Source organism: Candidatus Nitrosopumilus sediminis, from assembly GCF_000299395.1.
GTDB classification, from domain to species: domain Archaea; phylum Thermoproteota; class Nitrososphaeria; order Nitrososphaerales; family Nitrosopumilaceae; genus Nitrosopumilus; species Nitrosopumilus sediminis.
On sequence record NC_018656.1, the window covers coordinates 1579622 to 1637292 of the forward strand.

Sequence of the window (57671 nt, forward strand, 5' to 3'; positions counted from 1 at the left end):
GGTATGTTTCTCCCTGTATACTTACTTGGTTCTCCTGCATGGCCTCAAGTAATGCAGATTGAACTTTTGGTGGTGCACGATTAATTTCATCAGCAAGTATGAAATTTGAAAATATAGGACCTTTGATTGTTTTAAATGAAGTTGAGGCATGATCATAGATTTTAGTTCCCAAAATGTCTGCAGGAAGAAGATCAGGCGTAAATTGTAACCTCACAAACTTGGAATTAATGCAATCAGATAATGTTTGAACCAATAATGTCTTTGCTAAACCAGGTACTCCTTCAAGTAAAACATGTCCTTTAGATAACAATGCAACGATTAATTTTTCAATGATTTTGTCTTGGCCTACAATTACCTTTGAGATTTCTTTTTGAAGGCTTTGTAAGGTGACAGAAAAATCTTCGGCTTGATTTGTTAATGCAGTAATTTCCTGACTCATTTTGTGTCACTTCAAGTAGGGGTAATACTTCAATTGAGATTTATAAAAATTACTTAACATTGTATGATTTACTGATTCAAATCAGCAGAAAATTAATTCTATAATCAAATTTTATGAAAAACATGCCTAGAAATTCGGTTATTATAAAAAAATACTCTGGTCAATTAGGGATATAAGGAACTTTTTTTCTGGAAATACTAATGGCAAAATACGATGGTCTGTTAGGACAACCAATACTTGAAGTTGAAGAACCAGATAAAGAAGGGGGAATTACCTTTATCTTCAAAGACAACAGGTTCATGTTCATTAAAGCAGTTAATGGCAAAATTGAGACTGTATCAATTCCAGAATAGGTGATATGAATGGAAAAATTTGATGCAATCAAAATGCTAGAACTTGTCAAAGTGGAAGATCCTGATTCAGATGGAGGATTAACTTTGTTTTTTCAAGAAGATAAAACCTTGAAGATTAAAGTTGTAGATGGAAAATTAGTTTCAGAATTTGTTTAAATTAACTTCTTACATGTTTTTCATAAAATCCTATAGCTAGCTCCTGTACTTCAGATTGAATTGAACCAGGTCTCTCATCACGAATTTTTTTAATTGCGTTGTCTGCAGAAAATTTTTTGTATTTTATAAAATAACATGCAAGTATTGTTCCAGCCCTACCCATTCCAGCTGCACAGTGAACCATTACTGCTTGATTATTAGTGATTTGTTCATGAATGAAATCTACTGCAGAATCAATTCTGTCCATGTCAGGTGCTGTTAAATCAGGAGTTGGTACATGCAGATAATCAATATTTTGTACCCAATCGTCTGGAAGTGCATTTTCAGTCATTGTGACAATTGATTTAACTCCTTGATTTAGAAGCCAATCAAACTCATCATAACTAGTTGGAATACCAGAACCTGCTAATTTTTCTTCAATAAGCCAAGAAAAATTTGTTGGTTTTTTAGTGATTTTCCCGTGAACCTTTCTCCAAATATTCCCAGGTTTGCTCATGATAAATTTAGAATCATTCTACATTTTTAGTATTACGAAACCAGATATACGCAGATTATGATGCGACTGCACGAACTGGTGAGCCTGTAGCATCTTTTAGATTTAGTGGAAGGATTGTGAAGTTAAATTCCTTTGATCGAATTTTGTTCATGTTTGCCAAATTTTCTACAATCAAAATATTATTTTTTGATAAAATTTTATGAACCCTAAATAATTTATCTTTTCCAAGATCTATACTAGGGGAGTCTATACCTACAAGATTGATTTTTTTTGATGTAAGATATTTTGCTGAAGATGAATCTAATCCAGGATTTTCAGTGAAATAATTTTCATTTTTTAGATTTTTTTGCCATTCTGTATAGAAAAAGATTGATGAATTATTTGGAATTTTACCGTTGTTTTTTTCAAACAATATAATATCAGATTTTGTAATAGGGGAATTCCTAGCTTTTTTGAGTTTTATTAGAATACCTTTTCCAATGAGTCTGTCAAGTTGTATTTCGTTGATTTTTTGACCATTTTTGACAAAATGATATGGTGCATCAAGATGCGTTCCTGTATGTGAGCTTAGGAATAAGAGTTCTAGATTATATCCGTCATCATAGATATTTGACCAAGTAATGAATTGTGGTTTCGGTGATCCAGGAAAGGTTGGAATGGACTCAGATATGATAAGTGACAAATCTATTGGTTTCACACCATGAGAAGATATTGGTAATTAATCAGTTTTTGAACAATGAAAAGTTAAATACTGTTTCATGAAAAAACTTCTTGTGCCTACAGCATATGTTCTATTGAATTCGGATTTAGGAACAGACGAATCCATTATCAGTGAAATAAAGCAAATTCTTGCTGAAGAGCAAATCAAGTTTGAAATTCAGGGGGTATATGGAGTCTACGACATCGTCTTAAAGTTGTCCTCTGATAATGCTGAAAAATTACGCGCAGTTATCACCAATAAAATTAGAAGAATCAACAAAGTTCAATCAACATTGACAATGATGGTAATTGAAGAACAAGAAAACCTATAGTTTCTTTATAGCGTCAATTACCTTAAGAATTTGATTTTCAGTATTGAAAAAATGAGGAGACGCTCGTACAATCTTTTTTTCCATTATTTCTCTAACAGCTAAAACAATATTTTGTTTTTCAAGTTTATCTACAATTTCTTGTGAATCAAATCCATTGATATTAAATGAAACAATACTAGTTCTATCACTTTGATTTTCTGGTCCATACAAAATGATATTTGGAATTTTTGATAATTCTTCTCTTAAGAGATTGGATAAATTTTGATTTTTTTCTTGAATATTTTTTATTCCAAATTTTAGTAAATAATTTGCAGATGATTCTAATCCTACAATTCCAACATAATTTCTAAATCCAGTTTGAAATTTGTCTGGTAATTCTTTGTATGCTATTTTTGAATCATCATAAATCATTGCAGATTCGCCACCAATTGTCTTTGGTTCTAATAATTCACTAGATTTTCTATTGCAATAAAATAATCCTGTACCCATAGGACCACAAAGCCATTTAGATCCGTTAAAAGACATGAAATCGCATTGAATCTTTGATACATCAATATCTCCAATACATCCTATACTTTGTGCAGCATCAATAAAGAACGGAACTTTCTCATGAAGAATTTTTCCTATTTCTTCTACTGGCAATATAGAACCTGTATTGTATAGAACATGACTAAGAGCAACTAGTTTTGTATTACTATCAAGAAATGATTCTAAATCATCTAATTTGAAAAAACCATTACTATCAATTGGCAGATTTTTTATAGAAATTTTTTCTTCTAGTTTAATCCAAGGATAAAAATTGGCATGGTGTTCATGTGACATTCCACGAATTATTATGTTAGAGTCATTATCAAAAGACAATCCATTTGCTACAAAATTAATTCCATCAGTTGTACTTTGAGTAAGAATTACCTCATCAGGTTGACAAGAAATAATTTTTGAAATGGTTTTTCTTACATTTCGAAGTTTCTCAGTTACAAAAGGTTCAGAATCTTTTGAGTCTGGACCTATAGAATTGTACGTAAGAAGGAATTCTTTCATAGCCTCAATACTTTGTGTAGGCATGAGTGATACTGATGCATTGTTGAGATAGATTTTTTCAGAAATTGGAAAATCAGATGAAATATCTTTTGATGCTAAATTCATTATTATATCTGTAAAATTCTAAAGTAATGTTGGATAAAAATCCTGAGTTATCTATAGAGGATATGACAAAAATTCAAATTCAATTTGAACAACAAAATCCCAAAATTGTGTTATGTTCAAAGCCTTTCCATAAAATAGAATTTCTTGATAGATTAATCAATTCAGTTGAAGATCCAATAGTTATTGTAGATATGGATTTACTTTATACTGGATATATACAATCTGGAATGATTCAAAAAAGAGAAAACATAGAAATTTTTTGTCCAGATAAAATAGATTGGAAAAAAAGATTAACGGAAATTATTTCCAAAGTATCAAAAGAAAGATTTTTAGTAATTATTGATTCGTTTAATGGAGTTTACAATTTGTTTGATGAATTAGAGTCTACAAGATTCATTAATTCTTGCATAATGTTATTATCAGCTATTGGAAATCAAACTAAATCATCTGTAATTATAACGGGCATGGCAAGAAAGAAAGATAATGATGAATTGGTTCTATCCCCAGGAGGAAAACATATCATCAAATCAGAGAAAATAGGAGTCTACTTTCTTAAAAAAATTCAAAACGACTTGGTAATTGTTACTTTAGAAAATACAGGTACTGATTCAAAAAAAATTATTAGAAAACAGGAAAATATTTGATTTTTATGAACGATCAATTTTAAAACGTCGTTATAAATTATCAAACGCCGTTATACGACCATATTTTTAGGCAAATTATATTAATGCCAAATCAAGAATTAATTTTGTTATGCCAGTAGGAATTATTCCAGACATCAGCGAACAAATGTGTATCGGATGTGCACTATGTGTAGAAATCTGTACCACACTTGGACCAGATGTCCTTAGAGTAAAACCAGTTGAAGGCTGGAAGAGAGGTAAAGCATTTGTCTTTTACCCAGAAAGATGTATTTCTGATGGTGCATGCATCGGTGTATGCCCAACAAAAGCAATCTTCTGGATGAGACCAATGGACTTTACTGTTGGACAACCAGTTCCACTCTACAAGAACTCAGTCTTCGTCAAAGGTTGGACTGAATTAATCGATTAGATTAATTCAATCAATTTTTAATTTCTTTTTATTATTTTAAATTTTAACAGCACCAGGATTTTCGTCTGAGATTTTTGGTTTCTGCTTTAGCCAAAACAGTGCAATTAGAAACATTATGCCAGGAATTAGGATTATGAATAGCATTAATTCGTAATAAGTTGTTAGTCTTTGAGCTGGCTTTGTGTGATAAGTCTCATGAGATGTCTTTTCTGGATTATCATAAACTGCACTAGTAAAATCAACAGAGCGTTGTTCTTTAGTTTGTACATCACCAAAGACAGTAACACTTTCCTCAGCAAAAATTGAAGGTGATTGAATTCCTTCTATTCTTATTATAATTGATCCAGAATCACTGAAAACAAAATTTCTATAATCTCCACCAATTTGGCTTAGACCTTCATCTCGGAAAATTTCATTTCCATTTTGATATATGACAAAATCATATTTCATTTCAGCAAGATTGGAATTTGTTTGTGGATCATAAAATTGATAAACAAATTGAATTTTTTCATGAGTTTTAATCACTGGTGGATCCCAAGATAGATTTACTTCTATTCTTCTATCTGGTGTATATTGTAATAATGGAAATTCTAATTTTTTGCCAGTTGCGTCATGTGGATAATCAGGAATAAGTTTTTCAACAATTAGAACTCCCTCCATCCATGGATGAATTGTACAATAATAAGAAAACGTTCCAGATTCTTCAAATTTGTATGACCATGAGTCTCCTGGCATGAATCTACCACTATCAAAAATCCCATTTGCTTTTCCAAAATTATCACTCATCCAACCAAATCTTCCAGAGCCTTCTCCACTGGTAACTGTGTGTCCTTCTTTATCGTCATTGTACCAAGTTACAGTATCTCCGACAGTCACAAATAATTGAGGAGGATCATACCATACTTCTGCTGGAGTATTTAGTTCAGGATTGTATGCCCCTAATGGTATATCAATAATGTATTCTTCAGCAAAAGCAAAAGATGATGAAGATAAGAGTATGAAAAATGTAAGTAATAGCAAAAATTTCATATTCTAATGACGATATTATGTTAATTAAATACTTGATGTTATTCTCACTACAAATAATCATCATTTCAAAGAATCTAATTTAGATATAGTTTTAGGAGTTTTTGATAATGTTTTGAGTTATTTTTTTCTTTTAACTTCAAAAATGCTATAACCATATTTTTGTTTAATTTCAATTGAACAAAATTGCAAAAATTCGTATTCTTCAAAGTCTTTTAAATTATCATACATATTATTGCCAACTACTATGCTGTTTTTTGGGCAAAATGAATTAATCTTAAAACATCGATTAACTGTAGGGCCAAAAATATCTGAAATTTTGGAAGTTGTGCTTTCAGCTACCTTGACAGAACCATATGTTATACTAATTTTGTAATCTAATGCATCTATATTTTCTGCATTAAGCTCTTTTTTTAATTCATCATGAGATTCAATCATAAATAAACAACATTCTAAAACATTTTTCATTGCTACAGAATCCTTAGAATCAATATTTGCAAATCTGAACATCAATGCATCTCCAATATTTTTTACAACTTCTCCATTATATTTGAGAACAATTTTAGCCATAAAATTTAAGAAAATTTCATACATTTTACTAGCATCATTATCTGAGAGCTTAGATGATATTCTAGTAGAATCACTTATGTCAATTACTCCCACGCAATCATTTTCTTCACGTTGAGAAAACTTTAGCAGCATGCCTCCCTCAAGTTGTTTGATAACTTCTTCTTTCTCTTTGATTTCAATTAATGATTCTTCTAATTTTTGTGCCATTGAATCAAATGCATGAGATAGTTCGCCAATTTCATCTCCTGTCTTAATGTTTGTTCTTACATCAAATTTACCATTTGCAATTTTATTTGCAGCATTTTTGAGTGCTTTTAATGGATGTGACAATGATTCTGCTGCAAAGTATGCAAGCAATCCCATCAACATTGTAATGAGCAGGCTTGTTAGGATAATTCTAGTTTGTAAAATTTTTATTGGTTCAACAAGTTCTTTTTCATCCATTTCTGTAAGTAAAACAATTCCAAATTCTGGCATACAATAAGATGATCCATATATTGGAATTTCTCTATAGTCTGTATAAAACCCAAAATGATTTTCTTTTTCATTGAAACATTTCTGAACACCAATAGTATCTACTCGTTGATTAAAAACTGCATTTTCAAAAAATCTAGATTCAGACAACATCAAATAATCATCATTGACAATGTAGACCTCACCAGTTTCACCTAATCCACTTCTGTTTAGTAAAATATTATCAATTGATGCAGTCCTCATTTTTGAAATTATCACACCGATTGGCTTATCTCCTTTTTTTCTATCATCTGCAAATATTGGAGAAACAACAACTAATTTTTTACCTGAATTTGTTGGTTCAAAGTCAATAAAGGATTCTTTTAAACCTCTTTGAAACAATTCATTTTGAAGAAAATCTTCATCTGTATTACGGCTAAGAGAAAAGAAAACTTTTCCGTTATTGCCAATTATCTTTGTATCTTCAAATCCTATTGAAAATCCAATTAATTCTTGAAATGCTTGAACTTGAATTAAAAAGTCTCTACGATTATTGTCTTGGAATTCTTTTAATTGATTATCTGGAATTTGGTTCATCTCTAAAACTAGTGATCGAATCATAGGATCATTTGTAAGAATATTGTTTTGTTCAATTCTTGATTCAAAAGATAATCTCAAAGATTCTCCTCTAATAGAAGATTCTCCGATTAACAATTCTCCGCCTCTTTCTTCTAGAGTTTCAGATGCATAATCAATGCTCATGTAAGAAGTAATTCCTAATGCAATAATTGTAACTAGCATTACAAGTAAAACGAGTTTTTTTCCAAGATTAAATTTGATTGACATTTTTATTCTGTTTTATTTTATATGAATATCAACTCTTCTTATGATAATGTGCCTGTAGTGATTATTTCTGAGAATTAAGAGATGAATGAACAAAATCAATAATTTTCAAATAATCTGCTCGTGGTTCTGTACTTATCATAAACAAATCGCTGGAATTTATTGGAATACTAATCATGGTAACTTTTTCGTATTCTGTAATTGATGATAATTCTGAACCAATTTTGTATGCCAAATTTGTATATAGATCCCTTTTTTGTAATGCATAGTGAATTGACATTTTGACATTCTCACCATCTAAAATTTTTTCAACACTGTCTTTTTGTCCACCAGCGATCAGCTCACCTTTACTATTTGCAACGCCTGCAAATCTGACCTGTGGATCTAAATCTAGAACTTGTTTTGATAATTTATCATAATTGATTGTCATTTTTTAGCACTGCTGGATTTCTTTCTAAAGAGTATTTCATCCTTTTCCTGTAGATCTTCTGTGTATTCATCCATGCCCAGCAGGAATTCTTCTTCGTCAGAATATGCAGATTCAGCATGTTCGCTAATATCCAAACCGACATCTTCTACTTCAGGAGAAACTCTAATTCCAACAAGATGCTTGATTATTTGTAAAATTATCCAAGTTCCACCAAAACCCATTGCAGCTGCAACAGCTACACCTACTGCTTGAATCCAGAGCTGATCAGGATTTCCAAATAGCAAGCCATCAACACCACCAGGATTAATTGCAGTACTTGCAAAAATTCCGATAGCTAGTGCACCAACAATACCTGCAACTCCGTGAACGGAGCTTACATCAAGTGCATCGTCAATCCTTAGTTTTTCTTTGAATAGTACTACACCGGAGTATGAGATTACACCTATTGCAATACCAATTACAAAAGCATGTTCAGCACTAACAAATCCAGATGCTGGAGTGATACCTGCCAAACCTGCAATTGCACCGTTAATTGTTGCAACAACAGATGGTTTTCCAGTTCTTATCCAAGAAAGACCAGCCCAAATTAAAGCAGAAACAGATGAAGCCATGTGAGTTACAATTACAGTATTACCTGCAACACCACCTGATGCAGAAAGCGCACTTCCTGCGTTAAAACCAAACCACCCTAACCACAATAATGAAGAACCTAGAACAGCAAGTGGAATACTGTGAGGAATCATGATAGCAGGACCATAGTTTCTTCTTCTACCAAGTACTAGTGCAGCAGCAAGAGCTGCCATACCGACACTTGTGTGAATTACAATACCACCTGCAAAGTCAACAACACCTAGTTGTGCTAACCAACCTCCACCCCATACCCAGTGAACAAGAGGGTAATAGATTAGCATAGACCATGCTGCGATGAATATGATAAATGAACTAAATTTCATTCTTTCAGCAATTGTTCCTGTAAGTAAAAGAGGAGTAATTGCTGCAAACATCAATTGGAATTTAACAAACAATACACCAGGAATTGTTGGAGCATATTGTTCCAATGGGGCATCAGATGGAACTCCTTTAAGAAATACCCAGTCCAAGTTTCCAACTAAACCTTGTGTTGATGGACCAAATGAAAGACTAAATCCAAAAATAAACCACATAACACTCAACAGTGCTAAACCAAAGAAGATCTGCATGAAAATTGATGCTGCATTCTTTTTTCTAAGAAGCCCAGATTCAAAGAGACCTAGTGCAGGGATCATTAACAGTACAAGACTACCTGCGACAAGCATCCATGCTGTATCTCCAGAATCAAGTACCATTAAAAAAATTGGTTAATTTTGAACTAATAACAATGTCGAAATTTGATATACAAATGATAATCATTTGGTCAACAAAACCAGAAATTATATTTGTGTAATCGAAATTATAATTATCAAATGCTCAAAATCGAAGTAATATTAGGTGAAAATGATGTCATGGCTATCAGCGAGGGATTAAAAGCAGTTGGCATTGGTGGTCTTACAGTTTCTAAAGTAAGAGGAAGAGGAAAGAAACCAGGTCCAGAAATACATGCATCAAAAGGTAGTGAGATTTTTGTTCCACAATTTAACGATAAATATCGTTTAGAAGTTATAATTTCAGATACAAAAGAAGATGAAGTGGTAAGCATTATCAAAGAAAATGCAAGAGTTGGCAAAATTTTCATATCACAAATTTTGCGTGCAATAGATATTTCAACTGATGCTGAAGGGGAAAAAACAATTTAAGAAAAATTATGAATTTACGTAAAAGTAAGTTGTTTCATAGAGAAAAAATGCAACCACTTAAGGGTAAAGATTATCTCAAAGTAGTTGCAATGATTGGAGTTATAGTAGTTCCATTGATTGTCGGTTTAGCTCTATGAAAATATCCAAAATTTTTCTTGCAAAATTAGTTCTTGCTGCAATAGGTATGACATTAGTGGGATTAGCCTTGTTTAACGGGTATTATTAAAAATCATCAAAATTATTTTCATATATTATTGTAGGATTCTTTAATTGTTTTTCTAAAGTTGGAAGAGATTTCATTATACAATAATTAACAAAATCACTGAATGATTTTATTCGATAATCATCACGAAGAGTTTCTTTATTTTTTTCATATGTAGCTTGTAGTTTATGTAAAGTAAATTTCTGTAAAGGAACAAATCTACTTCGTTTCGGTAATGGTTTTGATTCTAATTCTGTGTCAGGTTTTATTTCAGTAATGATTTCAAGATCTTTTCTTCCATCAAGTGTTTCCATATCTACAACTTCCTCCATTTCTGAAACGAAAATTTTCCCACCATGATTTGATGACAGACCAGAATTTTTTGAAATCATTTCAACTACTTTTCTAGCATCCTTGTCAGAAACTACCATTTCGAGTTTTGCAAGTGGTACAGATTTTAGTCCGGTAGAGCCAGCACGTGAACCCTGGGATTCATCGTAAATGTTACTATCATCTAAATTTCGTTTATCAATAATGTAGGTTCCAATTGTATTCAAAGTTGTTTTAATTGTAGGGAAATGTTTTCTCTTAATTATAGCCTCAATTTTTTTCACATATAATTTGCAAAATTAGGCCTATTTATGAGAAATGGTCATTGTCAAGCATAAAAAAACAGTTTAAAACCAATTATTTTCTAGAAAATCCAAATTTTGATGCCCAACCCTGTTTTTGTTTTTTAGCAGGTTTCATTGAGAGATTATCTAGCATATCATATGTGATGGTAAATCCATGACCTACCATGGTAGCGTCTTTATTGTAATTCTCCTTGTTAGGTACAAATTCATCTGCCAAATCTTTGATTTTTTTAGTTTTTAGATCAAACAATCTAATTTTTTTACCATTTTCAAGTTTAATTATTGCATCACCACTTAAACCCTGAATAGAAAAATTCTCGAAAAATCTAATTGTTCCACCTTTTTTTAGTTCTATTACAGAATCATACGTCAATTTTCCTCCATAAAATAAAATCTCTCTTGCAGAGATGATAACATCGTCTTCTACATTCAAAACAATAACTGAATCTGCTTCAAGTGATACAGTATTAACAAGATTTTCTGCAATAATTTTTCCTTTAGGAGCTATAATACGAGTTCTATGTTCTTGAATTTGGAAAACTCCTACACGTACAGGATCTTCAACCCGAAATTTTCTACCATAAACATTTCCAACTATGGCATCACCATTTTCAACGGTGATTTTTGCGCCATTTTCAATTTTGTATTTATTTTCTAATGGATTAATGAATTTAAAATCTCCATTAGTTACCCGAATGTTTGTTTGATATTCTTGTGTCCATGATGGACTGGTAATACTTCCTTGCATTATAATTGGACCATCATAAGTAAAGCTACCAGCCATAAAATTTCCTTTTATTGATAGTGTACCAGTTGCTTTTCTTTCTAATTCAATTTCTCCAAGAGTCTTTGATCCAAATAATCTAGATCCAGTATTGTTTGATCTGTTCAAAGACGATGCCCATTCTTCAGCAGTTTTCATTTCTTTGAATAATTCTTGGCCTAAAATCTGATTTTTTCTTCTAATATCGGCCTCAGAATCTTCAGAATATACCTTGGAATTTTTTAATTTTTCAAAATCAGTTTCTGGGTATTTTTTTCCAATTTTTAGATCTTCATATGCTTGTTTAATTTTGATAAATTGTTCGTTTTCACCACCACGATCTGAGTGAAATTGAAGAGCTAATCTTCTAAATGCATCTCGAATTTCTTTCTCTGTTGAACCTTCGACAATTCCTAGAATATCATAATTGTTTTCAACCATTATCTACACCAAAATTTTTTCAAATTCCTATACTTGTAGGTTATTACACATAGAATATCAAGTATATGGAAAAATAAAAAAAGTTCAGATTGAACTATTTCACTACTAAAACTGGAATCTTGGTTTTGTGCATTACATAATTAGATGTACTTCCAAGAAATGCTTCTTTTGCACCGCCTAATCCTCTTGCACCAATTACAATCATGTCAAATTTTCCATTTTTGGCAAACTTGACAATTTCTGCACCAGTATTCCCTCCACTAGTTTTGTATTTGAAAGTGGCACCAGCTTTTTGAGCTTTATTCATAGCAGGACCAATAGCTTTGACAGCTTTTTTTTGTGCTTCTTCTTTCATTTTTGCTGTGTATTTGATTCCAGCTGCTAATGGTAAATGAAATACGTAAAATCCAGTAATTTCAGCATCACTACCTTTTGCAATTTCAATTGCTCTATCTAAACCACGAGTAGCATTTGCAGAACCATCAAGTGGAACGAGAATTTTTTTGAATTTAGCCATATACAAAACCATAACTATTCTAATATAAAATGACCATTAATTTCCAAAGTTGAAAACAAAATTGCAATCAAAGTTGGAAATTATATCTTCAATTTTTATATAAAAAATCTGTATGCTTAACAATTGTCTATTAGTAATATTTCAAAAAAACCTATTTCCATTATGAAAAAGGCAACAATTTCAGATGCTATTAGAATGCTATTAAACACAAAAATTAGTAGATTAGTTGTTAGAGAAAATGAAAAACATGTTGGAATAATCACCGAGAAAGATATTGGATTATTTTTATTTTCAGAGACTACAAGACAAGGATTAGATAAAATTCCTATTACAAAAATAATGAAGCCAATTGAATTTGTAAATCAAGAGATTACTCCTGAAAATGCAGCAAAAATAATGATTGAGAAAGGCATTAGTTCATTAGCTATTGGGGAAAAGGATCAAGTAAAAACAATTTTTACAAAAAGTGATCTTGTCAATTATTATGCTGAAAACATTACTGATGAAAAGAAAGTTATTGATTTTATGACTCACAACTATGAATTCACTCATACTGCTGCACCATTATACAAGGTTGTACGAAAGATGTTAGAAAAGAAAATTTCCAGATTAATTGTAAAGAATCAAAATGAGGAACCGGTTGGGATAATTTCATTTAGAGATTTATTTAGAATTGCAATAGAGTTAGGAAGTGAAGAAGATATTTCTGAGTATGGAATATCAGATCAAATTAGAAATGGATTTATCTCAAAAGAAGGATTTGGAAACATTTCATTAGCCAGAGAAGTGATGACTGAGGGATTAATCACTATCAAGTTCAATCAAAGTTTGTCAGATGCGTGTAAACTAATTTTAGAGAATAATGTTAGTGGCTTGGTGGTATTAGATGGGAATGGATCAATTACAGGAATAATTAGTAAGACAGATATCACAAAGGCAATTGCAAAGTAATAATTCTGAAAATACATTAAAACAATGAGCAAGAAATAATTGTAATCATGAAATGGCATTTTGATGATTTTATTTATGGTTCTATAGATGGTGCAGTAACTACTTTTGCCATAGTTGCAGGAGTTATGGGTGCATCATTACCTTCAACAATAATCTTGATTTTGGGATTTGCAAATTTGTTTGCAGATGGATTTTCAATGGCTGCTGCAAATTATCAAGCATCAAAGGCCAGAAACGAGTTTATAGAAATGAAGAGAAGGCAAGAGGAATGGGAAATTGATAACTTGGAGGAACAAGAAAGGGAAGAAATCAGAGAAATTTATCGAGAAAAAGGATTCAAAGACGAACTACTAGAAGATGTTGTGCGAATAATCACATCAAAAAGAAAAGTATGGATTGATACCATGATGAAAGAAGAATTAGGGTTAATTGAAGATGAAAAAAATCCCTTAGATAGTTCTGTAAGTACATTTGTTGGTTTCAATCTTGTTGGACTAATTCCATTAATTCCGTTTATGGTTTTCATGATAATAGGTATAGAATTGAATTCTGAAGCATTCGGATATTCTATTGTATCTGTAGCTGCAGCATTTTTTCTTGTTGGAATGATAAAAGGAAAAATTGTAAAAAAATCAATATTACATTCAGGAATTAATACATTAATCATTGGTGGAGTTGCTGCTATTGTTGCATATTTTGTAGGATATGGATTAAATTTTCTAGTTTCTTAGGATATTGTGATACATGTCTGAGTTAAAGCGTCAAATGGGCCTTTTCCAGCTTACAATGTATGGAACTGGATTAATTCTTGGTGCTGGAATTTATGTATTAATTGGTGAAGCTGCAGGCTTTGCAGGGGATTCCGTATGGATTGCATTTGTATTAGGATCAATCGTTGCATTATTTGCAGGATTTAGTTATGCAGAATTATCATCAGTATTTCCTAAAGCAGCTGCAGAATATGTTTTCATAAAAAATGCTTTTAAAAATAATTTTTTCGCTTTTCTCATAGGTTGGCTTACAGCAATTACATCTATTATTACAGCTGCAACAGTTGCATTAGGGTTTGGAGGATACTTTGCAGAATTTGTAAACATTCCAATAATTATTTCAGCTATTGGTTTGTTAGTTATTCTATCAATAGTAAATTTTGTTGGAATTAGAGAATCAGCGTGGACCAATACTGTATTTACAATTATTGAAGCATCTGGATTAATACTGATTATTATTATCGGTTTTACATTTGCCAGTCCTGAACCTGTAGATTATACTGAAAGTCCAACGGGTTTCACTGGAATTGTAATTGCATTTGTATTGATATTTTTTGCATTCATAGGATTTGAAGATATGGCAAATATTGCAGAGGAAGTAAAAAAACCTAAAAAAACACTTCCTAGAGCAATAATACTATCAGTTATAATTTCAGGTGTTTTGTATGTTCTAGTTTCTTTGGCTGTAGTTCGAGTTGTAAATTGGGAAGAGCTTGCCAACTCAGCTGCACCAATGGCATTAGTAGCAGAAAGAGGTTTAGGATCAGAGGCACATATCTTACTTTCATCCATCGCTCTTTTTGCCATTACTAACACAGTTTTGATCACACTTGTAGCAGGTTCAAGAATTTTTTATGGCATGGCAAAAGAAAAAGTATTTCCTAAAGTTCTAGAAAAAATTCATTTTAAAACAAAAACTCCTTGGGTTGCAGTAATTGTAATTTTGATAACATCAATTGCTTTTACATTGATTGGGGATATTGTAATTGTTGCAAACATAACAGTTTTTGCAATTGTAATTACATTTGCTGCTGTGAATCTGGCAGTTATTGTTTTACGTTATACAGAACCTGACATTGAACGAAAATTTAGGGTTCCTGTTAATATTGGAAAATTTCCAATTCTTCCATTATTTGGATTAGGAATTTCAGTGTATATGGCATTCCAATTTGAAATCGAGGTTGTGCTTGTGGGTATTACAATTATAGGAATTGGAGCTGTTTTCTATAAAATTTCTAAAAAATCTAGGCTCAAATCTCAATGATATTTTCAAATTTGATTTTAAAAATTAGTTTTAATAAATCGAATTAGGTTTAATTGTAAATGGTTACCGAAATTGATGCTATTCCAACATTGGTTGGAATTTTAGTTTTGGTGATTCCATCAATGCTATTAGGTAGAATTTGTAAGCATTTTGGAATTTCTGAGATAGTTGGTTTTGTAATTGGAGGAATAGCTTTAGGTCCGTTTGCATTAGGAGGAATGATACCATTCTTTGATAGATCATTAGTGGAGTTAAGTGATCTAATGTTGTCATTTTGGCAAATTTCTGGAATCATAATTTTATTTTCAGCAGGATTACATTTCACTTTTTCTAGTTTAAAGCATGTAGGAATTCAGGCTGTAATTATTGGTACAGCAGGAGTAATTGTTCCACTAGGACTTGGGTATGGAATTTCTATTTTATTTGGAATCGATTGGATGGTTGCAATGATAATTGGTGCAACACTAAGTGCAACAAGTATTACTGCAGCTGTAACTATTTTGGGAGAATTGGGAAAAGAAAAAACAAAAGAAGGAAATATTTTGGTTAATGCTGCAGTACTCGATGATGTAATAGGATTAGCTATTTTATCTTCTATAATTTCTCTAATAATTGCACACTCAATTCCAGTTATTGAAACAGTATTGTTTGAAATATCAAAATCATTAATTCTTTGGATAATTCTATTACTAGGTGCTGTATTTTTACTTCCAAAAATTGTTCATGCAGTTGCAGTAACAAGACCAACATCTCTTGAATCTCGTGGAACAAAACAAGCAACTGCATTAGGTTCAGCATTTGGCATGGCAGCTATTGCTTCGATTATTGGTCTTAATCCTATAGTGGGAGCATTTGCAGCAGGAATGGGGCTTGCAGGTTCAAAATTGGCAAGACAGGTAAAAGAATTTGTTGGAGAATTACAGATTATTTTCGCACCATTTTTCTTTGCTATATTAGGTGCAAATGTAGATATCTTAAATATTTTAGATATAGATTTGGTCTTATTTGTTGTAATTTTGATAATTGCAGTTTTTAGTAAAATTTTAGGTTCGGGAATTCCAGCAATCATTTTACTTAAAAATAAAAATAAAGGTCTTAGAATTGGTTGTGGAATGATTGTTAGGGGAGAAATTGCATTCATTACTGCGGGGATTGGATTGTCTTATGGAATCATATCTGATAATATTTTCTCTACCTTAATTTTTGTGATTTTAGGTACAATATTCATTGGTCCTATACTGCTAAGATATTCATTTAAAAAAAATGGTGAAATACAAAATTCTAATTAGTTTTCTTAGATTTTGCAAGTGCTATAATTGCAATTATAATTCCAATTATCCCAGTACCGATACCTACATATCCAAAATTATTTGATTGTGTTTCTTCTAAAATTACTACTGAATCTTTTAGTTCACTTACATCTTCAATTAAAGCAGTATGTCCATCAATCATTTGTTGTACTGTAATATCAGATGGTTCAGGAAATTCAATGTAGGAACGTTCATCAACTTTTGGAGGATGCATGGACAAACTAATTGGAGTGTCAATGATTGTTCCCAAAATATTTGCTTGATAAAATCCAGAAACGGTAGGGTTTACAAATGCATAATATTTTCCTGGAATACCATGGTCAGGTGATAAAGGGAGTGTAATACTTTCGTCTTTGTATATTAATTTCATTTTTATCGTTTTGTTTAAACCAGGAATTCCATTTTGAAATTCTTGGGATTCTGCACATTTGATTGCTTGAGGAATATCTGGACACGGGATTAATGGGCTAACATAGAATTCGATTCCATTAGTTTCTCCTGACACAACAGGCTCATTCATCCAACCAATTTCTACTCTGTATTCACCTACAGAATCAATTGTATGCCCATAAGCAATCCCAGCTAAACCAGGCATAGTTAATAAAAACAATATCAATAATTTTAATTTCATACTAAAAAAAACAAATCTAATTTTAAAAATGTTCTACTAATTTTCACCAAAAATACTGATTTTCAAAATATTTTGATATTTGTATCAATTAAGCATCAGCATACATTGAAACTTCCCAAGCTGTAGGAGTTTGTGCAAATGCGGTATACTCTTTGTATTTTAATTCAGAATATGCATCAAGAAAGTCTTTTGTAAAAATTTCTTTTAAGAAATTTGAATCACTTGCTAAAGAATCAAGTGAATCTTTTAATGATACTGGTAAAGATCCAATCTTATATTCTCGTTTCTTTTCTGAAGAAAGTTTGTATACATTTTCTTCAACTGGATCACCAGGATCAGTTTTATTTTTGATTCCATCTAATCCTGCTAGTAATAATGCAGCTTCTAAAAGATAGATATTCGCAGTTGGATCAGGTACACGATATTCAATTCTTTTACTTTTTTCTTGATTTCTATTATACATTGGAACCCTAACAGCAGCTGAACGATTTGCTAATCCCCAGCAAACATTTACAGGTGCCTCAAATCCAGGAACAAGACGTTTGTAAGAATTTGTTGTAGGGTTTGTAATTGCACATAATGCTGATGCATGATTTAGAATTCCACCAACATAATATCTTCCAGTTTGACTCATTTGAGCTTGATCATCATCTTTGTCATACATTACGTTAGAATTTTCTTTCCATAAACTTTGATGAGTATGCATTGCAGATGCATTATCACCAAAAATTGGCTTTGGCATAAATGTTGCAACTTTATTTTTTCTTTTAGCTTTTACTTTTACTAAATTTTTGACTGCAATTACATTGTCTGCCATAGCAATCATTTCATCATAAACTAAATTGATTTCACATTGACCAGAAGTTGCTACTTCATGATGTTCTGCTTCAATTTTTATTCCAAAATAATTATACAAATCATCACATACGTCTTTTCTAAATCCTTCAAGAGTATCCTTAGGTTGCGCTGGATAATACCCTTCTTTGATATCTATTGCGGTACTTACATTTCCCTTTGCCCAAGGGGATTCTTTAGATTCAATAGAATATCCAGAGCCTCCACCAGAATGGGTTGCGCCATAAGGTGAGGGATAGACATTGATAGCATCAAAGACAAAAAATTCTATTTCAGGTCCCCAATTAGTATGAGTTAAACCAAATTCACTGAGTTTTTTTGATGCTTTATGTGCGATTCCTCTTGAATCTCGATTATATCTTGATTCTTTGTCTGTACTACCATCATAAAGATCACAAAAGATTCTTGCATTCTTTCTATTGCCAGGATCATAATCGTTTGGGAGAATTTTGAACGAAGTTGGATCAGGCATTAAAATCATATCAGAATTATTAACAGATTTGAATCCAACAATCGAACTTGCATCTAATTTTTCAAGGCCATTAACAAAACTATTTTTGTCAATTGCATAACTTGGCATTCCAACATTATGAAGTTCACCAAAAATATCTACAAACCAAAAATCTATGAAAGATATATTTTCGTTTTGTATAGATTTTAACACTTGATCTGAATTCAATTTGATATTTTTTATGAACTATTTTACAAATGTTAGTTAGTAAGATAGATTTGTCTAATTTGTCAGGTTAATTCTAAGATTCAGGATAATCTTCAACAGGATGTGTTGTTTTGAAATTTTTCATTTCTTCATCAAAGAAGAATTTGTCAGTTAATGCAGGCTTTAGATCATCTAACCAAATTGCATTTTCGTCATATTTTGCAAAAAATGGTACCTGAACCCAATCAGGATTTCTACCCTGTAAAAATCTTAAAACAATAACTTTTTGATCATTAAGATTTGCTGTTCCAATTACATGTACTTTTCCAGGAGTAGCAGACATGCTTGGTCCACGAACTGTTCTTGCTAACCCACTAACTGAAGAGTATGCTTTTTTGAAAATTTGATAAGCCTTGACTAGCGGAATTCCAAAATAATGCTGAGCGCCTGTATCTCTTACTACAAACATGTAATATGGTATACATCCTAGCTGAACTTGTTTAGTCCACATTTTTGCCCACATTTCTGCATCATCATTTATGTGTGCCAATAAAGGAGATTGAGTTCTAATTTGTGCACCTGTATTTCTAACAGCTTTAATTGCATTTTTTACAGCATCTGTTGATAATTCGTTAAGATGGTTAAAGTGTGCCATAAATGCAAGATGTAATCCGTTATCGATAATTTTTTTGAATACATCTAACATTTCTTGAGAATCAGAATCAGTTAGAAATTTGTAAGGCCAATATGCCAAAGCCTTTGTTCCAATTCTAATTGTTTTAAGGTTAGGTAATTTTGCATCAATTAATGCATCAACATATTTTGAGAAAATTTTTGCTTTCATTATCATTGGATCGCCACCAGTAAACAGTACATCAGAAATTTCTGGGTGCTCCCTGACATATTGAACTAATTGTTCTCCTTCCTGCATTGCAAATTTCATTTCATCCATTCCTACAAATTGTGGCCATCTAAAACAAAAACTACAATAAGCATGACATGTTTGGCTTTGGCTTGGGAAAAAGAGACAAGTTTCCTTGTATTTGTGTTGCATCCCATAAAGTTTTGTTCCATCCTTTAATGTTGGAACATTTAGTTCCATTTGGCCTGCAGGGTGAGGATTTAATTGTAAACGTATTTCGTTTGCAATATTTGTAATTTCTTTTTTATCCAAATTATTTTTTAATGCAGTTGCCATTTTTTCATAATGTTCTGGTTTTAGCATTCCTTTTTGAGGAAATGTTAACACAAAGATAGGATCATTTGGAATATTATTCCAATCAATTAATTGCTCGACAACATAGTTGTTTGCTTTAAAGGGTAAAACATTTCCTACAACCTCCATTTCAAATTGAGTTTCTTCAGAAAGTTTCTGAATTTGTGGAAGAGTACGGAAATTAGATAATGTATATGATTTTAGTGATGGCGAATCATCCCAAATCGTTTCTTGATAGGTCACTTAGTTATTAGTACAAATGCCATTGTTAAAGGTTACAGGTTTTTTATGCCTGAAAAATTTTATATTTTATAATACTTTTATTAAAAATTCTAAAAGAATGAAGTTAGGTCAACCTATGTATGATAGAAAGAAGGAGAATGATTAGATGGCTGAAGAAATAATTGATGCAGTATCTGGTCAAGTAGATCAGTTTCAAGGCATATCTCAGCTTTTAGCCTCATCTGAATCTCTTCAGGCAGCATTTATTGTGTTAATTGTAGGTATTATTGGAATTGTAGTAATTTATCGTACTTTTTCAAAATGGGTAAAAAAACAAAGAATGAATTATGAACGACCTCATCTTTCAAGATTTGTTAGGGTAGTAGTTTTACCATTTTTTGCAATTATATTAATTACCTCAGTAAATTTCTACATACAATCATTTGCTCTGTTTGAAAATGATGCTTTAGTTTCTTTAGAAGGAAAATTAACATCTAGTGAAACATTTGCAAAGATTCTCAATACAATTAACATTCTTGTTATTGGATATTCAATTGCTCATTTAATTCCAATAATACTTCGTAAAAAAGAAAAATCCAATTTAGAAAAAGAAGATTTTGAATCTTGGAAAGAATTACGTGGATTTCCTGATGACGATGGTGATCTTTTTCATAAATTCTACAAATGGATTCCCCCAAAGAACACACCCAGTGAATTAACAGACGAAGAATTTGGAGAAAAGTTAAAGACAGAAGAAGGAAGGAAATTCCTAGAAGAGTTTAGAACAACGAAGGGATTACCAATTGGAAGTTTTGAACAGTTAGTCAAAGATCCATTCGAAGAATGGAAAAAATCTGAAAGAAGGAAATATCAAAAATATTATGATGATTGTATTTCTGGAAATAATGAATCCGGTAAAAAACTAAAACCTGGACAAGATGTTGAAGAAATTTTTCCTATAGACACATGGAGAGAAGAGAAGAGATTTAATGGATTTGATCCAATAATTTCTGGATCAAAACCACCAGGCTATGCAAAAAGAAAAAGAAAAGATCTTCCAAAATCAATTTCTCAGATTTTACCACTTGGAATATTTGTTGCAGTAATACTTGGAGTAGTAAGTTGGTGGGGAATTGATTTGATAATACTTGCAACTGCCACAGGAGGATTGGCTATTGGTATAGGATTAGCATTGCAAGAAACCATGCAAAATTATTTTGCTTACATATTGATTAGAAAGGATAAGATTTTTGGAGAAGGCGAGCGTGTTCAATTAGATACAGGATATAATGGATATGTGCACAAAATCACTCCCAGGGTTACTTTCATTCGTGATGCATTAAATGAATCATATGCTGTAATTCCAACTAGACAACTTGTTAATTCTCAAATTATCAACTACTCAAAAGAAATCAAAATGGTACCTGCAATTGTTGAAGTGGGGGTTTCGTATCTAAATAATCCAAAACAGGTTGCTGCAATTCTAGTTAAGATTGGAAAACGTGCTATGAAAGAAGTAATGGATGATAGAGGAAGACATCTAATTAGACAGCAAAGATGTCCTTACTTGGATAATAATAAGCCCAGTTGTGGATGTGATAAGGATATTCATGTTGACATAAATCAACCTGTTGTTAGATTTAACAAATTTAATGATTCATCACTTGATTTTTCATTATGGGTTTATGTTAGAGATTATGGTGCACAATTTAAGACTAAAACAGACATTAGGGTAATTATGTATGAAGAATTCAAAAAATATGACATTAGAATTCCATGGCCAATTAGAACAGTGTATCAAGGAGATGAAAAGAGGGAAGATGAAGAAATTAGAAAGCTTGATGAACAAAGAAATGAGGTTGTCGATAAATTTGGTGTTGGCGACTTAGGACGCGGTGGAGAAGATTAATCTTCTCAAAACTTAAGAATCCCATTAAATGACATTTCTTGTTGAGTAAATTATCAGTAATTGCAGGAAAATCTTCTGAAGATGTAGCAAAAAGATTATCTAAGAAGATAAAGGCAAATCTAATAAAAACAGAGATCAGGGTCTTTGCGGATGGAGAGAGTAAGATCACTCTAAATGGAGAAATATCAAAGAAAAAATCAATCGTAGTACAATCAATATATCCTCCAGTTGATACAAATCTAATTCAAGCATTATCACTAATTTCAAAAGCTAAAGAGATATCATCTGAAGTAATTGCTGTGATACCATATATGGGATATGCAAGACAAGATAGAGAATTTTTACCAGGTGAAATTATTACAATGAAAGTTCTTGGTAAGTTGTTCAAAGGAGCTGGTGCATCAAAAATTATTGCTGTTGATATCCACAGTATGATTGGATTCAAACATTTTACGATAAAAACAAAGAATGTATCTGCAATTCCTGAACTTGTACAATATTTCAAGAAATTGAGCCTGAAAAATCCTCTTGTTGTATCACCAGATCAAGGAGGAAAGGAAAGAGCAAAGGAATTTGCAAAGGAATTAGGTTCTGAATATATTGCATTAGAGAAAAAGAGGGATAGGAAAACAGGAAAAGTTCAGATAAAAACAAAAAATCTTGATGAAGTTGCAAATAGAGATTTGATTTTAGTAGATGATATGATTAGTACTGGAGGAAGTATTGTAAAAGCCACTCAGTTTCTTAAGAAACAAAAATGTAAAAAAGTGTATGTTGCATGTACACATGCCTTGTTAATGAATAATGCAGAGAAAAGGATTAGAAAAGCAGGAGTAACAAAAATAATTAGTACAAATACTATTCCAGGCAAAACATCAATTGTAGATATTTCAGATACTATTGCAAAGGCAATTTAATAATGCCAGAAAGTTTTTTTGTTTTATCTAAAGATTATTTAGAACTTGCAACAGATGAGATTACCGCAATCGCAAAAATGTATGATAGATTTTCAAAAATTAAAGTGATATCTAATTTAGTTATTGTTCAGTCTAAAACAAATTGGAATGAAATAGCAAAACGAGCTACATTTGTAAAAGTTTCAGGGCAAGTATTAAGAAAAATGTCAGGATTGTTTTTAGATGAAGAAAATGTTGGAGTATTAAAAAATGCAAAAACATTCGTTTGTAGAGTAATAAATTTATCATCAAATCAATTTAACATTCCAGAATTAGAAAGTTCTATGGGAGATATGATATCAAAATTTTCTCATGCAAAAGTAAAATTAGAAAATCCAGATATTACGGTATATCTTATTTTTACAAATAATGAAAACTTTTTTGGGTTTTCAAAACGTGTTAAAAATCAAATCAGGCCAAAAAAGATTAAAAAATTTCCTCATGAATTGGATTGGAAACTAACAAGAGTAATGATAAATTTGATAGGATTAAAGAAAGGTGAAACTGTTTGTGATCCATTCTGTGGAACAGGTACTACACTTCTTGAAGCAGAATCAATGGGAATTCACGGAATTGGTTTAGATTTTGATCCAAAAATGTGTGAAATAGCCAAAGAAAATCTAAAAGTGAATGGATACCATTCTAAGATTATAAATTCTGAATATCAGGGATTATCAAAAATATCAGAAAAGTTTGATGGAATTGTAACTGATTTACCATATGGAACAGCCTCAAAAACATCGGAAAAGCCTCAAGAAATATTAAAGAAATTCTTTTCGAATCTACCTAAACGAAAAAAGGTAGCAATTATGTATAAAAAAGAATTAGATTTCAATTCAAAATTAACTGGCTTAAAAAAATATCACATCTATAGGCATAAAAGCTTGACAAGAACAATTCTGATAAAATGAAACTAGTATTCTTAGGAACATCAGCAGCACAGCCTACAGAAAATAGAGGATTGTCTTGTATTTGTTTAGAAAGAGAGGGAGAAATTTTGATGTTTGATGCTGGAGAAGCTGCTCAGATATCTTTTATGAAATCAAGTTTAGGTTGGAATAAAAAAATGAAGTTGTTTGTTACACATTTGCATGGAGATCATTGTGTAGGAATTTTAGGATTATTACAAACAATGTCAATGCAAAATAGAACTGAAACATTAGAAATTTTTGGGCCAAATGGTATTGAAGAATTCATTGGAGCTAACATCAAAATATTGAATTTTGGATTATCATTTCCTGTGATGATTACAACCATCAAGGAAGGGAAAATTTTTGAAGATGAAAAATTTTCCATCTATGTATGTAAAGCAAATCATTCTATAACTTCGTTTTCATATTTATTTAAAGAGAAGGATAAACCTGGAAAATTTAATTTAGAAAAAGCAAAAGAATTGGGAATTCCTGAAGGAAAATTATGGAGCGAATTACAAAATGGTCATGAAATTATAGTTAATGAAAGAAAAATTAGACCTGATCAAGTATTAGGAAAAAAACGTCCAGGTAAAAAAATTGGAATTTCAGGTGATACTATGCCTACAAAAGATTTAGAGAAATTTTTTGAGAATTGTGATTATCTTGTATTTGATTCAACATTTTTGGATGAAGAAAAATTAAGAGCCCAAGAAACATGTCATTCCACTGCTAAGCAAGCTGCCATATTGGGGAAAAACGCTAAAGTAAAAAATTTAATTCTGACACATTTTTCAGCAAGATATAAAGACGAAGAAGGGCATTTGAAGGAAGCACAAAAAATTCATAATTCAGTAATAACTGCTAAAGATCTTTTAGAAATTGAAATTAAATGAAAATGTTTTATCCACTTGAGGATCAAATTAAAAAATTTAAAAAAATTGTATTTGTGACAGGAGCTGGTATTTCACAAGAAAGTGGGATTCCTACATTTAGAGGAAAAGATGGATTTTGGAAAAACAATGACCCCATGAAATTAGCCACGATAGATGCATTTTATGATAATCCAAAACTAGTTTGGGAATGGTATAATGAAAGAAGGAAGAATATTTTTCAGGCACAACCTAATTTAGGACATAAAGCAATTGCAGAACTTGAAAAATATGTAGAGGTTGTGGTCCTGACTCAGAATATTGATGGATTACATCAAAAATCTGGCAGTACGAAAGTATTGGAACTTCATGGTAGTATAGTAAGAATCAAATGTTCTGTATGTGATTATCAAGAGGAAATTTTAACAAAAATCTCTGGTTTGCCTCCATTTTGTAAATGTGGAAATATACTCAGACCTGATGTTGTATGGTTTGGAGAACCATTACCACAAGATGTATGGCAAAATGCTATAAAATTTGCCAGTCAATGTGATTTGATGATAATTGTAGGTACATCACTTGTTGTATCTCCAGCAAATACACTTCCAATATATGCAAAACAAAATAATGCTACACTAATAGAAATTAACACAGAAAACACGGAAATGTCAGAAGAGATGGATATAATAATTAGAAAAAGTAGTGCAGAAGCATTACCAAAATTAGTTTCATTATTTAAAAATCAATTATAATTGAGAAAATATTCCGTTAATTTTAGTATTTGAAGAATCTCCAGGATTATAAACTGATGATGTAATAGTTCCATAATCTTCATGTTCAACAATCATGTCAACGTAATATGGAATTCCAGTTACATCATTTACATTTGTGTTAAACATTGATGTGTAAAATGTTCCAGAAAAAATTTCTTTATGTTCAGATCTAATAATTACATTTACACTTATTGTTTTATTAGTTGTGTCAATATATTGAAGAAGAATATTGCCATCAGATTGTTGTTTGGTTGATAATGAAAGGGTTCCAGGTATTATTGAAACAGGATTTAGGTTTGAATCATTGTTTGATTGTTCTTGATTAGTTGAAAATGAATTTGTTGAATTTAAATTACTTGTAAAAATATTTTGGATTGATTCAACAGGATTAAAATTGGAAACTTCATCTTTGATAATTTTTTGAGAATATTCTTTTACTTCAGAAAGTTCATTAGTTACTTTATTACCTACATTGCTAATTTCATCAGATATTGATTCGGTGGTCTTATCTACAATATTATCAATTGACTCATCAATTCTCTGTTCTACAGAATCTGAAGCTTTAGAACCGAAAATATTCACATCATTTTTTAGAGAATCGAAGATAGTTGCAGAGGTTGTAGGAAACAAATCATCAATTTCATTTGAAAATATCATGCCTCCCAAAATAACAAGGCCAGCAATTATGCCTAGTTTAATGAACATCAATATCTAGTTTACAAAAATAGATTTTAGATTCAAACTAAAAAAAATAGTCAAAAAGGAGTGAATTTTCTTAGCTAATTTTTATCAATTTGGAAAAGCTATCCAATCAATAATTTCATCAATATTTGATGAAGTTAAAGTAACTTTAATTGGTCCTAGTGGAGATTCTTCTGCTTCGTCACAAATAGCTACTTTTTCAACAAAAGCTGCTTGTTTGTTAAGAAAAAACCAAGTACTATCATCTTCTAGATTATTTTCTAAATTGCGTGTGTAACTTTTTTGAGATTGAGTTGAGAAAATTGTTTCATAAATTTTTTCCAAAGATCTTAATTCTTTTGATTGAGCTTTAATTGAAAAATTTTCATTTTTTATTTCTGAAAATGGAAAAATATTAGAAATTGCTTGTTTAACTTTTTCTGGATCTTCAGATAGATTTACTGGGCATATCATTTCAATTTTACAATGGATATTTGGAATTTTCATTTTATCCAACTTTGAATAATTTTAAATGTTTGTTCAATTAATTCTTCTTTTGTCAAACCTATATTTGAAATTGCATAATCAGACAATGCGATTGAATTACTTATACCAACACCTAATTCACGATTATCTCTTTCTTCAAAATGTTCTTTTGTTTGTGGATCATCGGATCTTCCTCTCTTTTGTAAAAAATCAAATCTAGTATCAGTTGACGCATGAATTGCTAATAATTTTACAGTGCCAAATTTTTTTAGCACTTCAATTTCATCATTTGATCTTACTCCATCTATTAAAATTACATTAGATGTAGAAGATTCAATTTGTGGTTTAACTAATTCTGCAATTGCACCAGGTCCATTTTTTTCTCTAAGCTCAAGCATTAATTTTCCAAGATTTTCTCGACCGGGTTCTAAATTTCGCTTTTTTGCCTCTTCTCTTACAGCATTACCCATATTGATAATTTCATATCCTTTAGTTTTGAGTCCATCAGCAATTGTAGACTTGCCAGCGCCTGGCATTCCTGTTAAGCACACAATTAGTTTATTCAACATATACCAAAAATAACGCTCGTCTATGAAGTTACCGGAAATAATTATAAACATTATTCAAAAAATGTTATGATGCGTGTTTTTGTTGCAATTGAAATTACAAATAATGAAGTGATTAATTCGATTGAAAAATTTCAAAACGAAGTAAAGATTGATGCAAAGCCTGTTGGGTCAAGAAATTTTCATTTTACTTTACAATTCATAGGGGAAGTTTCGGAAGAAATGAGTCAAAAAATAATTCAATCGCTTCAAAAAATAGAGTTTTCAGGTTTTGATATAATACTCAAAGGAGTAGGAGCTTTTCCTAAGCCTCAATCGCCTAGAGTTATTTGGATAGGTACAGATGAACATGGCGGAAGTATGCTTGTCCAATTGTCCAAAAAAGTGAAAAAGGCATTAGAACCATTAGGGTTTTTTCCTGATAAACCATTCAAACCTCATATCACAGTATTTAGAATTAAAAAGAAGATTGGAGATATAACAAAAGAATTGGAAAATAGAAAAACAGTGAATTTTGGAATACAAAAGGTGCTCAATATTAAATTGAAGAAAAGTGAACTTACTTCAAACGGGCCAATTTATTCAGCTTTAGTGGAGGTACCTGCTAAAAAATGAAGCAAATAATTTCCAAAGTTTCCAAATCTGTAATTCCGCCAAAAACAATAAGGAGATCAAAAGAGCAAATAGCAGAAACAGCTTTTAATCTAGTAAAAAAAGAAATTACAAAATATTCTGAAGTAATAGGATTAGAGTTTGGAGGATCATTTGCTAAAGATACATGGTTATCTAAAGAAGCAGATATTGATATTTTCATTAAATTCAAGAAAAATGTATCTGAAGAGAAATTTGAAAAAATTTCACAGGAAATTGGATTTAATTCATTAAAAAAATATTCTCCGTATGTAAGATATTCTCAACATCCTTATGTTGAGGCAAAAATTAAGAACACAAAAATAAACATAGTACCATTTTATGATGTAAAAATTGGAGAATGGAAAAGTGCTGCTGATAGATCTTCATTTCATACAAAATTTATGAAAAAATCATTGACATCAAAAATGAAAAATGAGGTAAGAGTTCTAAAGACATTTCTAAAGTCAAATGGAATTTATGGTGCAGAAATTGCAAAACAGGGATTTAGTGGATATATTTCAGAAGTTTTGATTTTAGAATTTGGAAGTTTTGAAAATCTCGTTAAATCAATTTCAAAGATTAAAGAAAATCAAATTATTGGAAAAACATCAAAATCATTTGATACATCAATTGTGGTAATTGATCCAATTGACAGTAACAGGAACTTAGCTGCTGCCATTTCAGATGAAAATATTGGAAAGTTTATTCTCATTTCCAGAGCACTAAAAGAAAAACCAAGTCTAGAATTTTTTAAGAATAAAAAATCAAAAATATCAAATAAATTTTGGAATAATTTACTAGTAGTCAAATTTGATTTTAGAGCTAGAAGCCCAGACATTATCTGGGGACAGATTAAAAGAGCAACGTCAACATTGTCTACACAGTTAGAATTAGAAGGATTTACAGTATTTAGAAGCAAATCTTACACGGATCAACAAAAAGAAGCCTATCTCTTTTTCTTTTTAGAGTCTACAAAAATAAGTGGGATATATCAAAAGACAGGACCAGAATTTTTTAGGGATGATAGTACCCATAGTTTTATTTCTAAAAATCTTAGAAATGCAGACCTAGTGTGGGTTGGAAATGAAAGAAAAATAATTGCATTAGAAAAAAGAAAACATGTTGATGCAGTAAGTTTTATGAAAGAATTTTTGAAAAAAAATCTTCAGATAGGCATACCAAAAGGTCTTCAAAATGATTTTAGACGAGGTTTCAAGGTGTTTGTAGGAAATAAAACTTTAAGCAAATCAATTAAAGAGGAAGCATCTGAGTTGATTTCAGTAGATGGCACACTCCTTTATTTCAATTAAAAAATTTACAGAGGAACCATACTCAAACATTTTAGGATATCCAAATGCAACTAATCGTCAAATTAAATCAAGAATTAATGAATTAGCAAGATTAAAAATAAAATCAATTTCTTTAACAGGTCCTACTACACTTGGTAATCTAGCAATTTTAGGAAAAGGGTATGTTGGTGTTGTGGTACTTGCAAAAAAAGGTAACAAAGAGATTGCTCTAAAAATAAGAAGAACTGATTCACAAAGAAAAGATATGAAAAATGAGGCGATATTGTTAAGATTAGTAAATTCAGTTAAAGTCGGCCCAAAAGTTATTGATGTAAGTAAAAATTTCTTAGTTATGGAATATCTTGAAGGAGAAAAATTTAGCAGATGGATAGAAATGTTGAAAGGAACTGGTAGTGCAAAAAAATTAAAATCTATAATAAAAAGTGTTTTAGAAGATTGTTATAGATTAGATCAAATAGGATTAGACCATGGTGAATTAAGTAATATTTCAAAGCACGTAATTGTAGGTAAAACAAAAGTTTCTCTGATTGATTTTGAAAGTTCTAGCACAAAGAGAAGACCATCAAATGTCACATCAATTACTCAAGCCTTTTTTATTGGATCAGGAATTTCTAAAAAGGCTCAAAAAATTTACAAAAACTCATCTAAAGAGAAAATCATTGATGCTTTAAAATCATACAAACAAGAAAAGACATTAGAAAACTTTGAAAAACTACTCAAAGTTTTAAAATTATAATGGGATCAGCAGGATTTGAACCTGCGACCACTAGTCCCCCAGACTAGTATCATACCAAGCTAGACTACGATCCCTCGCTACAGAGGCACTAAATGAAATTATTAAATCGTCGTATTGATAAACAAAAGTAATGAAACTGTGCAATATTTGTCATAAAATTTCTGCTACTAATGAAGATCATCTTGATTGTATTCAAAGAAGAAATATAGAATTGGGGGATGAAGATTTTAAGAATAGAATTCCTGAAAAACTCAATCTTTCAAATACAGAAAATTTGAGTTTAGAAGTTAAAGCAATTCTAGAGCATCTTTCAAAAAATAAAGATTCAGAAGAATAATTCATAACCATTTTGAGAGTCTTTCTTTTTCAAATTCAACTTTTTTAGATAGATTATCTGGTGTAGATTCTGTAAGATTTGTAGTTGGTTTTTCATTAGTAAACATATCAACTTCAATTATAGATGCAGTATCCCTGCCTGATTCAATAAAACATCCACCTTTTCCATCAAATAATGCAGAATCATTTTTGGATTGAATTTTTGAGATAATATTTTTTGCAACTGTAATTCCTTCTCCTTCTGCAAAAATTCCAGCTTTTGGAACGGTCATATTTTCTCCAACAGTTAAACTAGTTACATCACCTACTGCAAAAATATTTTCAAATGGTGTTTTACAGTCTCTATTTATTGGAATAAATCCGGAATTTTTAGCTAATCCAGAATCATAAATTACTTTTGGAGCAATGTGTGGGGGTACAGCTAAAAGTAAATCAAAATCAGCTTCACTGTTTTCAAAAATTAGTTTTTTAGATTCAACAGATTTTATTTTAGATGAATTATGAAAAACAATTTTTTCAGAATTTATTAGTTCAAGAATTTGTTTACTAACTTCAGATCCAGCTGCAGGTAATGTAATTGGAGCAGGACTGTAAAAATCAATTTGAATAGAATTACGTACACCACGTTTTCTTAGCATAGAATCTATAAGTAAACTAGCCTCAAATGGCGCTGGGGGACATTTGTAAGGCATCCCCATAATAGATATTGCAATTTTTCCAGATTTCATCGTTGCAAGTTTATCATGAATTTCAGAAAGCTGTTTATGATCATAAAGATTGAATCCATTTTCTACTAATCCAGGTATTTTTTGAGGATCTAATACTGCCCCCATTGAAATTATTAGAAAATCAAAAGAGATTTCATGGGATTTAGTTTTTATATTTTTGTTCTCAAGATTTATTGATAAAATTTCATCTTTAATGAAATTAATTTCCTTTTTTCCTAATTCATTTAATGAACCAATAGAATTTTCAAAAGTACGTGTCCCATTAATGATCCACAATTTTGCAAATCCTACCATGAACCAGTCTTTTTTATCTACAACAGTAATTTTTACTTGAGAAGATGATAGTGTGTTTCTTAATTCATTTGCAGCTGAAAGTCCACCAAAGCCTCCTCCTAAAATTACAACATGTGGAATGTTTGTCAATTTAGCGTTCTTGTGTTGTAGGCCGAATTAGAATTTCATTTACGTTTACATGTGATGGTGAATTAACTGCATACAAAATTGCATTTGCAATGTCTTCTGCCTGTAAAGATTCCATCTTTTTTGCATTTTCTATGAATCCTTGTAAGGATTCATCAGTGATGGTATCATTAAGTTCTGTTGCAACAACTCCTGGTTCAATACTAGTGACTCTAATGTTTGAACGAACACTAAATTCCTGTCTTAATCCCTCACTAAATGCGGCAACTGCATGTTTCGTTGCACAATAAACACTACCAGCAGGAAAAACAATTCTTCCAGCTACAGATGAAAGATTAACTATATGACCAGATTTTTTTTCTTTCATATGAGAAATTACGGCGCCTGTGGAATACAATACGCCTTTGATATTCACATCAATCATTTTATCCCATTCATCAACCTTGAGGCTTTTGAAGAAACTCAACGGCATCAATCCTGCATTATTCACAAGAATATCAATAGAACCCCATTTATCCAAAACGGCTTTGGCAAAATTTTCACATTCAGATCTTTGTGTTACATCTAATTTTTGATAAAATACCTCACCGCCATCAGAAGAGATTTTTTTTGCAAGATCTTCTAAACGGTCAACTCTTCTAGCACCAATTGCAACTTTTGCTCCTGCTTTTGATAGGGCTATGGCAGTGGCAAATCCTATACCACTACTAGCTCCAGTAATTATTGCAATTTTATCTTTAATCATTTGATATCTCAAAAAATGTAAATTTGAACATCGTAAAAATGTTTATCCATTAAGAAATTTTAAGAATAAAAACTGGCACCTTTATTAAAAGAAAAATTATAATTGAAAATATGCAATCAGAAAAATGTGCATATTGTGGAGATTTAACAGATTTGCCATTTCAATGCAATTATTGTAAAGATCCTTTTTGTGCAGAACATAGACTTCCTGAGGAACATAGATGTGTAAAACTTAGTCAAATTAGAGCAAAAAGATTTGGTGAAAAAAAAGTTATTCGAGATGGTGGACGTAACAAGCCAAACATCTTAAAACGAATTTTTGGAAGATTTTAAAATTAGTATGGACTTTTGTCAGGAGAAATTTTTGCACGTCTTCCTTGATAAATTAAGGCAATAGCAAGTGCAAACATTACCATAGCAGTTAACGGAAAATTTTGAGGTGCAGGTAGAATAAACCAATAGTAAACTCCAAAACCTATAGAGACAATTGCTTGTGTCCATAATTTTATCCATTTTGGAGCTTTTATCACTCTGCTAATAGCTTCTACCACAAAAATTCCAATTACAGGATAAATTGTGTAAAAAAGAAAATCAATCACATCAACACCTGTATGAGACATGTATTACGATGATAAAGGGTATAATTTCTATCTAATCTTCTAAATGAACCTTAGTTGCAATATTTTTGGCAATTAAAGCCTGAGCATTTTCATAAGGAATTGTAGCTATATCTTCAGTTTTAAAAGGTCCATATTTTTCAAGATCAGCACCAACTATTTCATCAACTTCGTTAAGAAATCTAATTACAATTTTTTTAGTTTTGTGACTTTGAGCTAATGATTCTAAAAATTTTGATTTTCCATTTATTGTAGCTGAAAGAATCATTTCTGTTCTTTCTTTCTGTTCTTCTTGAGAATCTAGAATGAATTTTTCTTCATCTAATAGATTACTTATTTCTAAATCAGAAGAATTTGAAATTTTATCTAATCTAATTTCTATTAATAATGATGTCAGCTCTGTAACCATTTCTACCATAGTATCTTTAATTTTATTTTCTACACCATCAAATTCTTGTTTTTGTAAATTTCCAATAAAATCAGCAAGATTTCTGTAAAAGTTTGGATCAATTTCTAAAAGTGAATCACTTTCTGTTTCACGTAAAACTGTGTGATGTAATGAGACCATATCAATTTGATTTTCTTCTGACATTTCTTACCTAATCCTTAAATGGCTGATGTATTTGTGTTTGATTGAAGAATAAATTGCCATATAAAGTCAGTCATGGAAAAGCAATCCAAGTAACATATTCACCTGATGAAGTTTTTTCAAGAATTCAACATGAAGGAATTCAATTTATCGATCTACAATTTACTGGCCTGACAGGTCATTTCCACCATACTACAATTTCAGCAAATACATTTACTCCCGAACAGATGCGAGATGGATTACCAAAGTTAGATGGTTCATCAATTATTGGATTTGCTAGTATTGATGATTCAGATTTACTTTTAAAACCAGACCCAAACACATTTGCAATAATTCCTTGGTTAACTGAAAATAAAACTGCTAGACTTCTATGTGATGTTTATTGGGGTGAAGACAGAGGACGATTATCAAGAGATCCTAGAGGAATTTCTCAGAAAGCTGAACAATATATCAAAACTCAAGGATTTGATTTTAGTACATGGGGTCCAGAAGTAGAATTCTTTGTATTTGATAAAGTACATTGGGATGTTTTAACACCTTACAAGGGCCAATCATATTCAATCGAATCAAAAGAAGCTCCATGGAGTCAATCAGGGGATGGATATCCAATGGGACTACAAGAAGGCTATTATCCAAGCACTCCAGCAGATACTCTTACACCTTACAGAAATGAATGTGTAAATATTTTAAACAAAAATTTTGGTATCTTATGTGATAATCATCATCATGAAGTTGCAACTGCAGGACAATGTGAAATAGATATCAAATATGATCATATGACAAATGCTGCAGATGCTGCACAATCTTACAAGTATGTAATTAGAAATGTTGCACAAAAATATGGAAAGGTTGCAACTATGATGCCAAAACCAATTGCGATGGATTCTGGATCTGGTATGCATGTGAATGTTAGTTTATGGAAAGGAACTGAAAATGCATTTTATGATCCAGATGACGAAATTGAATTAAGTCAAGTTGGAAGATATTTCTGTGGTGGTATAATTAATCATGCAAAAGCACTATCAGCAATTGGTAATCCAACAACAAACTCATATCATAGGTTAGTACCTGGATATGAAGCTCCTGCATATATTGCTTGGAGTTCTGGTAATCGTTCTGCAATAGTCAGAGTTCCAAAACATCTCAAAGGCAAAAATTATGCTAATCTTAAAAGACTTGAATTTAGAGCACCAGATCCTTCATCAAATCCATATCTTGTATTTGCAGCTGTAACAGCAGCAGGAATGGATGGAATTAAGAAAAAGATGGATCCGGGAGATCAAGTTCGTGATGATATTTTCAAAATGACAAAATCAGATAGAAACAAGAGAGGAATTGGAGTTCTTCCAAAAAGTCTTGGTGAAGCATTGGACGAGTTAGAAAGTGATAGAAAATTCCTTAATACAATTTACACAAATGATGTAATTGACAAAATCATAGAATTAGAAAGAAGAGATCAACGTGAGATTGCAATCAGACCACATCCACATGAATTTTATCTTTACTTTGATGTTTAGGTTCTTCCAGTTAATTGAAAAATATAATATAATGAAATAGACATTAAAGCAAATCCACCTCCAAGAAATATTGCTCTTTTACTTTCAGATGTTGCAGCTTTGTATAGTAAAACTCCCCCTGCGAGTCCTACAAATAGTATCAATACACCAATAATCACTCCATCAAAACTCGTGTTAGTAATTAAGGGATGAAAAAATCCTGCAAGTAATGCAAAAAATGCAATTAGGTAAATGTATTTGAAGCCAGTAAGTGCTTTAGATGTTACTTGATTCACTGTTGTTCGTAATTTTGATTAGCAATTAAAGTTTTGAAAATTTCAAAATAATTTACATCATTCCGCCCATGTCAGGCATTCCACCCATTCCAGGCATTCCACCCATTCCAGGCATTCCACCCATTCCAGGCATTCCACCTTCACCACCAGGTGGTCCACCAGCAGATTTCTGAGTAGCAATAACATCATCTATTCTAAGAATCATACATGCAGCCTCAGCAGCAGCAGAAACAATTTGAAGTTTAACTGCAAGTGGTTCAATAATATCACTTGATTTCATATTACCGATCTTTGCTTTCATGACATCAATTCCAGTCCATTTTTCTCCTTTCTGTTGTTTTGAACGAAGAAGTGTAAGCGTATCAATTGGATCCATTCCAGCATTATCAGCAAGTGCCATTGGGATTTCTTCTAATGCATCAGCGAATTTTTCTGCTGCAAGTTGTTCTCTACCTTCCAAAGATTTTGCCCAGCCTCGAATTTTTGTTGCTGCATATGTTTCGGGGGCACCGCCACCTGCGACAATTTCAGGTTTTAAAATTACATCCTTTACGACCATTAAAGCATCATGTACAGAGCGTTCAACTTCATCAACTACTCTTTGTGAACCTGCACGAAGAAGTAATGTTACAGATTTTGGATGTTTACATCCTTCTACAAATACCCATTTATCTTCTTCAATTTTTTTCTCTTCAACAACATCAGCAGAACCAAGATCTTTTTCAAAAAGATCATCAAGATTAGTTACTATTCTAGCACCAGTTGCTTTTGCAAGTTTTGTAAGATCACTTTCTTTGATTCTTCTAACAGCAATAATTCCAGCTTTTGCTAGATAATGTTGTGCCATGTCATCTAATCCTTTTTGACACAAAACAACATTTGCACCAGACCCAATGACTTTGTCAACCATTGTTTTTAGCATTCTATTTTCTTCATCTAGAAATGATTTCAGTTGTTGAGGATTTGAAATGTTAATTTTTGCATCAGTTTCAGTCTTACTAATTTCTAATGCAGTGTTAATTAATGCAATTTTTGCATCAGTAATTTTTCTAGGCATGCCACCATGAACAATTTCTTTATCAAGAACGATACCCTGTATAATCATTGAGTCTTTGATAGAGCCTCCGGCTTTCTTTTCTACTTTAATATCATCAATATCAACATCAAAAGTTTCGCCAGTTTTTTCTGAAACAGCAAGTACAGATTTTACAATAATATCTGCAAGAAGATCAGAGTCTTTTCTAACAAGTTTAGTTTGCATTGAGGTTTTGGCAATTTTATTTAGAATAGTTTTATCGTTTGCTGTAATTGTATCTGCAATTTCTTCTAGGTATTCTTTTGCTTTTCTTGCAGCTTTTCTATATCCATCAACAATAATTGTTGGATGTACATCTTGATCAATTAATGATTCAGCTTGTGAAAGTAGTGCTCCTGCTAAGATAACAGCAGATGTTGTGCCATCTCCAACCTCATTATCGGTAGTTTTTGAGATTTCAACTAGCATTTTTGCTGCTGGATGTTGAACATCAATTTCTTTTAGGATGGTTGCACCATCATTAGTAATTGTAACGTCACCTAAAGAGTCAACTAGCATTTTATCCATGCCTCTTGGGCCAAGGCTGGTATGAACAATTTCTGCGATAATTTTAGCTGCAGCAATGTTATTTTTTTGGGCTTCTCGTCCTTTAGTTTCAGAACCGCCTTCTTTTAGCAAAACAACAGGCATATTTCCCTTTGAAGTTGCTTGCATTCCCATAGATGCCAAAACTCCAGATTCCCCTTTTATACCTTCCAGATCAGGATCGGCAATTTTAAAATGATATCGGTGTTTTTAAATTGGGAAAATCAAGACGCAAAATATGGCAAAATCTCAAAATAGAGAATCTTATGATAAAATATTTACAAAATTAAAGGAACATCACAAGTGGTTTGAAAATTCAATTCCGTTAATTGCAAGTGAGAATATTCCTAGTCCTGCAGTCAGAGAAGCAATAATTTCTGATTTTGGAAACAGGTATGCTGAAGGATGGCCTGGAGAAAGAGTCTATGCTGGTTGTGTCTACATTGATGATGTAGAGTTTGAATGTATGAAATTAGCCAAGAAATTATACAAAGCAAAATTTGCTGATGTCAGACCAATCTCAGGAGTTGTTGCAAATTTGGCAGTATATTCTGCATTTACAAATCCAGGAGATATTATGTTGGCACCTTCAATTCCAGCAGGTGGACATATTTCACATGGAAAAAAGGAACATTTTGGAACTGCTGGTTTAGTTCACGGATTAGAAATTGAATTCTATCCATTTGATGCAGAGGAAATGACAATTGATGTAGATAAAACAAAACAAAAAGTGAAAGATCTCAAAAAAGAAAATCGCTTACCAAAAATGGCAATGTTTGGTGGTTCGTTGTTTTTATTTCCTCATCCTGTCAAAGAATTGTCAGATTTTCTAAAAAGTTATGGTATGCATATCAATTATGATGCAGCACATGTTGCGGGGTTAATAGCAGGAGGAAAATTCCAAGATCCTCTTCGAGAAGGAGCAGACACCATGACTATGAGCACTCACAAGACTTTGTTTGGGCCTCAAGGAGGACTTGTATTGGGTTCAAAAGAGCATGAAGAGGTTATTAAAAAAGCAACTTTTCCCGGACTTACAAGTAGTCATCATATTCATCATATGGCAGGAAAAGCAGTTGCATTTGCTGAAGCTTTAGAGTTCGGTAAAGATTATGCTACTGCAGTAATCAAAAATGCCAAAATATTTGCAGAGGCATTGAGTGATATGGGATTCAAAGTGTTAGGAGAGAGTAAGGGATTTACAGAATCACATCAAATTGCAGTCAATGTTTTAGATTATTCTGATGGTGGAAAAGTGGAATCTGATTTAGAAAAAGCAAACATCATAGTAAACAGACAATTGATTCCAGGAGATATCAAAGCTGGAAGAAATTATTTTCATCCAGGTGGAATTAGGTTAGGCGTTTCTGAGATCACAAGACTAGGAATGAAAAAGAATGAGATGCAAGAGATTGCATCATACATTAAACAAGTTGTAATTGATAAAAAAGATCCAAAGAAAATACTTTCAAAAGTTAAAGCATTCAGAAAAGATTATCAGAAAGTTAAATTCTGTTTTGATAATAAATTAGGTGCTTACGAATACGTCAAATTAAGATAAATTTCCTAATAATCTGTAAGTAAAGATTGATCTCCTTTACTTTTACCAAACACTAATTCAATCTCATCAGAGAGAGCGTGGATTCTGCCCTTTTGATATTCACTTACATCATATTTTTCAACTAATCTTTTTGCAAGTTTTAGATATTTTTCTACTGATCCCCTTGTAATGGTGGCAATTAGTTTATGCCCACAAACACAAGTTTGGATTAGAGGCATTCTACGAAATGATTTTCCACATGCAGTACACCTAAAGCTTTGTCTAGCATATGCCCTTAGATTGCCCATTAGATCAGGAACAAGATGTGTTGAAATTACATTTGAGACAATTTCTGATGTGTTTACAGCGTTGATTAATTCAGCATTTCTAACTTGCATATCAAACTTGTCAAGCATTGAACCAAGTGTGGAATATGCACTTCTTGATTTTGAGGTGGTTAATGACGAAGTTTCATGTGTAAAGTGATAGTCATAGAATTGTCTTTTGGTTTCAAGCCGGGATTTGATAATTTCGATTGAGGTAACATCAGAAGCTTTTATCTGTTTAAATGTAGATTCAAAAAATTCCAAAGGGAGTATTTTCATAACTTCAAGATTATGTGCTTGTGGTTGAGATTCATGTGGTAAAACATGTGGTTGAACAAGTAATGGTGCATCCATCAATCCACCAATTCTATCAGACAGAAATTGTCTTGAAAAATTAAGAAGGCTATCCATTAATAGCATTATAGAATCAGCATCCCCATCAGCATCTCTTCTTTTTGCAGAATGCCAATTAGGAGTTGCAAAACAGACATGAGTTTCAGTATATCCTATGATTCTTCCTACTATTCCTACAGATGTGTGAGGAGCTAAACCAATTATCAAGTGTCCAAGAAGATCTTCTAAATTTTTCACATTGTAAAATGCAGTTTTGCCATAAAAATTTTGTAATAAAACATCAATGTATTTGCAAGTTGAGACTAGATATTTTCCACTTTCATATGGTATAATTACATCCTGCATTCGAAGCTCTATTGTTTGATCTTCAGATTCGATTGGATGTCCTTCAATATCGTGAGTATATCCAAATTCCTTTAATTTTTCAATAGATGTACCAATCCAAGATGGTTTGAATTGTGTTAATGGAGAATTTGTTGCATCAAACCTAACGGTTCCGTCTTTGAACGTAGTCAGTCCAAAGTTTTGACGTACAAGTCCCTTTTCAAGAGGTTCTGCAATTTTATCTTGATTGATTAGTTCTTTTACTCCTTTGAATGGTTCTTTAGCACGAAGTCCCATTTTTTCCTGAGCTAAAAGTAACCTAGTTTTCAATGGGAATTCCTTATGGGAGTGAGCAGGAGCTTTACGCTTACATTTTTCACAAAATGGCTCATTAAGAGTGTCTCTACAATTAGTACATCTGAAAGTGATTGAAGTTTTTGTGCCACAGATAGAACATTTTATGCCAATAGAAGGTTGATTACATTTTGTACAATGTCGATTGTAAATATTGGCAAAAAAGTGATCAGTTCTAGAAGCTTTGAGAAGATCCCTAGTAGGTCCTCCTTTCTCACCAACAGGGAACAACACATGTGTTGCAGGCTTCATTTGCCTTGCTGCTGCTTTTTCTGGTCGTCCTATTCTAACTCCAATACTTGTTGAGAATTTATTATTGATCTTAATGCCAGATGATTCAGTTAGAATTTTTGGGACAGATAAATCACTGATAGTAGGTTTTTTTCTAAATAAAAGATTAAAGAAAATTTTTGCTTCTTGATGTTCAAGAATTATTAAATCATTTTCAACTTTATGTGGTGTGCCCAAAGCTTCTAGAATTTTTTTTACTTGGTTTGAATATTCGATTGATGTTTTATTGACTTTTTTGGGTTCTAAAAGTTTGACAAGTTCTTCAGATGATATTTTGTCCCAGAAATACAAGTAATGTGGATGAAGTGGAATTTTAAAATCAAGTGAAATTTTTAATGCTTCATCAATTGTGGGAATTTTGTTCAAAAATTGATTTAGATATTGATCATCGGGTTCGTATTTTTCAATTTTTTGTTTTAGTTCCTCTATCCAAAATTCTTCTACATATGCTGAAGGTACCAATTGTGCATTGTTTTCTAGAAAATCACCAAATGAAATTAGAATATCACCTAGATGTAGAATTTTTTCAATTTCATTTTTGATTTCTAATCCATGTTTTACATCTCGAATTTTCACAACGTTACCGTTGTTTAGACGAACAGTTGGAGTATCAATTGAATCAACAAATGCAACGGTTGCTCCTTTTCCTGGAATATCTATTTTGATTTGAGTTCCTACTGCTACAGTATGATCAAGAATCTCAGCGATTATCGGGTGAATTCCTACTGCAGCAAAGCCGGTATTGCATGCTCTTCCATATCTTAGCCTAAATCCACCTAATTTGTTAGGCATAGACAATACAGATCTGCCTGTAATCACTTCGCGCATTCTTTTTGCTGCTGCATCTTCTTGATTATCGCCTGTTTGAACTGCTCCTTTAAGATCATTTAGCCATTCCCAACCATCTAGATTATACAGTTCGATTCTTTTGAGGAGTTTTTTTGATCTTCCAATCAAACCATCATTAAGAACACGTAAGGCTCCTCCTCTTACTCGATCTGTTTGAATTCGAGTCATGGATTTATGATTTACAACCTCATATGGATCAGTGTCTACGCCAGCTAGTTCAACTGGTAGATTAGAAATAACATGTTCAATATCTTCATCTAAAATATGAAATTGGAAGCTACTAGCTTCTCTTTCATAGATTCTTAATTCCTCAACAAATCTACCAGTTTCATCATCAAAAGAATTTGCTTGAAATTTTGATAGGCCAGCAATTTTTCTGACATGATCTGCAATGAGTAGAGTTACTGCAGATTCAGTTCCACCTGCTGAACGCATTGGTCCGGCAATAGAAACGGAAAGATACTCCGATCCATCTTTATTTTTTTTATTTTTACTTCACTAATTCCTTGTAATGGTGCAATGGTAACTCCTTCAGTAATTATCGCCAATCCTACACGGACTGCGAGATCTAGTTTGTCTTCTAAAGTGGCATCGGGAAGACAGTATTTTCCTAAAGCTATCTCTTTTGCCAAAATTAAGGCGGAAAGTTCTTTCCCGTTAATTTTTAGGATTTCTCTTAATGGTTCAGCGATATCGATTTCGTGCATTTTTGCAACTCTATCAGCCAGGTCAAATGCAATTTTAGGCTCAATATTGCCTGAGGAATCTGCCAAACTAGATTTTGCTGATGCGGCATGCTCAAATATCGAATATACTTCATCTGAGAGATTAGAATAGTAGTCAAGATAGTAATCAGGCATCTCAATATTAGCAATTCGAGATGTTGAATTATTTTCAGACATAATACAGTTCTTTACTACTTGCTTCTTTGAATTGCTTTTGCTATTTTTTCGAGTTTTTTGATACTTCCTCCTTTTTCAAGGAAGGTTCCAATCACTAGAGCATCTGCTCCTGCTTTAACTAGACTTTCAGCAGTTTTTTCATCTTTAATTCCTCCACCTACAATTAAAAATCCATTAAAGGCATGTCTAACTGTCTTTACCATTTCAGGAGTGACATTAGTCTTTGCGCCAGAACCTGCTTCAAGATATACAAATCTCATGCCAAGAAATTGAGCCGCAAGTGAATATGCAGCAGCAATTTTTGGTTTTTCAAATGGAATTCCTCTTGCTGAACCAACAAACCATGCTGATGTTCCATCTCCAATTACTAAATATGCAGTTGGAAGTGGTTCTAATCCAAATTTAAGTACACTTGGAGCTCCTAAAGCCTGTGCTTGGGTTATAAAATATGGATTTTCAGAATTCATTAATGAACTAAATAGGATTGCATCAGCATCTGGTACAACGCCAGTAACATTACCTGGAAATAGAATTATTGGAATTTTTAGGCCTTTTTTGATTCCTTTTACTACTTGAGCCATTTCAATTTGATCAGTTGCAGATGATCCTCCTACTAAAATTGCTGAAGCCCCAATCTTTTCAACATCTTTGGCAAGTTTGCTTGATGCCTCAAGATTGGATACTTCTGAGTCTATTAAGACGAACAATAATGCATTTTTCTTTTTTAATTCTGATTTTAGGAATGATTCTACCTTATCTCCAGCCATAAAGGGTGTCTGTAGATGTCTCTTTAAAGTTTAATTGGAATGCTGTATACAGATTTGTATAGCTATGGATGAATCTAAAGGATCTAATTTTAACAATATTATACGTAAAATTATCAAAAAATCACTATTTACAGAGCGACAAGTTGAAATTATTTTAAATCAAAAAGATCTTCTAGAATCGAGTTTTTCTATTAGTAAAGGTGCTTATTATAGGCAAGTTGGACAATCTAGGGATAAATTAATTGGATTATTCTATTCAATCATACTTTTCCGTGGTTTAGGCATACTTTTGCCTGATGATATAGATGTGATATCAAAGCTTTCTGAACAAATTAGTGTGATAAATGAGAGTGATATTTTTCCTGAAAGAGAAGACGAAGTGATGAGTGTGATAGACAGACTCATTCGTCAGGCATGTAATATGTGATGTTTGTGATTATCTAGATTAGCAATAAATGAAATTGTTTGTGATAACGAGTGTGAGTATGTTAATCTAAAGTGTGAAATAATATTGTTCTATCACGATAAATCACGATGTAGGCATAGATGTTGTGATGTTAGTAGAAATTCCCGAACCCGAAGTGATTTTAGGTGTGATTCTAGCATTTATTGTAGGAATTGTAGGTTTGTATGCATATTTCAAGATAAGTCCATTTGTGAGAATTAAGAGTGATGGGTTTGATGCTACACAGACTGAACGATTAGAATATTATGAAAGACAGTTAATAGATATGAAAATACGCCTAGATGCATTAGAAATTCAAGGCATTGAACAGAAAGTAGAGGATCCTAATCTTGAACTTAAACAATTTTTAGAGAAATTAGCAAAAAAAGAGGTTCAGGAGAGACCAGTTGAGGTTGTTAGTAAGTCTGAAATCACACCTGAGAAAGTAGTTTCTACGCCTAATATACCAAATATTACACCTGCGAATCCAATTGATTATGTGTTGCATCTAATCACAGACAAATCTATGACATCACGTGACATACAAATCACATTAAAGAAAAGTAGAGAACACACTTCACGCCTAATGAAAAAGTTGTTTGAGGAGGGATATGTACAAAGGAATACCGAATCAAAACCATATACTTATTCAATTACTGAGAAAGGAATGGCAAAAGTTGGACAGGTTGAAGTCAATCCAATCACAGAATAGAAAAATTTTAGAATTTTTTAACATAAATTTACAATGTTTTTCATAAAATTAGCCTTATTTTATAATGATTAAATAATTAAATAATTTATTAAATTATATATATTATTAAATTATAATAGGATTATGTCAGTTCAAGATAATGAAGTATTAGTAAAAATCACCTCGGCTGGAACAATTTCAATCCCAAAACAGTTTAGAAAATACATGGACATCCAAAAAGGTGAATATGTTAAAGTAATTCTTGGAAAAGATAGATTGTTGGTAAGAAAAGTCACTATTTCTTGATTAATTATTGTTGTTTTTGAGCCAGTTTGATAGTTTGATATGTCCATTCTCTACCTGTTCTAGTCCTATTTACCCTACCTTTTGAGGAAAATCTTGATAGATATGTAGAGATAACACTAAGTTTTACAGGCTCATTATATTCATCCTCATATTTTTCAAGAATGTTTGTGGAGGTAAATTTGCCCATTGGGAAGAATTTATCCACTATGTTCCAAATTTTAGAACCTACAGAATCCATGTTTGTTACCTCATGTTCTTCTTCAATATTCATCAAATCCATCATTTCAAATATTTTTAGAACTTTGTCCCTGGTTACATTACCCTCCAATTTGATGTCATAGCGTGCTCCATCAGAGTCTTCCATATCAATTCTAATCCTTTTTTTGGCCATCTTTGAGATCTAAAGGATCGAATGTTAACAGTTCAAATGATCCGCGAATATTTGTTAACTAAGTAGTTTGTTAACATTGACTGCCTAGCCTACGCCTAACCTATTTTTTGTTATTAACAACACATTATTAAAAAATCTATTAAATTAAGATATTTTCGTGACTGGAGTGGAAATAAAGGGGTTGATTTCATGATATTCACAGTGTTAACATCTATCTTAACGCCTGGAATGGAAATAAAGGGGTTAAAATGACCTTTTCAGGGTGTTTTTTAACATAAACTTAACAAAAATGTTAACTTATTTCTAATTTCATACTAAACCCACACACCAATATTTCCACTCTATCTTTTTCTTTAATTTTTTTTTAATAGGAAATCTAAAACTAACTAAAAATAATTAATTACAAACTAAACTACAATTATTATTCTATTCTATACTCTCTTAATTTAGATATGATTGTGTTAATGTTGAGAGGAAACAAAGGTGTGTGAGTGATGTCTGATCCAATAGATGATTTGTTAGATGCAGCAGAATCAGGAAAGTCAATAATAAAAAATCGAGACATTCTTCATTATTCATATATTCCAGATATTATCCTACATAGGAAATCTGAACAAGAACAAGTTACCCAATCATTATTACCAATTCTAAAAAAATCAAGACCTTCAAATCTTCTAGTATATGGAAAACCTGGTACTGGTAAAACATTAGTAGTAAAAAAAGTATTATCTAAAATCCAAGAGAGAGTAGAGAAATCCAACTTCCCAATCAAACTAATCTATTCTAATTCCAAAGAAGAGACAACTCTTTACGGGTTATTGGTCAGCCTAGGCAGGCAATTAGGCCTAAATGAGAAGGAATTACCCTCAAATGGACTAGCCATTAGCGTAGTGTTCAAAAGATTACTAACCAAAATTGATGAAGATAAACTAAATGCTATTTTCGTAATTGATGAAATTGATTATCTAGCCCAACTAGTGGCAAAAACAGGAAAAGACATTCTTTATCAACTCACTAGAGCAAATGAACGTCTAACCCAAGGCTCTCTAACTTTGGTAGGGATTTCAAACGATTTGACATTTAAAGAAAGATTAGATCCTAGAGTAATCAGTAGTTTAGGAGAAGAGGAGATTGTATTTACAAACTATAATGTTGAACAAATAAAAAAAATTCTTGAAGAAAGAATCCATGAATCATTTATCCCAAATTCTATAGAGGAACCGGCTCTAAATCTCATCGCCGCACTTGCTGGAGGAGAACATGGAGATGCTAGGCGAGCAATTGATTTACTTCGAGTAGCAGGAGAACTTGCTGAAAGACAACAATCAGACAAAGTCACCATTGAGCATGTCAGGGAAGCGTCTCAAAAAATGGAAGAAAATAAAGAGGAAAAATCCCTCAAATCATTCCCTCTTCACGAGAAACTAATTCTTATCGCAATAATGAAGGCAAATGGCTCTTCCACAGGTGAGATTTACTCATCCTACAAAAACCTCTGTAAAGCAGTTGGAAAAGATGAGCTGACTCAAAGAAGGATCACACAAATGCTTAGTGAAATTGAATTATCTGGAATTATCTCTGGAAGATTGATTCATCAAGGAATTCATGGCAGGACTAAAAAATACAAACTCACAATATCGTCTGAAATGATAAAAAAAACATTCAAAGATGATCTAAGTTTGCAAGACATTGTCTAAATTAGAACTGTAATTTTGATGAAAAACTTGGAAAGTTTTTAGATTTACCAAAATAGCGATTCCTGGATTTGGAGTCATTCCAACACTGGCCTGAAATGGTGTTTGTTTCTGCCATGAACCTGAATTTATCAACAAAATTCCTTTGTACATGTCCAACTGGGCTCTATGAACATGACCGACATGAAAAATATCTGGAATATCTTGAATAACCATAAGATCCTCCATTTCAGGTGCTATAGGTGTCTGGCTACCATAAATTGGGCTCAAATGTCTTGCTCTGAGCAGGTGTCTCATCACATCAGTAGGTCTATCATAACTTAGACCTGGTGTAGTCTTGACAATATCATCTATACTTTGTCCATGAAACATTGAAACTTTAACTCCATTTAATGAAACCACGGCAGGATTACCAACCATAAACACATTTTCTCTTTCCCACAAACCAGAATTGTATTTTTCAGGAATGGCTGGCTGTGGTAATGCTCTTCGTCCAGGATCATGGTTTCCGGGCATTATTATGATCTTTACATTTTTTGGGATTTTGTCAATCAAATCTTCTGCTTTTTTTAATTGTTCTTGGATTGTCTGGCAAACCAATTCTTTATTCTGATTTGGATATATCCCAACCCCATCTACCACATCACCTCCAATTAGAACAAATCGAATTTTCTTTGCAACAGGATCTGGACTTGAAATCCATGATACAAAATCTGAAAACTCTTCTTCCATGAAATATTTACTCCCTACATGCAAATCTGAGAGAAATACAGCATATGCTTCACTTTCTGACTTGTTTTTTGCCTGTTCTGGTATGTCAGGTAAAATTAGATCCTTTATTATGTATCCTGAATTTTTAGCCGAACCTATTCTGGCCATTACAAATTGATCTAACAGCAAAGTCCCTGCAGTTTTTTGCAATTCCTCATCAAAAATAATACCCTCAAATGAGCCTGATGGATCTTCAAGGACTATTTTTGTGATATTTCTCTCAGAATTTCTAACTGAAACGAGCCCACACACATACAAATCATCTTCAATTTTTGTATTTTTTAAGGACGCAGCAGATTTGAGCATTTTTGATTCTGGTCTGTCTGAGATGATCCGTTTAAGCTTGTTAAAACGACTTGAAAATAATGCATTATACCCCTTTACTCCCTCTCCAGAAGTTATCTTATTTGTCGGATCTGAGATTATTTTAATTTCATTTTGTAATGATAAATCATCTTTTATTCCAAGATATGTTTCCAAATCATCCTGGTTAATTTGAAATAATTTCTGTCTAGTTTTCTCTCTAACTATTTCTTTTATTATCTTCTCTAATTTTTTTACATCAACATCTTCTAAAATTTTGAAGGCATCAGGATGAATCTGAAATCCCTTATTCAATGCATAGTTTAATGCAAGAGTAAGTTCCTTTTTCATATCAAAAAATACAATTTGGTTTAATTAAATCTGCGCCTACACCAACCCTCAAATATTGTTCGTGGGATATGGCTGTGTGAATAAACTTAGAATAATCTCATTCTTTGTATTTATGGGACTTTTTGCAACCTTGTTTCAAATTGGTTCATTATCTACTGTAACTGAAGAGGAGGCAGATGCCTTTATGGCAGAATTTGAAAAACTTGTTTTAGACATTGATGCATTTGGAATATTTACACATAACTTGACAATTGCTCTTCCAATGTTTATCCCAGGATTTGGCGTTGTATGGGGGCTCTTTTCTTCTTGGTCTACAGGATTTGCCTTTGCCTCAATAGCTTTTACTGCACCAGAAATTGGTGAAATCCCCCCACTTTCAATTCTTTTCTTTTCTCCATTTGGATTGATGGAACTGGTTGCATATTCATTTGGAATATCTAGAAGTTTTATTTTGATCAGGGCAATTATCAAAAAATTTGATTTGATTCCATTTATCAAACCAACATTGATTGAAATTGGGATTGTTACAGGTCTTCTTTTAGCAGGAGGTTATCTTGAATTTTACATGATAGAAATTGCTCAAAAAGAAGGTTTGATCGACATGCCTGGATTCTAATTTTTTAATTACCCATTGATTTGCCTAATCAGTCTAAAATAATTTAGTAGTAAATTATAAACCAAATTAGATGAGAATTTAATCATGAAGGCAGCCATTTCATTATTAGCTTTACTTGTAGTTTCATCTGGATATTTTGTAAATGAATCATTTGCTGAGATTTCTGAAAATCAGCCATTTCTTTTAGAGGGGTCAGGTTTTGCAGTAACTGAGGAAGTAATTAGGATATCTGAAATTGATCTAGCCTTATCTTCTCAAAATCAACGTGGAAGTACAGTTAACTTTCTTACAGAAGATGGTTTTATCACATTAGATGATAAAGAATTTGTAATTTCCAATTTACAAGGAAAATTTTTGCGTGAAGGCAACTATATCAGACTAAATGGAGCAATTGAAAGTCCAAGTGGATTTGATGCATCAATAAGCCTTTTTGGAAGATTAGTTGATGAAAGTAAAGATGCATCAGTTTATGGTTTTACAGGTAGAATTACCACATCAGATAATACGTACAAAATAATTTACGTTACTAAATTATCTACTTTATCAAAAATTAGTCAAATTCCTACAGAATCAAAAGAACAAAATCTAACTATTCATATTTTCAAAGGTGCATCTGCCCAAGGAGTCGATAAAACTATTCCGGGCAATACTGCTGCTAGCAATCTTCGATTCTTTTCTATTGATAGACTTTCAGTACATCCTGGCACTGTCATCAATATAGTAAATGATGATATTACAAATCATAGTATCATTAGTGGAAAAGAAAATTATGGTGATAGATATGTCCCATTTACACCTGATGGAAGGATTTCTACTGGTCCAATTGCACCAGGGGAATCTGCTACTATTACATTTGATGGTTTAGGAATTTACAAACTATACGATCCTGATTATAATTATATGAGAATTGAAGTGGCAAGTTTTCCTGATATAGTTAGAGATACATTTGGTACTACCACAAACCAACAGAGAAATTAGTTTTCCCACTGCCATCTGTAATTCATGTATGAATCAAGATTTACTTGATTGAACACCATTACAGATAAATCAGAAAATTCCTTTCCTTCCAAATCTTTCACTGTTCCCTCAAAACATGTCTCATTTTCAGTAGTTATTGCCTCGAAAACATGAACTTTCATTTTATCAGTCTCAAAATTATGTTTTCTAAGATAAATCGCTATTTCAGAAGGCATGAAATGCTTGTCTGGTTGTTTTGGCCAAGGTCTTGGAACTAAAACTACACTAAAACCATCAATCAATGCTTTTTGTAACTCTAATTTTTTGTCTTCTATAGGAGTAGTTACATGCATTGTAATTACTTTAGATTTATCAAGAGGAACCTTTGCTCTTGATGCTGCAACTTGAATTGAACTAATACCTGGAACAATCTCAACTTCTCCAAAAATTTCTATCAACCTATCAACAACTTCTGATTCTGAAAAATTAACATCTCCAGTAAATGGAATAACTAATGTTCTCTCTCCAAGTTCTGGAAGTATTTTTTGATAAGAAGCCTCTTGATCATTCATAGTAATTTCATACACTTCTTTTCCTGCAATCAAATCTTCTATTGTTTTTAATGTGTATTTGTAACCAATAACAACGTCACAATTCTGAATTATTTCCTTAACAATTTCTGTCACATATTTTGGAGAACCAGGTCCAACACCCACAGCATAAACTTTCAATTTTATTTTGTAAATTTCTGCCTGTCTTTAATATATTGCACAAAAGGCTTCCAATCCACTTTCATGTATTTTGTAGGCTCTTTTACAGGATATTTTACCCAGTCTTGGGCTATTGAATACTGAAATTTCTCCTCTTTACCATCTTTATGATACTCTAATTGTAACGAACTTCCCCAATCTTTTTCTGTAAAACTAATACTGGAAATATCATCAAAACTTAACTCTATATTTCTGTCATCCTCACAATCATTCATCAAATCTTCTTCATTATATCCATCATGACGAATCATTGTGTTTTTTGATTTAATGAAATTAATTACTTGTCTTTGTGTAATTGCTTTCCACCAATTCATCTTGGATTCTGTCTTATGAATAAACATCAAATGTTTGTCAGTTAATACTAACATGCCTTCTTTACCACCAATTGAAAAGAACTTTTTTCCTTCTCTCCATACTGATACTAAATGTGCCTGAATCTTTTCTTCAGGTTCCATATCGATGATTTATTTGACTTTGTTAAAAATCAATACAATTAGCTTTTAAGTGAGCTTTCATGGGAAAAATTATTGAATAAAATCTTCCTTATTTTCTCCTTATCAATAATTTTAGTAAGCTTTGGAAATTATGTATTTGCTCAAACTGATGATCAATTAACAGTATTGGAAACCAATCTTGGAACAATTATAATAGAATTTTTCCCAGATGATGCACCAAAACATGTTGAGAATTTTATCGGATTGGTTGAATCTGGATTTTATGATGGAGTAATATTTCATCGAATCATTCCAGGATTTATGATTCAAGGTGGAGATCCAAACACTATCGATGGTGATCCAAGTACTTGGGGAACTGGAGGTCCTTCTACAAGTGTAGATGCTGAATTTAATACAATCAAACATAATCGAGGAATTGTTTCAATGGCAAGATCAGCTGATCCTAACAGTGGTGGCTCACAATTTTTTATTGTTCATGCTGATTCAAATTTCCTTGATGAGCAATACACCGTATTTGGTAGACTTGTAACTGAAGAAAGTTTTGAAACATTAGACAAAATCGCTGCAGTTCAAACAAAACCTAATGATCAACCAGTAAATTCTGCAGAAGTTACTATTACCAAAGCATATGTTGTTAGTCGCTCTGAAATTTCAAATCTTTTGGATTTAGAAGAACCTGAACGTACAGAATCTACAATCACACCTTCTACTGGTAATCAAAAATATGAAAGCACTGAACATGAAATAGGATTTAGTGTACCTGAAGGCTGGCTATTACAAACTCCAGAAAAAACACAATCAAATTCTCCTGATGTTGTAGCAGTTGGACCAAAAATCGGAGCTATAAATCCTGTGATTTCATTAACAGTAGAAGAAACTAATCAAAGAACTTTGGATGATCTGATTATGAATAAAACTGAAACAATTAAACGAGTTGTAGAGGCAGGCAACCTGAATATAATCTCAGAAGAAAAAGTTTCTATTAATGGAAATCAAGCTTATGTGATAAATGCAGTAGGCACATTCTTTTCAAATAATGAAAGCTTTGATGTTAAATTTAGAGAAATTATGATTTATGATACAGAAAAAGTTTACACATTCGCATACAGCAATGGGGTAAATGAATTTGATTCGCAACTTCCAAGATTTGAAGAAACAATTGATTCTTTTGAAATATTATCACAAAATTCTTTAGATGATGATTCAACAAATAAAGAAGGAGGAGGTTGTCTGATAGCAACTGCAACATATGGCTCAGAACTAGCTCCTCAAGTACAACAACTACGAGAACTAAGAGATAACAAACTATTACAAACAGAATCAGGAACTTTATTCATCAATTCATTTAACGAATTTTATTATTCATTTAGTCCACATATCGCAGATTACGAACGAGAAAACCCAATATTCAAGGATGCAGTAAAGATTACTCTTACACCACTCCTCACATCACTTTCAGTTCTTAATCATGTGAATATGGATTCAGAAGAATCAGTGTTAGGATATGGTATTAGTCTCATTTTACTTAATGTTGGAATGTATTTTGTAGCTCCTGCAATCATAATTATAGGAATTAAAAAACAATTAGCATAGTACAAAATATTGTAAATTCAATTTACCAAACATCATCTACTTCATCGAGTAACTTGTATTCTTTCTCAGTTTCACGCTTCATTAGTTTTAGTCTAGAGATATCTCTATCAAAGAATAAATCTATTGTCCAATCAAGAAATACACGAATTTTTTTATCAAAAGTTGTGATTTTTGAAAGGTAAACATTTCTCCAAATTAACCACGCCCAAAATCCTGAGATATTCATTCCCAAAAATGTGGCAATTCCTGATCTTTTTCCAATTATTGCCATTTGGCCTTTGGAATGATAAACAAATTTTTCTTTTTTAGAATTTCTAATTAGAGAAATTAAATTTTTAGCTGCAATCTTTGCTTGTGCTTCTGCAATTTGAGCAGTTGGAGGTAATGGTCTTTGTGTTTTAGGATCTAGATGTAATGCACAATCCCCAATAGCAAATACTCCAGGAAATTCTAAAACCTCCAAATAATCATTTACTATAACTTTTCCTTTTTCTGTTTTGAACATAGATCTCTTAATTGTATTAACTGGAGTTACACCTGCAGTCCAAATCAAAGTCTTTGTGACTATTGAATCAATTTCAGATGTATCGATTGAATCTTTTAGATTTTCATCTAATGATTTGGTAGTAACTTCATTTCCATCAAAACTAGTAACAGCTGTTTTCAATCTAATGTCGATCCCTCTCTCTATCATCTTATCTCTAGCAAAGTCAGCTAATTTCTGATTGAATCCAGGTAAAATCATACCTAAAGCTTCTAACACAATTACTTTGAGATCTTCTTTGTGAATTGTAGGATAGTGTTTTCTTGCATCCAAAAGAAGATCCATTAATTCTCCTGCAGTTTCAATTCCTGCAAATCCTCCTCCCACAACAACAAAATTCAAAAAACTTTTTCGAAGTATTGGATTCGTTTCATTTTCTGCTTGTTCTAGCATATCGATTACTCTATTTCTTAACATTACAGCATCATTGAGCGTCTTCATAGTGTAAGCATTTTTTTCAACATCGGCCATTCCAAAAAAGTTTGTTTCACTGCCCAGTGCAATAACTAAAAAATCATAATGTATTGAAATACTTCTTTTATCTCCAGTTCCCCAAATTGTTACAAGTTTTCCATAAGGATCAATATTTTTGATTCTTCCTTCATAGAATTTTGTTTTCTTACAAACAGTTCTAATCGGCAAAACAATATGTCTGGTTTCAATCATTCCAGAGGCTACCTGCGGCAGCATCGGTGTAAATAATAGAAAATTATCTTCACTTATCATTACTAGCTCAATTTCTGGATTATTTCCAAATTCTGATTCTAACTGTCTGGCACATTCTACCCCTGCAAAACCTCCTCCTAAAATCACAATTTTTTTCTTATTTCTTGCCAATTGTGCCTTTTTCACAAATTGGGTGAATATATGCTATAAGAATAATTTTCATTAAATTTGCTTTTATGCTCAGGTTCTCATAATATCTGAATGTAAAATATCATAAGCTCTGGATGAATCCCTCTCATTTAGAATAATTGTGATATTATCCTGACTAAAAAATGCATTAACTAATTCTACTCCATTAGCATGCAAAACTTCAGCAACATAGGATACTACATCTGATTTATTGTGAGAGTTAGGGATGGAAATTTTGATTTTTGCAAGGCCAGTACTAAACATATTCTCATTTTCTGGCAGATTGCTGAAAATCTGTCTAATATCATCCATATCTTCAGCTAAAAACCTAAACGAATCAGACATTCTGAAAAAATCATAATTATTGGTTATCTTGGAGAATTTATCTAAAATTGCCATAGGATCTACCTCGTTTGAATCCTTTACTGAAAATTTTATATCCATTATACCGTCGGTTAAAGCCAATCGTGCATTTTTCAAAATTGATTCTTCCTTGACTTCGTCTTTAATCTCAAATGAATCCGCATATCTTTTGATTGCAACAACTACAGTATTGAGATTAACGGAATTTCCTAGAATTTTCTCAATCTCTGGTTGAATTTTAACTGCTAGAGCTGTATAATTAATCAAATCCATCTTCATACAATCATAAATTGATCGATTTCTAGTAATGATCTCTCTGACGACTTCAGGAATGGACATATTTACAGATCTCACTAAGATTATTATTTATGTCAATTATAATAGGATTATGTAAGAAATCAAAGAAATATCAATAATCTTTATATAATGTCATATACATTACATACTATAGGTGAATATGACAATGTTCTTTGATAGTGAATTTGATAGAATCTTCAAAAGAATGTCAAACTCTTTTTTCGATATAGATGACATTTTTGAAGAATTCAAGGGAAATGGTTCTGGATCTGGTCCATATTTTTATGGTTATACAATGACCGTTGGTCCTGATGGAAAACCTGTTGTAAAGGAGTATGGAAATGTCAAACCTGGTCTTTTGCCAACTTCTGATACACGAGAACCAATAGTTGACACAATTGTCGACGAAAAAGAAAAAGTAGTAAAACTCATAGCTGAGATGCCTGGAGTTGAAAAGTCTGATGTCAAAATTGTTGTTGAAAACAAGATAGTTGATCTTTCAGCAGAACATGGTGATAAAAAATATCACGTAAAAGTTCCTGTACAACAAAAAGTTGATGAAAACTCTGCAAAAGCTTCTTACAAAAATGGAGTTTTACAAATCTCCTTCAAGTTAATTGAAGAAGAAAAACCAAAAGGTAAAACGGTGGAGGTTGAATAAACCCCCCTAATTTTTGAGGTAATGATATGAGTGAAATAATTTTAAAAATTGAAGAGAGTCCACAACAACATGTTGGAAGAGGTAGAGCTATAGTTGATCCTAAAATTATTGAGGATCAAAAATGGAATACTGGACAAATATTAGAACTAACATATAACAAAAAAACACATGTAAAACTTTGGCCAGGTGCCCCTGAAGACTATGGTTCAGGTATTATCAAAATAGATGGAATGACAAGGCAAAATATTGGAGCTGGAATTGGTGATAGAATTTCACTAAAATCAGTAGAAGCAGTAAATGCTGAACAAATTGTTTTGTCTCCAACTGAAAAGATTGCTGCAGAAGGATTACAAGAATATATGATTTACAATTATCTTAATCATGTATTTACAACAGGAGATTCAGTATCTCTTAACACACAGATGGGTGGTAGAGTTCAATTTGTTGTTACAAGCACTAAACCATCAAAACCTGTTTTAGTAACAGAAAATACAATATTCAAACTTGGATCAATGACCAAAGCAGTTGATTCATCTGTGCCAAGAATAACATATGATGAACTTGGTGGCTTGAAAAACGAAGTTCAAAAAATTCGTGAAATGGTAGAGTTACCAATGCGACATCCAGAATTATTTGATAAAATAGGCGTTGAAGCACCAAAAGGCGTACTTTTGTACGGTCCTCCAGGAACTGGTAAGACATTACTAGCAAAAGCAGTAGCTGGAGAAACAAATGCTCACTTTATCTCGTTGAGTGGTCCTGAAATAATGGGTAAACATTATGGAGAAAGTGAAGAGAGAATTCGAGAAATCTTCACTCAGGCTGAAGAAAATGCTCCTAGCATAATTTTCATCGATGAGATTGATTCGATTGCTCCAAAAAGAGATGAAGTTTCTGGTGAACTAGAGAAACGAATTGTTTCACAATTACTAACACTGATGGACGGTATGAAATCCAGAGGCAAAGTTGTAGTAATTGCTGCAACAAACAGACCTGATTCAATTGATCCTGCACTTAGAAGACCAGGCAGATTTGATAGAGAAATTGAGATTGGAATTCCTGATGATGAAGGAAGATTCGACATTCTTTCAATTCATACACGTGGTATGCCAATAGATGATAAAGTAGATCTAAAACAAATCTCAAAAACTACACATGGATTTGTAGGAGCTGATTTGGAAGTGTTATCTAAAGAAGCTGCAATGAGATCTCTTCGTAGAATTCTTCCTGAAATTGATCTTGATGAAGAAAAGATTTCGTCAGAGATCCTTCAAAAGATCCAAATTACCAGTAATGACTTTAGAGATGCACTAAAAGAAGTTAGACCAAGTGCACTTAGAGAAGTTCAAGTCCAAATCCCAAATGTAAGTTGGGATGATGTGGGTGGTTTAGATGAACTAAAGGAAGAACTCAAAGAGGCTGTTGAATGGCCAATAAAATACAAGGATGCATATGATTTTGTAGATGTGGAATCACCAAAAGGAATTCTACTTCATGGTCCTCCAGGAACTGGTAAGACACTGATAGCAAAAGCTCTTGCAAAAATGACAGAGTCTAATTTTATTAGTATCAAGGGTCCTGAATTACTCTCAAAATGGGTTGGTGAATCTGAAAAAGGAGTCAGAGAAATATTCAGAAAAGCACGACAAGCAGCACCGTGTATCATATTCTTAGATGAAGTTGATGCACTTGTCCCAAGAAGAGGAAGTGGTTCTGATTCACATGTGACAGAAAACGTGGTATCTCAAATCCTAACAGAAATTGATGGATTAGAAGAGCTACACAATGTGTTGATTATAGGTGCAACAAACCGATTAGACATTGTTGATGAAGCTCTTCTCAGACCAGGCAGATTTGATAGAATCATCAAAGTTCCAAATCCTGATGAAAAAGGAAGACAACATATCTTTGAGATTCATACAAAGAAAAAGCCCCTTGCAAGTGATGTAAAAATCTCAGAAATTGTAAAGTTGACTGATGATTTTAGTGGTGCTGAAATTGCAGCAGTCACAAACAGAGCAGCTATTACAGCTTTGAAGAGATATGTCACTACAAAGTCAAAGAATGTCAAGGAGATCAAAATTACCCAACAGGATCTGATTGACGCTGTGGATAAGGTAAGGCCTAAAAAGAAAGAGGCCCCCATACCTAATCCATAAAATAGTCTAAATACTAAGAAAATGTGAAAAAATCATGAAACTCTATCTTGACTTTGAACCATGCAAAGAATGTAACACAATGATGACTGAGTTGAGCAGCCCTGAAATGTTGTTTGCTGATGACAAAACTAGAGCAGATGAATCGGCAAAGTTTCTCAGACATTTAACATACAATCACAACGAAGTAGTTCAAGCTGTTATGGAAGATCTGCCAAAACAAAAAAGAGATCAAGAACCTGATTTCTACAAATAATCCTTTTTCATTCTTAGAAATTAGTAATCATATTCATATACAAAACTGCCGTAATATTTTTGTGAAATTTTAAAATGAAATCTATTCTTGTTTTTAACATTGTCCTACTTGCATCTGTTAGTTTTTTCCAAATTACATTAGCATTTGAAACAGAACAAGAACCAGAACCACCAGAAATACCCGAACCTAGCCCTTCACCCAAACCAATCAAAACACCAGATCCCGAACCTGTACCAGCTCCTTTTCCAGAAGAATCTGATTCAGAAAAAATAAAACGACTAACTGAAGAAAACAACAAACTAAAACAACAAAATATTGATCTACACAATGAAATATCCTCTTTGAAAAATGACAAATCAAGATTACAGACAGAAATTTCAGAACTTAACGATTCCATACAAAAACTTAAAGAAATTACATTAGAACAAATTCGTGTAATTATGGATTTAGTAAATCAACTAAAAGATATAATCTTTGAAAAAATATTTTCTCCTACAATAAAATTGTAGGATTTTAAGGGTTATCTACTCAATAAGCTTTAATGTTTTCTTAATCAAGATAGTTCTATTTCTGATGGTGACATCACTTACTCCAGACTCTACTGAA

64 protein-coding genes, 1 tRNA gene and 1 pseudogene (2 of these 66 running past the window's edge) are annotated in these 57671 nt (G+C 32.1%); 33 read left to right on the forward strand and 33 right to left on the reverse strand.

The features are described from left to right. Positions 1-439: the start of an AAA family ATPase gene (locus NSED_RS09415; protein WP_014966031.1), read on the reverse strand. It extends 548 nt beyond the left edge of the window; the window shows 439 of its 987 coding nt (coding positions 1-439); the start codon lies at positions 437-439; its stop codon lies off the left edge, out of view. Between the two features lie 200 nt (positions 440-639). On the opposite strand from NSED_RS09415, the gene NSED_RS10650 reads away from it, so the two are divergent. Together NSED_RS10650 and NSED_RS10655 are read left to right on the forward strand one after the other, a co-directional pair. Further along, complete coding sequence (locus tag NSED_RS10650) at positions 640-792, forward strand: hypothetical protein (protein WP_014966032.1); 153 nt, start codon at positions 640-642, stop codon at positions 790-792. 9 nt (positions 793-801) lie between these two features. Next, positions 802-948, forward strand: a complete 147-nt coding sequence (locus NSED_RS10655; RefSeq protein WP_014966033.1) for a hypothetical protein — start codon at positions 802-804, stop codon at positions 946-948. A gap of 1 nt (position 949) precedes the next feature. Here the strand turns inward: NSED_RS10655 and NSED_RS09420 are convergent, their stop codons facing one another. Beyond that, on the reverse strand, positions 950-1444 hold the full coding sequence (locus NSED_RS09420) for a dual specificity protein phosphatase 23 (RefSeq protein WP_014966034.1): 495 nt from the start codon (positions 1442-1444) through the stop codon (positions 950-952). A gap of 55 nt (positions 1445-1499) precedes the next feature. Next, positions 1500-2141: a cyclase family protein gene (locus tag NSED_RS09425; RefSeq protein ID WP_016940125.1), complete on the reverse strand. Its 642-nt coding sequence runs from the start codon at positions 2139-2141 to the stop codon at positions 1500-1502. Between the two features lie 61 nt (positions 2142-2202). On the opposite strand from NSED_RS09425, the gene NSED_RS09430 reads away from it, so the two are divergent. Beyond that, a complete protein-coding gene (locus NSED_RS09430) occupies positions 2203-2475 on the forward strand; it encodes an Lrp/AsnC ligand binding domain-containing protein (RefSeq protein ID WP_014966036.1) in 273 nt (90 codons plus the stop codon). Here the strand turns inward: NSED_RS09430 and NSED_RS09435 are convergent. Further along, the gene (locus NSED_RS09435) at positions 2470-3621 is read right to left on the reverse strand and encodes an aminotransferase class V-fold PLP-dependent enzyme (RefSeq protein ID WP_014966037.1); all 1152 of its coding nucleotides are present in this window, start codon (positions 3619-3621) and stop codon (positions 2470-2472) included. The two genes, NSED_RS09430 and NSED_RS09435, sit on opposite strands and share 6 nt — an antisense overlap. A gap of 26 nt (positions 3622-3647) precedes the next feature. Between NSED_RS09435 and NSED_RS09440 the strand changes: the two genes are divergently transcribed. Together NSED_RS09440 and NSED_RS09445 are read left to right on the forward strand one after the other, a co-directional pair. Further along, positions 3648-4265: a hypothetical protein gene (locus NSED_RS09440; RefSeq protein ID WP_014966038.1), complete on the forward strand. Its 618-nt coding sequence runs from the start codon at positions 3648-3650 to the stop codon at positions 4263-4265. A 109-nt stretch (positions 4266-4374) separates the two neighbouring features. Next, positions 4375-4674, forward strand: coding sequence for an ATP-binding protein (locus NSED_RS09445; RefSeq protein WP_007402606.1), 300 nt, complete (start codon positions 4375-4377; stop codon positions 4672-4674). A gap of 36 nt (positions 4675-4710) precedes the next feature. On the opposite strand, the gene NSED_RS09450 is transcribed toward NSED_RS09445, so the two are convergent. The 4 genes from NSED_RS09450 to NSED_RS09465 form a co-directional block, all read right to left on the reverse strand. Beyond that, positions 4711-5703: a cupredoxin domain-containing protein gene (locus NSED_RS09450; protein WP_016940126.1), complete on the reverse strand. Its 993-nt coding sequence runs from the start codon at positions 5701-5703 to the stop codon at positions 4711-4713. A 117-nt stretch (positions 5704-5820) separates the two neighbouring features. After that, on the reverse strand, positions 5821-7569 hold the full coding sequence (locus NSED_RS09455) for a cache domain-containing protein (protein ID WP_014966040.1): 1749 nt from the start codon (positions 7567-7569) through the stop codon (positions 5821-5823). 61 nt (positions 7570-7630) lie between these two features. After that, positions 7631-7996 (reverse strand): DUF6659 family protein, encoded by a 366-nt coding sequence (locus NSED_RS09460; RefSeq protein WP_014966041.1) that lies wholly within the window; start codon positions 7994-7996, stop codon positions 7631-7633. Next, a complete protein-coding gene (locus NSED_RS09465; RefSeq protein ID WP_014966042.1) occupies positions 7993-9321 on the reverse strand; it encodes an ammonium transporter in 1329 nt (442 codons plus the stop codon). Before NSED_RS09465 ends, NSED_RS09460 begins: the two co-directional genes overlap by 4 nt. A 117-nt stretch (positions 9322-9438) precedes the next feature. Here NSED_RS09465 and NSED_RS09470 point away from each other — a divergent pair, with 117 nt between their 5' ends. Next, positions 9439-9768, forward strand: coding sequence for a P-II family nitrogen regulator (locus tag NSED_RS09470; RefSeq protein WP_014966043.1), 330 nt, complete (start codon positions 9439-9441; stop codon positions 9766-9768). A 222-nt stretch (positions 9769-9990) separates the two neighbouring features. Here NSED_RS09470 and NSED_RS09475 read toward each other — a convergent pair whose 3' ends face one another. From NSED_RS09475 to NSED_RS09485, 3 genes are all read right to left on the reverse strand, one after another. Beyond that, entirely contained in the window at positions 9991-10584 is a 594-nt protein-coding gene (locus NSED_RS09475) for a P-II family nitrogen regulator (RefSeq protein WP_014966044.1), read from the reverse strand. 73 nt (positions 10585-10657) lie between these two features. After that, positions 10658-11809 carry a J domain-containing protein gene (locus tag NSED_RS09480; RefSeq protein WP_014966045.1) on the reverse strand — a complete coding sequence of 384 codons (1152 nt, stop codon included), beginning with the start codon at positions 11807-11809 and terminating at the stop codon, positions 10658-10660. Between the two features lie 94 nt (positions 11810-11903). Beyond that, entirely contained in the window at positions 11904-12326 is a 423-nt protein-coding gene (locus NSED_RS09485; RefSeq protein ID WP_014966046.1) for a universal stress protein, read from the reverse strand. A gap of 123 nt (positions 12327-12449) precedes the next feature. Between NSED_RS09485 and NSED_RS09490 the strand changes: the two genes are divergently transcribed. From NSED_RS09490 to NSED_RS09505, 4 genes are read left to right on the forward strand one after another with little or no spacing between them, the layout of a single operon-like run. Further along, positions 12450-13277: a CBS domain-containing protein gene (locus NSED_RS09490; protein ID WP_026090056.1), complete on the forward strand. Its 828-nt coding sequence runs from the start codon at positions 12450-12452 to the stop codon at positions 13275-13277. A gap of 47 nt (positions 13278-13324) precedes the next feature. Continuing rightward, a complete protein-coding gene (locus NSED_RS09495) occupies positions 13325-14008 on the forward strand; it encodes a VIT1/CCC1 transporter family protein (RefSeq protein ID WP_014966048.1) in 684 nt (227 codons plus the stop codon). A 13-nt stretch (positions 14009-14021) separates the two neighbouring features. Continuing rightward, positions 14022-15311, forward strand: coding sequence for an APC family permease (locus tag NSED_RS09500; protein ID WP_016940129.1), 1290 nt, complete (start codon positions 14022-14024; stop codon positions 15309-15311). Positions 15312-15370: 59 nt separating this feature from the next. Continuing rightward, positions 15371-16600 (forward strand): cation:proton antiporter, encoded by a 1230-nt coding sequence (locus NSED_RS09505; protein ID WP_014966050.1) that lies wholly within the window; start codon positions 15371-15373, stop codon positions 16598-16600. On the opposite strand, the gene NSED_RS09510 is transcribed toward NSED_RS09505, so the two are convergent. The 3 genes from NSED_RS09510 to NSED_RS09520 form a co-directional block, all read right to left on the reverse strand. Beyond that, the gene (locus tag NSED_RS09510) at positions 16593-17216 is read right to left on the reverse strand and encodes a hypothetical protein (RefSeq protein WP_014966051.1); all 624 of its coding nucleotides are present in this window, start codon (positions 17214-17216) and stop codon (positions 16593-16595) included. The genes NSED_RS09505 and NSED_RS09510 overlap by 8 nt on opposite strands. 124 nt (positions 17217-17340) lie before the next feature. After that, complete coding sequence (glnA, locus tag NSED_RS09515) at positions 17341-18786, reverse strand: type I glutamate--ammonia ligase (protein ID WP_014966052.1); 1446 nt, start codon at positions 18784-18786, stop codon at positions 17341-17343. A gap of 73 nt (positions 18787-18859) precedes the next feature. Then, a complete protein-coding gene (locus tag NSED_RS09520; protein WP_014966053.1) occupies positions 18860-20224 on the reverse strand; it encodes a KamA family radical SAM protein in 1365 nt (454 codons plus the stop codon). A 145-nt stretch (positions 20225-20369) separates the two neighbouring features. Here NSED_RS09520 and NSED_RS09525 point away from each other — a divergent pair, with 145 nt between their 5' ends. From NSED_RS09525 to NSED_RS09545, 5 genes are read left to right on the forward strand one after another with little or no spacing between them, the layout of a single operon-like run. Next, positions 20370-22112, forward strand: a complete 1743-nt coding sequence (locus tag NSED_RS09525) for a mechanosensitive ion channel family protein (protein ID WP_014966054.1) — start codon at positions 20370-20372, stop codon at positions 22110-22112. A gap of 41 nt (positions 22113-22153) precedes the next feature. After that, on the forward strand, positions 22154-23029 hold the full coding sequence (locus NSED_RS09530) for a ribose-phosphate diphosphokinase (protein WP_016940131.1): 876 nt from the start codon (positions 22154-22156) through the stop codon (positions 23027-23029). A 2-nt stretch (positions 23030-23031) separates the two neighbouring features. Further along, positions 23032-23979, forward strand: a complete 948-nt coding sequence (locus NSED_RS09535; RefSeq protein WP_014966056.1) for a TRM11 family SAM-dependent methyltransferase — start codon at positions 23032-23034, stop codon at positions 23977-23979. Next, positions 23976-24875 carry a ribonuclease Z gene (gene rnz / locus NSED_RS09540; protein ID WP_014966057.1) on the forward strand — a complete coding sequence of 300 codons (900 nt, stop codon included), beginning with the start codon at positions 23976-23978 and terminating at the stop codon, positions 24873-24875. Before NSED_RS09535 ends, rnz begins: the two co-directional genes overlap by 4 nt. A gap of 2 nt (positions 24876-24877) precedes the next feature. Further along, positions 24878-25603, forward strand: a complete 726-nt coding sequence (locus tag NSED_RS09545; RefSeq protein ID WP_026090058.1) for an SIR2 family NAD-dependent protein deacylase — start codon at positions 24878-24880, stop codon at positions 25601-25603. Here NSED_RS09545 and NSED_RS09550 read toward each other — a convergent pair. From NSED_RS09550 to NSED_RS09560, 3 genes are all read right to left on the reverse strand, one after another. Continuing rightward, entirely contained in the window at positions 25598-26329 is a 732-nt protein-coding gene (locus NSED_RS09550) for a hypothetical protein (RefSeq protein WP_014966059.1), read from the reverse strand. The two genes, NSED_RS09545 and NSED_RS09550, sit on opposite strands and share 6 nt — an antisense overlap. Positions 26330-26413: 84 nt before the next feature. Further along, positions 26414-26812, reverse strand: a complete 399-nt coding sequence (locus NSED_RS09555; protein ID WP_014966060.1) for an RNA-binding domain-containing protein — start codon at positions 26810-26812, stop codon at positions 26414-26416. Further along, complete coding sequence (locus tag NSED_RS09560) at positions 26809-27360, reverse strand: AAA family ATPase (RefSeq protein WP_014966061.1); 552 nt, start codon at positions 27358-27360, stop codon at positions 26809-26811. The genes NSED_RS09555 and NSED_RS09560 overlap by 4 nt, the downstream gene beginning before the upstream one ends. A 69-nt stretch (positions 27361-27429) precedes the next feature. On the opposite strand from NSED_RS09560, the gene thpR reads away from it, so the two are divergent. The 3 genes from thpR to NSED_RS09575 are packed head-to-tail and all read left to right on the forward strand — an operon-like array spanning position 27430 to position 30036. Next, positions 27430-27972: an RNA 2',3'-cyclic phosphodiesterase gene (gene thpR / locus NSED_RS09565; RefSeq protein ID WP_014966062.1), complete on the forward strand. Its 543-nt coding sequence runs from the start codon at positions 27430-27432 to the stop codon at positions 27970-27972. Then, the gene (gene cca / locus NSED_RS09570) at positions 27969-29300 is read left to right on the forward strand and encodes a CCA tRNA nucleotidyltransferase (protein WP_014966063.1); all 1332 of its coding nucleotides are present in this window, start codon (positions 27969-27971) and stop codon (positions 29298-29300) included. Before thpR ends, cca begins: the two co-directional genes overlap by 4 nt. Next, complete coding sequence (locus NSED_RS09575; protein ID WP_014966064.1) at positions 29275-30036, forward strand: RIO1 family regulatory kinase/ATPase domain-containing protein; 762 nt, start codon at positions 29275-29277, stop codon at positions 30034-30036. Before cca ends, NSED_RS09575 begins: the two co-directional genes overlap by 26 nt. Here NSED_RS09575 and NSED_RS09580 read toward each other — a convergent pair. Beyond that, positions 30037-30110, reverse strand: a tRNA-Pro gene (locus NSED_RS09580). Between the two features lie 56 nt (positions 30111-30166). Between NSED_RS09580 and NSED_RS09585 the strand changes: the two genes are divergently transcribed. Beyond that, positions 30167-30373, forward strand: a complete 207-nt coding sequence (locus NSED_RS09585; RefSeq protein ID WP_014966065.1) for a hypothetical protein — start codon at positions 30167-30169, stop codon at positions 30371-30373. A 1-nt stretch (position 30374) separates the two neighbouring features. On the opposite strand, the gene NSED_RS09590 is transcribed toward NSED_RS09585, so the two are convergent. Together NSED_RS09590 and NSED_RS09595 are read right to left on the reverse strand one after the other, a co-directional pair. Then, positions 30375-31523 carry an NAD(P)/FAD-dependent oxidoreductase gene (locus tag NSED_RS09590; RefSeq protein WP_014966066.1) on the reverse strand — a complete coding sequence of 383 codons (1149 nt, stop codon included), beginning with the start codon at positions 31521-31523 and terminating at the stop codon, positions 30375-30377. Position 31524: 1 nt separating this feature from the next. Beyond that, positions 31525-32265 (reverse strand): SDR family oxidoreductase, encoded by a 741-nt coding sequence (locus NSED_RS09595; RefSeq protein ID WP_016940133.1) that lies wholly within the window; start codon positions 32263-32265, stop codon positions 31525-31527. Between the two features lie 110 nt (positions 32266-32375). On the opposite strand from NSED_RS09595, the gene NSED_RS09600 reads away from it, so the two are divergent. Continuing rightward, a complete protein-coding gene (locus NSED_RS09600; protein WP_014966068.1) occupies positions 32376-32597 on the forward strand; it encodes an AN1-type zinc finger domain-containing protein in 222 nt (73 codons plus the stop codon). A 2-nt stretch (positions 32598-32599) separates the two neighbouring features. Here NSED_RS09600 and NSED_RS09605 read toward each other — a convergent pair whose 3' ends face one another. After that, a complete protein-coding gene (locus tag NSED_RS09605; RefSeq protein WP_014966069.1) occupies positions 32600-32884 on the reverse strand; it encodes a hypothetical protein in 285 nt (94 codons plus the stop codon). A gap of 31 nt (positions 32885-32915) precedes the next feature. After that, positions 32916-33473: a DNA replication complex subunit Gins51 gene (locus NSED_RS09610; protein ID WP_014966070.1), complete on the reverse strand. Its 558-nt coding sequence runs from the start codon at positions 33471-33473 to the stop codon at positions 32916-32918. 53 nt (positions 33474-33526) lie between these two features. Here NSED_RS09610 and glnA (NSED_RS09615) point away from each other — a divergent pair, with 53 nt between their 5' ends. After that, positions 33527-34987 (forward strand): type I glutamate--ammonia ligase, encoded by a 1461-nt coding sequence (glnA, locus tag NSED_RS09615; protein WP_014966071.1) that lies wholly within the window; start codon positions 33527-33529, stop codon positions 34985-34987. On the opposite strand, the gene NSED_RS09620 is transcribed toward glnA (NSED_RS09615), so the two are convergent. Continuing rightward, a complete protein-coding gene (locus NSED_RS09620; protein ID WP_014966072.1) occupies positions 34984-35262 on the reverse strand; it encodes a hypothetical protein in 279 nt (92 codons plus the stop codon). The two genes, glnA (NSED_RS09615) and NSED_RS09620, sit on opposite strands and share 4 nt — an antisense overlap. A gap of 52 nt (positions 35263-35314) precedes the next feature. Then, entirely contained in the window at positions 35315-37018 is a 1704-nt protein-coding gene (thsB, locus tag NSED_RS09625) for a thermosome subunit beta (protein ID WP_014966073.1), read from the reverse strand. Positions 37019-37121: 103 nt separating this feature from the next. Between thsB and NSED_RS09630 the strand changes: the two genes are divergently transcribed. Further along, positions 37122-38444, forward strand: coding sequence for a serine hydroxymethyltransferase (locus tag NSED_RS09630; RefSeq protein WP_014966074.1), 1323 nt, complete (start codon positions 37122-37124; stop codon positions 38442-38444). A gap of 5 nt (positions 38445-38449) precedes the next feature. Here the strand turns inward: NSED_RS09630 and NSED_RS09635 are convergent. Further along, a pseudogene (locus NSED_RS09635) lies at positions 38450-41823 on the reverse strand (DNA polymerase II large subunit). Positions 41824-41837: 14 nt separating this feature from the next. Further along, positions 41838-42590 (reverse strand): phosphoglycerol geranylgeranyltransferase, encoded by a 753-nt coding sequence (locus tag NSED_RS09640; RefSeq protein WP_014966075.1) that lies wholly within the window; start codon positions 42588-42590, stop codon positions 41838-41840. A gap of 64 nt (positions 42591-42654) precedes the next feature. Between NSED_RS09640 and NSED_RS09645 the strand changes: the two genes are divergently transcribed. The 3 genes from NSED_RS09645 (at position 42655) to NSED_RS09655 (ending at position 44032) form a co-directional block, all read left to right on the forward strand. Beyond that, complete coding sequence (locus NSED_RS09645; RefSeq protein WP_014966076.1) at positions 42655-43017, forward strand: hypothetical protein; 363 nt, start codon at positions 42655-42657, stop codon at positions 43015-43017. Positions 43018-43144: 127 nt separating this feature from the next. Further along, positions 43145-43747: a winged helix DNA-binding protein gene (locus NSED_RS09650; protein ID WP_014966077.1), complete on the forward strand. Its 603-nt coding sequence runs from the start codon at positions 43145-43147 to the stop codon at positions 43745-43747. A 123-nt stretch (positions 43748-43870) separates the two neighbouring features. Beyond that, a complete protein-coding gene (locus NSED_RS09655) occupies positions 43871-44032 on the forward strand; it encodes an AbrB/MazE/SpoVT family DNA-binding domain-containing protein (RefSeq protein WP_014966078.1) in 162 nt (53 codons plus the stop codon). Positions 44033-44036: 4 nt separating this feature from the next. Here the strand turns inward: NSED_RS09655 and NSED_RS09660 are convergent, their stop codons facing one another. Then, positions 44037-44423, reverse strand: coding sequence for a hypothetical protein (locus NSED_RS09660; protein WP_014966079.1), 387 nt, complete (start codon positions 44421-44423; stop codon positions 44037-44039). A gap of 494 nt (positions 44424-44917) precedes the next feature. On the opposite strand from NSED_RS09660, the gene NSED_RS09665 reads away from it, so the two are divergent. Next, the gene (locus NSED_RS09665) at positions 44918-46120 is read left to right on the forward strand and encodes a Cdc6/Cdc18 family protein (protein ID WP_014966080.1); all 1203 of its coding nucleotides are present in this window, start codon (positions 44918-44920) and stop codon (positions 46118-46120) included. Here the strand turns inward: NSED_RS09665 and NSED_RS09670 are convergent. Further along, the gene (locus NSED_RS09670; RefSeq protein ID WP_014966081.1) at positions 46097-47542 is read right to left on the reverse strand and encodes a DNA-directed DNA polymerase II small subunit; all 1446 of its coding nucleotides are present in this window, start codon (positions 47540-47542) and stop codon (positions 46097-46099) included. The two genes, NSED_RS09665 and NSED_RS09670, sit on opposite strands and share 24 nt — an antisense overlap. Before the next feature lie 112 nt (positions 47543-47654). On the opposite strand from NSED_RS09670, the gene NSED_RS09675 reads away from it, so the two are divergent. Both NSED_RS09675 and NSED_RS09680 read left to right on the forward strand, forming a co-directional pair. Continuing rightward, positions 47655-48158, forward strand: coding sequence for a hypothetical protein (locus tag NSED_RS09675; protein ID WP_014966082.1), 504 nt, complete (start codon positions 47655-47657; stop codon positions 48156-48158). An 84-nt stretch (positions 48159-48242) separates the two neighbouring features. Then, the gene (locus tag NSED_RS09680) at positions 48243-49136 is read left to right on the forward strand and encodes a cupredoxin domain-containing protein (RefSeq protein ID WP_014966083.1); all 894 of its coding nucleotides are present in this window, start codon (positions 48243-48245) and stop codon (positions 49134-49136) included. Here NSED_RS09680 and cbiE read toward each other — a convergent pair. Both cbiE and NSED_RS09690 read right to left on the reverse strand, forming a co-directional pair. Then, positions 49133-49846 (reverse strand): precorrin-6y C5,15-methyltransferase (decarboxylating) subunit CbiE, encoded by a 714-nt coding sequence (gene cbiE, locus NSED_RS09685; protein ID WP_014966084.1) that lies wholly within the window; start codon positions 49844-49846, stop codon positions 49133-49135. The two genes, NSED_RS09680 and cbiE, sit on opposite strands and share 4 nt — an antisense overlap. 2 nt (positions 49847-49848) lie before the next feature. Then, positions 49849-50340: a hypothetical protein gene (locus tag NSED_RS09690; RefSeq protein ID WP_014966085.1), complete on the reverse strand. Its 492-nt coding sequence runs from the start codon at positions 50338-50340 to the stop codon at positions 49849-49851. A gap of 72 nt (positions 50341-50412) precedes the next feature. Here NSED_RS09690 and NSED_RS09695 point away from each other — a divergent pair, with 72 nt between their 5' ends. Then, complete coding sequence (locus NSED_RS09695; protein WP_014966086.1) at positions 50413-51933, forward strand: peptidylprolyl isomerase; 1521 nt, start codon at positions 50413-50415, stop codon at positions 51931-51933. A gap of 22 nt (positions 51934-51955) precedes the next feature. Here NSED_RS09695 and NSED_RS09700 read toward each other — a convergent pair whose 3' ends face one another. Together NSED_RS09700 and NSED_RS09705 are read right to left on the reverse strand one after the other, a co-directional pair. After that, positions 51956-53314: an NAD(P)/FAD-dependent oxidoreductase gene (locus NSED_RS09700; RefSeq protein ID WP_014966087.1), complete on the reverse strand. Its 1359-nt coding sequence runs from the start codon at positions 53312-53314 to the stop codon at positions 51956-51958. Between the two features lie 69 nt (positions 53315-53383). Further along, positions 53384-54034, reverse strand: a complete 651-nt coding sequence (locus NSED_RS09705; protein WP_014966088.1) for a hypothetical protein — start codon at positions 54032-54034, stop codon at positions 53384-53386. 118 nt (positions 54035-54152) lie between these two features. Between NSED_RS09705 and hsp20 the strand changes: the two genes are divergently transcribed. The 4 genes from hsp20 to NSED_RS09725 all read left to right on the forward strand — a co-directional run bounded on the left by hsp20 (position 54153) and on the right by NSED_RS09725 (position 57574). Continuing rightward, a complete protein-coding gene (hsp20, locus tag NSED_RS09710; RefSeq protein WP_014966089.1) occupies positions 54153-54653 on the forward strand; it encodes an archaeal heat shock protein Hsp20 in 501 nt (166 codons plus the stop codon). Between the two features lie 26 nt (positions 54654-54679). Next, entirely contained in the window at positions 54680-56812 is a 2133-nt protein-coding gene (locus NSED_RS09715; protein ID WP_014966090.1) for a CDC48 family AAA ATPase, read from the forward strand. A 34-nt stretch (positions 56813-56846) separates the two neighbouring features. Further along, positions 56847-57065 (forward strand): hypothetical protein, encoded by a 219-nt coding sequence (locus NSED_RS09720; RefSeq protein WP_014966091.1) that lies wholly within the window; start codon positions 56847-56849, stop codon positions 57063-57065. Between the two features lie 74 nt (positions 57066-57139). Then, positions 57140-57574: a coiled-coil domain-containing protein gene (locus NSED_RS09725; protein WP_014966092.1), complete on the forward strand. Its 435-nt coding sequence runs from the start codon at positions 57140-57142 to the stop codon at positions 57572-57574. Between the two features lie 15 nt (positions 57575-57589). Here the strand turns inward: NSED_RS09725 and NSED_RS09730 are convergent, their stop codons facing one another. Continuing rightward, positions 57590-57671 carry the final stretch of a transcription initiation factor IIB gene (locus tag NSED_RS09730; RefSeq protein WP_014966093.1) on the reverse strand. The gene runs 839 nt beyond the window's last position, so the window shows 82 of its 921 coding nt (coding positions 840-921); the start codon falls outside the window, past its right edge; the stop codon is at positions 57590-57592.

Bases quoted from the DNA above. Each gene is read 5' to 3' on its own strand.
- NSED_RS09480 (WP_014966045.1), bottom strand. From the start codon at position 11,809: ATGGTTGAAAACAATTATGATATTCTAGGAATTGTCGAAGGTTCAACA.
- hsp20 (WP_014966089.1), top strand. From the start codon at position 54,153: ATGACAATGTTCTTTGATAGTGAATTTGATAGAATCTTCAAAAGAATG.
- NSED_RS09690 (WP_014966085.1), bottom strand. From the start codon at position 50,340: ATGGAACCTGAAGAAAAGATTCAGGCACATTTAGTATCAGTATGGAGA.
- thsB (WP_014966073.1), bottom strand. From the start codon at position 37,018: ATGGGAATGCAAGCAACTTCAAAGGGAAATATGCCTGTTGTTTTGCTA.
- NSED_RS09715 (WP_014966090.1), top strand. From the start codon at position 54,680: ATGAGTGAAATAATTTTAAAAATTGAAGAGAGTCCACAACAACATGTT.
- NSED_RS09640 (WP_014966075.1), bottom strand. From the start codon at position 42,590: ATGGCTGGAGATAAGGTAGAATCATTCCTAAAATCAGAATTAAAAAAG.
- NSED_RS09450 (WP_016940126.1), bottom strand. From the start codon at position 5,703: ATGAAATTTTTGCTATTACTTACATTTTTCATACTCTTATCTTCATCA.
- NSED_RS09705 (WP_014966088.1), bottom strand. From the start codon at position 54,034: ATGTCCATTCCTGAAGTCGTCAGAGAGATCATTACTAGAAATCGATCA.
- NSED_RS09525 (WP_014966054.1), top strand. From the start codon at position 20,370: ATGGCTGAAGAAATAATTGATGCAGTATCTGGTCAAGTAGATCAGTTT.
- NSED_RS09510 (WP_014966051.1), bottom strand. From the start codon at position 17,216: ATGCCTGGTTTAGCTGGGATTGCTTATGGGCATACAATTGATTCTGTA.
- NSED_RS09650 (WP_014966077.1), top strand. From the start codon at position 43,145: ATGTTAGTAGAAATTCCCGAACCCGAAGTGATTTTAGGTGTGATTCTA.
- NSED_RS09630 (WP_014966074.1), top strand. From the start codon at position 37,122: ATGGCAAAATCTCAAAATAGAGAATCTTATGATAAAATATTTACAAAA.
- NSED_RS09430 (WP_014966036.1), top strand. From the start codon at position 2,203: ATGAAAAAACTTCTTGTGCCTACAGCATATGTTCTATTGAATTCGGAT.
- NSED_RS09665 (WP_014966080.1), top strand. From the start codon at position 44,918: ATGTCTGATCCAATAGATGATTTGTTAGATGCAGCAGAATCAGGAAAG.
- NSED_RS09455 (WP_014966040.1), bottom strand. From the start codon at position 7,569: ATGTCAATCAAATTTAATCTTGGAAAAAAACTCGTTTTACTTGTAATG.
- NSED_RS09550 (WP_014966059.1), bottom strand. From the start codon at position 26,329: ATGTTCATTAAACTAGGCATAATTGCTGGCCTTGTTATTTTGGGAGGC.
- NSED_RS09645 (WP_014966076.1), top strand. From the start codon at position 42,655: ATGGATGAATCTAAAGGATCTAATTTTAACAATATTATACGTAAAATT.
- NSED_RS10655 (WP_014966033.1), top strand. From the start codon at position 802: ATGGAAAAATTTGATGCAATCAAAATGCTAGAACTTGTCAAAGTGGAA.
- NSED_RS09495 (WP_014966048.1), top strand. From the start codon at position 13,325: ATGAAATGGCATTTTGATGATTTTATTTATGGTTCTATAGATGGTGCA.
- NSED_RS09440 (WP_014966038.1), top strand. From the start codon at position 3,648: ATGTTGGATAAAAATCCTGAGTTATCTATAGAGGATATGACAAAAATT.
- NSED_RS09595 (WP_016940133.1), bottom strand. From the start codon at position 32,265: ATGATTAAAGATAAAATTGCAATAATTACTGGAGCTAGTAGTGGTATA.
- thpR (WP_014966062.1), top strand. From the start codon at position 27,430: ATGCGTGTTTTTGTTGCAATTGAAATTACAAATAATGAAGTGATTAAT.
- NSED_RS09575 (WP_014966064.1), top strand. From the start codon at position 29,275: ATGGCACACTCCTTTATTTCAATTAAAAAATTTACAGAGGAACCATAC.
- NSED_RS09720 (WP_014966091.1), top strand. From the start codon at position 56,847: ATGAAACTCTATCTTGACTTTGAACCATGCAAAGAATGTAACACAATG.
- NSED_RS09435 (WP_014966037.1), bottom strand. From the start codon at position 3,621: ATGAATTTAGCATCAAAAGATATTTCATCTGATTTTCCAATTTCTGAA.
- NSED_RS09660 (WP_014966079.1), bottom strand. From the start codon at position 44,423: ATGGCCAAAAAAAGGATTAGAATTGATATGGAAGACTCTGATGGAGCA.
- NSED_RS09535 (WP_014966056.1), top strand. From the start codon at position 23,032: ATGCCAGAAAGTTTTTTTGTTTTATCTAAAGATTATTTAGAACTTGCA.
- NSED_RS09610 (WP_014966070.1), bottom strand. From the start codon at position 33,473: ATGTCAGAAGAAAATCAAATTGATATGGTCTCATTACATCACACAGTT.
- NSED_RS09680 (WP_014966083.1), top strand. From the start codon at position 48,243: ATGAAGGCAGCCATTTCATTATTAGCTTTACTTGTAGTTTCATCTGGA.
- NSED_RS10650 (WP_014966032.1), top strand. From the start codon at position 640: ATGGCAAAATACGATGGTCTGTTAGGACAACCAATACTTGAAGTTGAA.
- NSED_RS09500 (WP_016940129.1), top strand. From the start codon at position 14,022: ATGTCTGAGTTAAAGCGTCAAATGGGCCTTTTCCAGCTTACAATGTAT.
- NSED_RS09460 (WP_014966041.1), bottom strand. From the start codon at position 7,996: ATGACAATCAATTATGATAAATTATCAAAACAAGTTCTAGATTTAGAT.
- NSED_RS09445 (WP_007402606.1), top strand. From the start codon at position 4,375: ATGCCAGTAGGAATTATTCCAGACATCAGCGAACAAATGTGTATCGGA.
- NSED_RS09585 (WP_014966065.1), top strand. From the start codon at position 30,167: ATGAAACTGTGCAATATTTGTCATAAAATTTCTGCTACTAATGAAGAT.
- NSED_RS09600 (WP_014966068.1), top strand. From the start codon at position 32,376: ATGCAATCAGAAAAATGTGCATATTGTGGAGATTTAACAGATTTGCCA.
- NSED_RS09605 (WP_014966069.1), bottom strand. From the start codon at position 32,884: ATGTCTCATACAGGTGTTGATGTGATTGATTTTCTTTTTTACACAATT.
- NSED_RS09725 (WP_014966092.1), top strand. From the start codon at position 57,140: ATGAAATCTATTCTTGTTTTTAACATTGTCCTACTTGCATCTGTTAGT.
- NSED_RS09545 (WP_026090058.1), top strand. From the start codon at position 24,878: ATGTTTTATCCACTTGAGGATCAAATTAAAAAATTTAAAAAAATTGTA.
- NSED_RS09505 (WP_014966050.1), top strand. From the start codon at position 15,371: ATGGTTACCGAAATTGATGCTATTCCAACATTGGTTGGAATTTTAGTT.
- NSED_RS09485 (WP_014966046.1), bottom strand. From the start codon at position 12,326: ATGGCTAAATTCAAAAAAATTCTCGTTCCACTTGATGGTTCTGCAAAT.
- NSED_RS09670 (WP_014966081.1), bottom strand. From the start codon at position 47,542: ATGAAAAAGGAACTTACTCTTGCATTAAACTATGCATTGAATAAGGGA.
- NSED_RS09560 (WP_014966061.1), bottom strand. From the start codon at position 27,360: ATGTTGAATAAACTAATTGTGTGCTTAACAGGAATGCCAGGCGCTGGC.
- NSED_RS09655 (WP_014966078.1), top strand. From the start codon at position 43,871: ATGTCAGTTCAAGATAATGAAGTATTAGTAAAAATCACCTCGGCTGGA.
- NSED_RS09420 (WP_014966034.1), bottom strand. From the start codon at position 1,444: ATGAGCAAACCTGGGAATATTTGGAGAAAGGTTCACGGGAAAATCACT.
- NSED_RS09675 (WP_014966082.1), top strand. From the start codon at position 47,655: ATGGGACTTTTTGCAACCTTGTTTCAAATTGGTTCATTATCTACTGTA.
- rnz (WP_014966057.1), top strand. From the start codon at position 23,976: ATGAAACTAGTATTCTTAGGAACATCAGCAGCACAGCCTACAGAAAAT.
- cca (WP_014966063.1), top strand. From the start codon at position 27,969: ATGAAGCAAATAATTTCCAAAGTTTCCAAATCTGTAATTCCGCCAAAA.
- NSED_RS09555 (WP_014966060.1), bottom strand. From the start codon at position 26,812: ATGAAAATTCCAAATATCCATTGTAAAATTGAAATGATATGCCCAGTA.
- NSED_RS09465 (WP_014966042.1), bottom strand. From the start codon at position 9,321: ATGGTACTTGATTCTGGAGATACAGCATGGATGCTTGTCGCAGGTAGT.
- NSED_RS09470 (WP_014966043.1), top strand. From the start codon at position 9,439: ATGCTCAAAATCGAAGTAATATTAGGTGAAAATGATGTCATGGCTATC.